Source organism: Arthrobacter sp. SAFR-044, assembly GCF_059414985.1.
Window position 1 is genome coordinate 55,245 of the sequence record NZ_JBPFDN010000013.1, and the last position, 55,048, is coordinate 110,292.

The following is a 55,048-nucleotide window of genomic DNA, read 5'->3' on the forward strand; positions in this document are numbered from 1 at the left end:
AGCGCACGATCCAGCCGCGTTCGTGGAGATGTTCAAGGAGCGGCCCGCCGTCCACCGCTTCCCCGGTTCCATGGCTGCGCGCGTGCAGGCGCTCGCCGGGGCGGTCCGGGACGAATGGGACGGCGATACTGCCGCCATCTGGACCAAGGGCTCGCCGGACGGCGCAGAGGTGCTGCGCCGGCTCAAGGCGCTGCCCGGTTTCGGGGAGCAAAAGGCGAAGATCTTCCTGGCCCTGCTGGGCAAGCAGCGTGGACTCGAGGCACCCGGTTGGCGGGAAGCCGCCGGCCATTACGGCGAGGACGGTGCGTACCTGTCGGTGGCCGACATCGTGGACCCGGAATCCCTGGCCAAGGTGCGTGCCAGCAAGCAGGCTGCAAAGGCAGCAGCAAAGGCAGGAAAAGAACGTTAATGGCAGTCACCATGAACGACGTCGCGAGGGCGGCGGGCGTCTCCCTGAAGACCGTTTCGAACGTCCTGAACGATTATGAATTCATCCGCCCAGCCACCAAGCAGCGGGTGCAGGATGCCATCGCGGAACTGGGCTACGAGGCCAACCTCACCGCCCGCAGCCTGCGGTCCGGCAAGACGTCCACGCTGGGCCTGGTCCTGTCCGATCTTTCCGCCCCCTATTACGCCGAACTGGCGTCGAAGCTGATGAAGGCTGCCGCCCGCCACGGGTACCGGGTAATGGTGGAGCAGTCCGACGCCGAGGCCTCCGCCGAACTTGGTGCCTTGCAGGGGACCTTCCGCCAGCTCACCGACGGGCTGCTGTTCACGCCGCTGGTGGTGGACGCGGATGCCATTGCCGCGCGGGCGGGCAAGAAACCGATGGTGATGCTCGGCGAGCACATCGTGGATCCCCGTTTCGACCTGGTGACCATGAAGAACGAGGAGGCCGCGGCTGCGCTCACCACCCACCTGCTGGCTGGCGGCCGCCGTCGTATCGCCGTGGTGGGAGCCAGCACCGGGGAGTCCGCCGGGACGGCGGGCCTGCGCCTGAACGGGTACCGGAATGCGCTGGCGGAAGCGGGCATCCCCTTCGACCCCGCGCTCGTGGCACCCGCTGAATGGCGCCGCGATACGGGTGCTGCCGCCGTCGCCGGTCTGCTGGAAGCGGGCGTGGAGTTCGACGCCGTCTTCGGACTGAATGACGTACTGGCGCTGGGCGCCATGCACGAGCTGCTGGTCCGCGGCGTCAAGGTCCCGAAGGACGTGGCGGTGGCGGGCTTTGACGACATCGACGAAGCGCGCTTCGCGTCCCCCTCACTCACCACCGTCTCGCCGGGCATGGATGAGATCGCGGAGCGGTCCATCACCCTGTTGCTGGACCGGATCGCCGGCCGCGAGCCGTCGGAACAGGGCGTGCACGTGGAAGCCGGGTTCGAACTGAAGGTCAGGGAATCCGCGCCCTAGGGTTTCGCAGCCCCGCAGGCGGGTAACTTTCCCTCACCACCCGCCGGCCCACGGACTCAACGAGGAAAGGTGCCCCCATGATCGCCCTCCTGGTCATCGACATGCAAAACGCATTCTTCGAAACGCCCGAACTGGCAGCCCAGCAGGACCGGGTGGTCAGCGAGTGCAACCGGCTGCTGGAAGGGTTCAAGGCCGCCGGACACGCGGCGCTCCTGGTAGGCACCGAGCACGAGCGGGACAAGTCCACCTGGACCCTCAGCATGCTCGACGACGACCAAGGCTTCATCTTCCGCGGGAGCGGGCAGGCCCAGTCGGTGCCCGGCCTCATCAAGGAGGACCTGCCCCAGTTGAACAAGACCCGGGACAGTGCCTTCGTGGGAACCAACCTGCTGGCCCGGCTGCGGAACTGGGACGCCGACGAAGTGGTGCTCGCCGGTGTCTCCACGCACAACTGCATCGCCCAGACCGCAGCCGACGCATTCGCGCACAACATCCGGGTCACCTACGCCAAGGACGCGATGGCCTCCGAAGCCGACCAGGACGCTGCAGACATGCTCCGCATCCTCTCCGCCACCTACCGCCAGCCCATCCAGTCCAGCGACGAGATCCTTGCCCGGCTCAGCGGGGCGGAGTAGCCTCCCACCGTTGGGGCACATCCCCAGCTTTCGTTGATACTCCTGAAACCTGGCGGAAACGTGACCCGCCTACGCTGGCAGCACGCCGCAGGCCGTCGAAGGGAACCCCATGCATCTCATGCCGCGTGAGCAGGAAAAACTCCTGATCGTGGTGGCCGCCGACCTGGCCCGCCGAAGGCAGTCCCGCGGCCTCAAACTCAACTACCCCGAGGCCGTGGCCATCATCAGCTACGAACTGATCGAGGGCGCCCGCGACGGCAGGACCGTGGCCGACCTCATGAGCTACGGCACCACCCTGCTCACCCGGGCCGACGTGATGGAAGGCGTGCCGGAGATGATCCACGACGTCCAGATCGAAGCCACGTTCCCGGACGGCACCAAGCTGGTCACCGTCCACAACCCCATCCGCTAAGGAGCGCGGCAATGATTCCAGGCGAGTACGTCCTGCGGCCGGAACCCGTGACCGCGAATGCGGGCCGGGAGGCAATCGAGGTGGCCGTAACCAACACCGGCGACCGGCCCGTCCAGGTGGGGTCGCATTACCACTTCGCCGAGGCCAACGCGGCCCTGGCCTTCGACCGCGAGGCGGCTTACGGCCGGCGCCTGGACATCCCGGCAGGAACAGCGGCTCGCTTTGAGCCGGGGGATTCACGGAACGTGCGGCTCATTGAGCTGGCTGGGACCCGCGAGGTGCATGGGCTCAGCAATGCGGTCAATGGAAGGCTCGACGACGGCACCCGGCAAAGCGGGCCTGTGATGGAAGGGGACGGCGAGTGAGCTTCGAGATTCCGCGCAGGCAGTACGCGGACCTCTACGGGCCGACAACCGGGGACAAAATCCGGCTGGCGGACACCGAACTCTTCCTTGAGATCGAAAAGGACTTCACCGTGTACGGCGAGGAAGTGGTGTTCGGCGGCGGCAAGGTGATCCGCGACGGCATGGGGCAGAACGGCCAGTCCACCCGTGACGGGGACATTCCGGACACCGTCATCACCAACGCCGTGATCCTGGACCACACCGGCATCTACAAGGCAGACGTGGCGCTCAGGGACGGCCACATCTTCCGGATCGGCAAGGCCGGCAACCCGCAGATCACCGACGGCGTGGACATCGTGATCGGCTCAAGCACCGAAATCATCGCGGGCGAGCGGAAAATCCTCACCGCCGGCGGCATCGACACCCACATCCACTTCATCTCACCGGACCAGGTCCCCACTGCCCTGGCCAGCGGCGTGACCACGATGATCGGCGGCGGCACAGGTCCTGCCGAAGGCACCAAAGCCACCACGGTGACGCCCGGAAAGTGGCACATCCAGCGGATGCTGCAGGCGGCCGAGGCGTTCCCCATGAACATCGGCCTGTTCGGCAAAGGCCACGCATCCGCCGTCGAACCCCTCGCCGAGCAGATCCGTGCCGGTGCCATCGGGCTCAAAGTCCATGAGGACTGGGGTGCCACCACCTCCTCCATCGACACGTCGCTGAGGGTCGCCGACGAGTACGACGTCCAGGTGGCCATCCACACCGACACCCTGAACGAGTGCGGGTTCGTGGAGGACACCATCCGCGCCATCGGCGGCCGCGTCATTCACACCTTCCACACCGAAGGCGCCGGCGGAGGGCACGCACCGGACATCATCAAGATCGCCGGCATGCCCAACGTCCTGCCCGCTTCCACCAACCCCACGCTCCCGTACACGCGCAACACCATCGAAGAGCACCTGGACATGCTCATGGTGTGCCACCACCTCAACCCGGACATTCCCGAGGACGTGGCCTTCGCCGATTCCCGCATCCGTGCCGAGACCATCGCCGCGGAGGACGTCCTGCAGGACCTGGGCATCTTCTCCATCACCTCCTCCGACTCCCAGGCCATGGGCCGGGTAGGCGAGGTCATTACCCGCACATGGCAGGTGGCGGACAAGATGAAGAAGCAGCGCGGGGTGTTGGAAGACAACGACGGCGGGGCGCACGGCAGTGCGGACAGCGACAACTTCCGGCTCAAGCGCTACGTGGCCAAGTACACCGTCAACCCCGCCATCGCGCAGGGCATCGCGGATTCCGTAGGCTCAGTTGAAGTGGGCAAGTTCGCGGACCTGGTGCTGTGGGACCCTGCGTTCTTTGGGGTCAAACCGGAACTGGTGCTCAAGGGCGGGCAGATCGCCTACGCCCTGATGGGCGACTCGAATGGGTCCATCCCCACCCCGCAGCCGCGCACCATGCGGCCCATGTTCGCCACCTTCGGCAAGGCTGTCCAGCAGTCCTCCATCACCTTCCTGTCCAAAGCAGCGATCGACGCCGGCGTGCCCCGGGAGCTGGGCCTGGAGAAGGTCATCCGGCCCGTCTCCGGAATCCGCAACCTCACCAAGGCCGACCTCAAGTACAACGACGCCACCCCCGACATCCAGGTTGACCCCGAAACCTACCAGGTGACGGTGGACGGCGAGGACGTCACCTGCGAACCGTCCGACGTGCTGCCCATGGCCCAGCGGTACTTTCTCTTCTAAGCCCTCCCCGAAAGAAACCACGTGATCATCGACAAAGTCCTGGGCAACCTGCACGACCTGCCGGACTCCGACCTCGCCGCCTACGCCGGCCTGCACCGCGAAAAAATCGTCCTGCCCAGCACCCAGCTGGTCAAACGCATCCAGCGCGCCACCACCGACCACGGCAGGGAAATCGGCATCCGCCTCCCCTCCGGCTCCGGCGACCTCCGCGACGGCGACATCCTCCACGTCACCGAAACCAATATGATCGTCGTCTCCGTCCTGCCCACCGACGTCCTGGTCATTGCACCCCGGACCATCCACCAAATGGGCGTCACCGCGCACTCCCTCGGCAACCGGCACCTCCAGGCACAATTCTTCGACGCGGACAGCGAGTACGGGGCCGCCGTCATGGTGTGCGCTTACGACCACACCGTCGAGGACTACCTCCGCCACAACGCCGTGCCCTACACCCGCCAGGAACGCGTCATGCCCGTGCCTTTCCGCCATGCTGAACACAGTCACTAACTCAGCGTCTTCGGCTCCTTCGGCGAGCGCCGGCGCGGGGGCTTCGGCGGGTGATAGGGGCCGTGCCCGCTTCGCGGTGCCCGCCACGCCGCGGCCCCTATCACCCGCCTCCGCCGAGTTGAGCAGGCACGTCGCCTTGGGAGCGCAGGTATGAGCTATCAGCTGGCGCTGCAGCAGTTGGTTGATTCAGCCTTGCCTACTGGGGCTTTTGCTCACTCCCTTGGGTTTGAGACTTATGTCGACGGTGGGGGTGTTTTTGATGAGGGTTCTTTTGGGGTGTGGCTGTCTGCTTTTGTGGCGCAGTCGCTTACTTACTCTGATGGGCTTGCTATTCGGCTTCTGTATGAGGGGGGTGATCTTGGGGAACTGGATTCGCTTTTGTCTGCTTCCCTTTTGCCGCGGCAGGTCCGGGAGGCCAGCGTGAAGATGGGCGGGCGGTTGCTCGAGATTGGGGCTGAGGTGTTTCCCTCGCCTGCGCTGGAACTGTACCGGGACCTGGTGGCCACGGGCCGCGCCGCCGGGCACCAGCCGCTGGCCTTCGCCGTCGTCGCCCGCTCCCTGGGCGTACCGCAGCGGGAGGCGCTTGCTGCCTACCTCTTCGCCACCGTTACCTCGCTCACCCAGAACGCCGTCCGGGCCATCCCGCTTGGCCAGAACGCCGGGCAGCGGGTGCTGCGGAAAGCGCACGACGACGTCGCTGCCGCCCTCCACGCGATCGCGCACCTCACGCCGGACGACCTTGGCGCAGTCAGCCCCGGACTGGAAATTTCGCAAATGCGGCACGAACGCCAGCGTGCCCGGATGTTCATGAGCTGACTGTGCTTCGGCTCGATAGGAGGAAACCATGACTGAACCCATCAAAATCGGCATCGGCGGGCCCGTCGGCGCCGGCAAAACCCAGCTCGTGGAACGGCTCACCCGGCACATGAGCGGCGATATCTCCATGGCCGCCATCACCAACGACATCTACACCATCGAGGACGCCAAAATCCTCGCCGCCAACGGCATCCTCCCTGCAGACCGGATCATCGGCGTCGAAACTGGCGGCTGCCCGCACACCGCCATCCGCGAAGACACCTCCATGAACACCGCCGCCATCGAGGAACTCAAAGTCCGGCACCCCGACTTGCAGGTCATCTTCGTCGAATCCGGCGGCGACAACCTCTCCGCCACCTTCAGCCCCGAACTGGTGGACTTCTCCATCTACATCATCGACGTTGCCCAAGGCGAGAAAATCCCCCGCAAAGCCGGCCAGGGCATGATCAAATCCGACCTCTTCATCATCAACAAAACCGACCTCGCACCCCACGTCGGCGCCGACCTCGCCGTCATGGAACGGGACTCCAAGGAATTCCGTGGCAACAAGCCGTTCTGCTTCACCAACCTCAAAACCGACGAAGGCCTCGAGAAGGTCATCGAATGGATCCGGCACGACGTCCTGATGCTCGATTTGGCATGAGTACGACGGCGGACTCGGGTTCAGCGCTCGCCGCACCGGGGCCTGCGCCCGCGGGTGAGGCCGCTTCCGGCGCTTCACCGGGGATAGGGGGCCGTGCCCGCTTCGCGGTGCCCACCACGCCGCGGCCCCCTATCCCCGGCTCCGCTTTTGCTGGCAGGTCACCGATGGGCGAGCTTGAGCTTCGGGTCGCCGTTCGTGGGCAGCGCTCAGTTGCTTCGCATCAGTACCATCGTGGTGCCTTGAGGGTTATGCGGCCGCATTACCTCGATGACTCCGGACAGGTTTGTTATGTGGTCGTGAATCCTGGCGGGGCTTATCTTGGGGCGGACCTCTTTCGCATTGATGTTGAGGTGGGGGACTCTGCTTCTCTGCTGCTGACTACGCAGTCTGCGACGAAGGTTTATCGGACTCCCGGGTCTTTTGCTGAGCAACGGATGGCTGTGCGGCTGGGGGAGGGGGCGCGGCTGGAACTCATGCCGGACCAGCTCATCGCCTACCGGGAAGCCAGCTACCGGCAGCGGACGTCCGTGACCCTGCGGCCGTCGTCGTCGCTGGTCATGGCCGAGGTTGTGACGCCCGGCTGGTCGCCCGACGGCGCCGCCTTCCGGTATGAGGAAGTGCGCCTGAGGAACCACATCTGTGTGGAAACAGGGGCGGGCGCCGAACTGCTGTCGCTGGACAACCTGCTGATCCGGCCGCCGCTCCACGACGTCACCGGGCTGGGGTTCATGGAAGGCTACAGCCACCTCGGATCGCTGGTGGTGGTGGATCCCCGGGTGGACCAGGCGCTTGCCGACGAACTGCACCTGCTGACCACTGACCACCAGGCCCTGACCGGCATCTCGCTGACCCGCACTGTTGCGGGGACCACCGGGCTGGTGCTGCGGAGCCTCTCCAACAGCACGGACGAGCTGACCCGCCTGCTTCGATCCTGTACTGACCTGCTGCGCGGACGCTGGTACGGCCAGGGGCCGCTGGACCTGAGGAAGCACTGATGGCCGGCATCGCCACGCTCTACCGGGACCGGGACTCGCTGCCGCTCCGGACCCGGGCGCTCTTCACCTTTGGTGCCGTGGCCGCGCTGCACGCTGCCGCCGTCGTCCTTTTGCTTGCCGGAACCCGGACCGGGGGCGGCGGGGCGCTCTCTTGGGGACTTGTCCTTACCGCCTACCTGGCCGGGGTGAAGCACAGCTACGACTGGGACCACCTGGCCGCCATCGACAACTCCACCCGGAAGTTCGTGGCACAGCGGCAGCATCCGGTGAGTGTGGGCTTCGCGTTCAGCCTGGGGCACAGCTCGGTGGTGACCCTGGCGGGGGTGCTGGTAATCGCCGGTGCGTCCATGGTTGGCGGCCTGATGGAGGACGGTACGGCCGGGAACCTGGTGCTGGGGCTGATCGGCAGCGGTGTATCCGGGGTGTTCCTGCTGGCCATGGGGCTGTTCAACGGCTCGGCGTTCACCCGCTCGGCCGCTGCCTTCCGGCGTTCCCGGGCCGGAGCAGCCATTGATCCCCGCGACCTGGAACCGCAGGGACTGGTGGCGCGGCTGCTGGCCAAACCCCTCGCCAGGGTGCGCCGGCCGCGGAACATCTACGTGATTGGCTTCCTCTTTGGGCTGGGTTTCGATACCGCCACCACCATCGGGCTGCTGATGATGACGACGGCGGCGTCCCTGGCCGGGGTGCCCCCGTTTGCCCTTCTCGCCCTGCCGCTCGCCTTCGCAGCCGCGATGACACTGTGTGATTCAGTGAACGGCATGGCGATGATGCGGATGTACCGCTCGGCACTGGCCGACCCGCGACGGAAGCTTGGCTTCAACGCGCTGGTGACGGGTATCTCTGCCGTCTCGGCCCTGTTCATTGCCGTGATCACTTTGGCCGGCTTCTTTCACGCCGCATTCGGCCTGCATGATCCGGTGACGGCTTGGCTTTCATCGATCGACCTGGGCGACGCCGGCTTGCTGCTTGTGGCGCTGCTGCTGGCCGTCTGGGGCGGGGCCGCGCTCGCGTGGAGGCAGGCCCGGAACGGATAGGGCGCGGTGCCGGCACCCATTGCCGGCACCGCGCCCCCATGTGTGGGCGGCTCCTAGCCGAAATCGGCCACGTAGCTGGGAACTCCGACGGCGTCCGTGGACACCGGCGCTCCGGTGTCATTGACTACGTGGTCCAGCGTCCCGGCCCCGAGGTTCACCGTCAGCAGGCTGTGCAGCTTCACGCCGGGCGTCACCGGGACCTCGAAGCCGCGGGTGGCGTGGATGGTGGGGTCCACGTTGTTGTACACATAGCTGCCGCCGCCCCAGAGTTCATGGGTCTTGACGGAATCCGAGACCTTGTACCCGGCCCAGCCGAGGACCCCGTCATGCTGCCACGCTGCCTGGTTGGGGGCGTCATAGGGCAGTTCGTTCTGGAAGAAGACCGTTTTGCCGTTTTCGCCGTTCCAGATGACGTTGTACTCCTGGTAGTGCTCCACGAACAGGCCGGTCGCAGTGACGTTGTTACCGTTGACGATCACGCCGTTCCTGCCGGTGTTGGTGGTCCAACCGACACCGTTCCCATGGTCCGCGCGCCAGGCCCAGATGTGGTCCAGGAGGACGTTGTCGCTGTTGACTTCAAGGCTGACCGAGGCCTTGCCCACGTGGGGCCCGCCGATGCGGAAGAACACATCGTGGAGTGTGGTGGGATTGGCCGGATCGCTGTGGAGGGCAGAGTTGGCCGGTCCGCTCCCCGCGCCCGCGATTGCCTTGCCGATGCGCATCAGGGCCGGGGAATTCACTTCGCCGGCGTCCACGGTGACGGCGGCAATGTCTACTCCTGGGACGTCCGCGACTGCCAGGGGAACTGATCCGTTGACGGCGGAAAGTGTTGCCATTCCAAGTCCAAGGATCACCGTTCCTGCCCGCTTGACCTCGATGCTTTGGTCAACGTCGTAGACGCCGGGGGTCAGAATGAGGTTCTTTCCACGCGCCAGCTGCGAGTTGATGGCCTGGACCGAATCGCCGGGCGATGCGATGTAGAAGTCGGCCAACGGGATGCTGCGGCCTTCGGTAGGGCCGTTTTCCCACGTGGTCCCTGCTGAGTCCTGGCGGACGGAGGGCACGAACACGCTGTACTGGCCGGCGGGGTCCACGGTCAGGTAGGGCTTCTCCCTGCTGATCGGAGTCGTGTCCAAGGTGGTGTACGGCGGGTCCGGGAAGGAATCCGCAGGCGCCCCGTTGACGCCCGAGAACACCTGGTTCCAGACCCCGTTGGACCAGCTTCCGATGCTGCTGCCGCGCACAAGGTACTGCTGCTGGGAGCCATTGATGACGGCACCCGTCTTTGAGTCCGCGATAAAGCCCCCGCTGGCGTACTGCGGGCCGGCGGTGCAGTAGTCCATCAGGGAGAGGTTGCCGCCCGTGATGTTGACCCTGCGCATCGGTGCGGCCTGGGATGCTGCCCAGAAATTCGCCGAGCTGCGGCAACCTTCCAGTCCGGTCACGTTGATGGTGAGGTTGGACAGGGAACGCCAGAAGTTGTTCAGCGCGATGCAGTTGTCCGCGGTGAGGCACCGGTTGTAGACGTCCACGTGTCCGTTGATGGTGACATCAGTGGGTGCAGCGCCCAGTCCCGCCACCTCGGTGGAGTAGCCCACCTGGACGATCAGCGGCTCCTCGGGGGTGCCATAAGTCCCGGGTTTGAACAGCAGTGAGTAGCGCTTTGAGCCCATCTCGTCGTCCACCTGCTGGGCCGCAATGGAGTCCACGGTGGCCTGGATCTGGGCCACCGGCATGCTTGGATCGAAGACATAAGTATTGGGTCCGAAAGGGTTTTGCAAAGTCTGTGCCGGCGGCGGTGGCGAGGCCGGAGCCTGGACTGCGGGCTGTGCAACTGACGGTGCGGCTTGTGCTGGAACGGTCCCGCCGGCAGCGAAAAGCCCAAGGAGAAGGGCCGTGGCGGCCGCAACGGTGCCGGCATGGGGCCGGCGGCGCGCCGGAAGGGGTCTGGGTGCGTCAGGGCGTAAGGCTAGCGGCATTGCTGGTCCTGTCAGTGGAGGGGCTGGACGACCATAACGGCTGCAACAGGCAGCCCGGGTCGAGTGATGGGAGCGCTCCCGTCGGGGAAGCGTAGCATCGGGTTTTTGCCCCGGCAAGGGTTTCGCGGGAGCGCTCCCACTGTGTCGGGGTGTCGTATTGTCGATGTGATGAAGGAAAAGACCAGCCGGCCCGGCCTGACCGGCGCGGGATCGGCCAGTCCCACGCTCGAGGACCTGGCGTCAGCTGCCGGGGTGTCCCGCTCCACCGCTTCCCGTGCCATTAACGGCGGCTCCAAGGTGAGTGCGCAGGCCCAGGCTGCCGTTGATGCCGCGATCGTGGCACTCGGCTACACCCCAAACCGTGCGGCCCGAAGCCTGGTGACCCGGCGCACGGGTTCGGTGGCGCTGGTCATCCCCGAACCCGACGCCAGGGTCATGATGGACCCGTACTTCGCCGCGGTGATCACGGGAGTCAATGAAGCACTGCGCGACACCGACCTGCAGCTGGTGCTGCTGATGTCCCGGGCAGGGGACGACTCAGCGCGGACCATCCGCTACCTGCGCGGCGGCCACGTCGACGGGGCGATCGTAGTGTCCCACCACCGCGCCGACGACTGGGTGGAAACCTTGGGGGCCACCGGCCTGCCAACCGTCTTCATCGGCAGGCCGTGGGACACGTCGTCCGGAATTCCCTACGTGGACCTGGACAACTTCGAGGGCGGCCGGCTGGCTGCACGGCACTTGGCGGGCATCGGCCGCAGCAGGCTCGCGACCGTCGCCGGCCCTCCTGACATGACGGCCGCCGTCGACCGCCTGGAAGGATGGCTGCAGGGACTCAGGGAAGCCGGCGTTGAGCCCGGACCGGTCATGCACGGGGACTTCACGACGGCGGGAGGTGCCGCCGCTGCCAAGAGCCTCCTCGCCGGGACGCACGACGTGGACGGCATATTCGCCGCCTCCGACCTTATGGCGCTCGGCGTGGTGGACACTCTTCGCACCGCCGGGCGGCGGGTGCCGGACGATGTGGCGGTGGTGGGCTTCGACAACCACCCAATCCAGGCGGCAAACGGCCTGGGCCTCACCACCGTGGCCCATCCCGTGGCGGATATCGCGGCTGCGGCCGGAAAGCTGCTGGTCAGCGCCATCGGCAACCCCGGCGAGGCCTGGGAGCCCATCATTTATTCGGCAGAACTGGTGGTGCGCGGAAGCACTGTTTTGTAGCCCGTTGCGGAGCGGCCACTGCCAATTGCCTGCCGCAACTTACGCCGCCAGCCCGCCCTTCACCTTGCGGTGCGTCCGGTGTCGTGCCGGGGCCAGGCGTGAGTGGGCGCCCGCGAGAACCTCGCTGCCGTCCGGCACCGTGCTGTCGGAGTCCAGGTGCACACCGTGCTCAATCAGGACGCTGGAGCCGATGCGCGAGTGGCTGCCGATGTGGACGCGGTTGCCGATCACCGTGCCCCGGCCGATCCGCACGCCGTCGCCGATGACCGTCCGGTCACCGATGGTCGCGCCGCGGTCGATCCAGCTGCCGTGTCCAATCCGGCAGCCTGAACCCACCTGCGCGCCGTGCTCCACGTAGGTCATGGGGCCGATCCGGGCGCTGTCCGCCACGCTGGCTCCCGGTGCAATGAGCCCGCCGCCGTTGTCATGGCGGGCATACCGGGTGACCTTACCGGCGTCGTCCTCGACTGACACAAACTTTGCGGTCATACCGTCCCTCGTTAACACCGCGGTTATTTACCGCGCAGTAAGTTAACGGCCGGGAGGGCGCCGGGATTCCCGAACAGGGACTCGAAAGGACGCTACGCCACCAGGTTCGCGGCGGCGGTGTCCATGTGTTCCAGGATGGTCTTCCGCGCCAACGTGGCGTCCCCGGTGTCGATGGCGCCCACGATGTCCTTGTGGCGGTCCACGCTCATGTTGCTGACGCCCTTTTCCAGGCCCGCGAACATGATGGACATCCGGATGGACCCTTCCAAGGACTCCCAGGAGTGGAGGAGGGTTTCGTTGCCGGTGAGCCGGCAGAGGGTGCGGTGGAATTCAAGGTCGGATTCGATCCGTTCCTCCAGGCTCCCGTTTCCAGCGTCCGTCATGGCGTCGATGGCCTTGTGCAGCGATTCGGTGACATGCTGCCGGTCCGGCAGTTCACAGAGCGTCCGGGCGGCGAGGGATTCCAGGGCGGCGCGGACAGCGTAGATGTCCCGGATTTCCTTCTCATCCAGGTGGCGGACGGAGAGGCGGCCGCGGGGTCCGGCGGACAGCAGGCCCTCCTGTTCCAGCTGGCGGAGGGCCTCACGGAGCGTGCCGCGGCTGATCTGCAGCATCTCGGACAATTCGGTTTCCACCAGGTGCCGTCCGGGTTCCAGCTCGCCGCTGGTGATGGCGGTCCTCAGCGCCGAGAGCGCCTGCTCGCGCAGGCTTTTCTTTTCCAGTCCCAGCAGCGGGGCGGTCAGTCCGGCCATGGCTTGTCCTCATTGTCATAAGTCGACTGTTTACAGTCGGTAGTGGTTCCGATATTACGACAGAAAGCACGGCTCCGGCTTAGGACCGGTGCCGTGCTTTCTGCATCCGACAACTGCCCTTAGCCGAGTTCGGCGAGGACCTTGGCTACGATGCGGTCCACGGAGAGCCCGTAGCGCTCGTGCAGGGTGGGCAGGGCGCCGGCATCGAGGAACTGGTCCGGGAGTCCGATGGGCACCACGCGTTTGCCTACTCCGGCGGTGACGACGGCGGAGGCGACGGTTTCGAACAACCCGCCCACCACGGAGTGGTTCTCCAGGGTGACGGCCAGGCGGTCCGTGTTGATCTCCTTAAGGACGGTCTCGGCGTCGAACGGCTTGATGGTGGGGGTGTGCACGACGGCGACGTCCACGTTGTGCGCCGCCAGGGCCTTGGCTGCCTGCAGGGCGCGCATGGTCATCAGGCCGGAGGAGATGAAGACAACATCGTTGCCGCCCCGCAGGACCTTGGCCTTGCCGAGTTCGAACGTGTAATCGTACTCGTCCAGGACCGTGGGCACGTTGCCGCGCAGCAGCCGCAGGTAGGTGGGTCCTTCCGATGCGGCGAGCTGCGGGATGGCCTGTTCGATGTCGATCGAGTCGCAGGGGTCCACGATGGTCAGGTTGGGCATGCCGCGGAAGATCGCCATGTCCTCGGTGGCCTGGTGGCTGGGGCCGTAGCCGGTGGTCAGGCCCGGCAGGCCGCCCACGATGTTGACGTTCAGGTTCGGTTCGGCCGCGTCCAGGCAGAGGAAGTCGTAGGCGCGGCGGGCAGCGAACACCGAGTAGGTGGATGCAAACGGGACCAGCCCGGTTTCGGCCAGGCCTGCAGCAGCGCCGAAGAGCAGCTGCTCGGCCATGCCCATTTGGAAGAACCGCTCCGGGAAGGCCTTGGCGAAGATGTGCATGTCCGTGTACTTGCCCAGGTCAGCGGTCAGGCCCACGATTTTGTCGTTTTCCTGTGCGGCCTTGACCAGGGCGTGCCCGAACGGCGCGGAGGAGGTCTTCTGGCCGGGATCGGCGAAGGATGCGATCATCGCCGAGGTCTTCAGCTTCGGCTTGGCGGGTGTTGCAGCGGCTGCTGCGGTGTCCGGGGCCTCGGTGGTGGTGCTCATGCTGAAGCCTTTCCTTCGTAGCCGGCGGTGAGCTGTTCGCGGCAGATCTGCCATTCGTTCTCTTCGATGCGCATGAAGTGCGCCTTTTCGCGGTCTTCCAGCAGCGGAACGCCCCGGCCCACCTTCGTGTCGCACAGGATCACGGAGGGGCGTCCGACGGCGGCGGCCTGGGCGGCTGCGTTGTCGAACGCTGCCAGCAGCGCGCCGACGTCGTTCCCGTCCACCCGCTGGGTGTACCAGCCAAACGATTCCCACTTTTCAGTGACCGGTTCGGTGCGGAGCACCGTGTCCGTCTTGCCGTCGGCCTGCAGGGCGTTGATGTCCACCATGGCGGTGAGGTTGCCCAGCTGGTGGTGGTGCGCGCCCATCGCGGCTTCCCAGGTGGAGCCCTCGTCCAGTTCCCCGTCGGAGAGGAAGTTGAACACCCGGGCGGAGGAACCCTGGTAGCACAGGCCCAGGGCCATGCCGACGGCGATGGTCAGGCCGTGCCCCAGCGAGCCGCCGGAAATTTCCATGCCGGGCGTGTAGGTGGACATCCCGGACATCGGCAGGCGGGAATCGTCCGAGCCGTAGGTCTCCAGTTCCTCCACCGGGACAATCCCGGCTTCGGCGAGAGCGGCATAGTGGCCGATGGCGTAGTGGCCGGTGGAGAGCAGGAACCGGTCGCGGGCTTCCCAGTGCGGGTCCTCGGCGCGGAAGCGGAGCTGGTCACCGTAGACGGTGGCGAGCATGTCCGCGGCACCCAGGGCCTGGCCCACGTACCCCTGGCCCTGGACCTCGCCCATGTTCAGGGCATGGTGCCGGATCCGGTAGGCGGCGGCGCTGATCTTCTCCAGCCGTTCCGGAGTCACCGCAGTCTGCAGTGTTTGTTCCTGCAGTGTTTGTCCCTGCGGGGCGGCGTCCTGGACGGTATCTGTAGGCATTACTGGCTCCGTGGTCGTTTCGTGCGTGGTGGTCATTCAGGCGTTGACGGTGTTCGGGGTGCTTTTGGTGGCCTCGTCAGCCAGCTCACGTTCCCGCTTGCCCCAGGTTTCCCGGGTGGCGACGGCGGCCCAGAGGCCGATCAGGGCGTACGCGCCGAAGAGCAGCGCGGGGCCCATCCAGCCGAAGCTGACGAACAGCAGGGTGGTGATGAAGGGGGTGAAGCCGGACACCATGGCCGAGATCTGGTACGCCAGGCTGGCGCCGGAAGCGCGGGTCTTGGCCTGGAAGAGCTCCGGGAACCAGGCGCCCTGGGCGCCGGCCAGCGAGTTCTGGCACACGGCGTAGGAGATCACGATGGTCAGGATGATGGCGATGAACAGGCCGGTGTTCACCAGCAGGAACATCGGGATGGCGAACAGGGCCGCGAAGGCGGTGGACCAGACGTACAGCGGGCGGCGGCCAATGCGGTCCGTCAGTGCGGCCCAGGCCTGGGTGGCGAAGATGCCGATGGCCGAAGCGATGCAAAGCGCGATCAGCGTCTGGCTCTTGTCCGCCAGGTGCTGGCTGTTGAGGTAGGAAATCATGTACGTGATGGAAACGGCGTAGCCGGCGGTCTCGGCGATGCGGAGGCCGATGCCCTTGACGATGTTGCGCCAGTCCGTCTTGATGACCTCCACGATGGGTGCCTTGACGATGGCGCCGCTGTCCTTGACCTCATCGAAGACGGGGGACTCGGGGACCTTGGAGCGGATGATCAGGCCAACGATGACCAGCAGGATGCTGGCCAGGAACGGGATGCGCCATGCGAGTTCGTTGCCGAGCTGGACGCTGAACAGGAAGGTCAGGTTGGCCAGCAGCAGGCCCACGGGGAAGCCGGCCTGGACGATGCCGGTGTACTTGCCCTTGGCCTTCCAGGGTGCGTGTTCGTAGCTCATCAGGATGGCGCCGCCCCATTCCGCACCGAAGGCCAGGCCCTGGACGATGCGGACGAAGACGAGCAGTGCCGGGGCGAGCAGCCCGACTGCGGCATAGGTGGGGAGCAGGCCGATGGCGAAGGTGGCCAGGCCCATCAGGATGAGGGAGGCGACGAGGACGGGCTTGCGGCCCACCTTGTCACCAAGGTGCCCGCCAATGATGCCGCCAAGGGGGCGGGCTGCGAATCCGACCCCCAGGGTGGCGAACGAGGCGAGGGTGCCCGTCACGGGATCGGTTCCCGGGAAGAAAGCAGTGCCGAAGTACAGTGCGGCAGCGGTGCCGAAGCCGATGAAGTCATACGTCTCAATCACGGCCCCCACGCCGGATCCGATGGCAACTCGGCGCGCATCCTTGGTGCCGTGGACCGGGCCGCGCATGGTCAGAGCATCTTTGCTCATGGTGGTTCCCTTTCGAAAAGCGGCCGAAGAAAGTCCGCGCTGTCGACTGTTAACAAATGATGGGTTCCAGTGTGACCCACATCATTCCGACTGTCAACAGTCGACTTTCAGAGTTGACTGTTGACAGTTAACGTCCCTATTGTGGTCCTCATCACTACTGCCCGGCACGAACCAAAGGATCAACGATGTTCCATTCCAGACTTGGGTGCTCATCCATCAGCTTCCGGCACCAGGACCTGGGCAGCGCCCTGCGCACCATGAAGGGGCTGGGCTTCGAAGAGATCGATCTGGGCGCGCTGCCCGGAGTATGTGACCACGTACCGTTCGGGCTCGACGCCGGTGCCGTCGCCGCAGTTTCCGCCGAGGTCACCGCTTCGGGCCTGCGCGTCCGTTCGGTAAACGGCGACATCGGGGACCTGAACAGGGTGCTCGACGACGAGGGCCGGGCCGCGCGGGAGCGCCACCTTGACGCCCTGCTCACCTTGACTGCCAACATCGGTGCGAAGGCGCTGGTCCTGCCCTGCGGCGCCCTGGACCACACCCCTGTACGGAGCGTCGACGAGGACCTGGACCTCGTTGCCGCCCAGCTCATTGGTGCCGGGCGGCGGGCGGCGGAGTTCGGCGTCGAACTCTGGACCGAATCCCTGCACTTCCTGCGGTTCTGCTGGAACCTGGAGCGCGCGGAACTGCTGGCCGACCGCCTTGCAGGTTCCGGCGTCGGAATCGTCATGGACTTCAGCCACATCGTGGCGTCCGGCGAGGACATCCAGGCCTACCTGGACCGGCACCAGGGCCGCCTCGTCCACGTCCACTTGCGCGATGCCGTGCCGGGGAACATCAACCTCAGCATCGGCAACGGGGACGCCGACTTCGCCGGGGGCCTGAAACGGCTCGCCGCCGACGGGTACACCGGCCACTTCTCGCTCGAACTGGAAACCCGGGACGTCACCAACGACGAACGCCCGGCCGCCGCCGCCAAGGCAGCAAGCTTCATCACCGACCTCATCTGAGCCCCACCTGCGTAGATGCCGTTGGGACCCCATAACGACAACTACGTGGGCCCCTGCCGGCGAGGGCCCCGACCTGAGCTTGCGAAGGTTGGGAGCCGGTAGGGAGCAATCGATCCACCAAAACAATTCAAGGAGCACCACCATGACCACCATCCAGCGCACCGCCGTCCTCACCGGAGCAACCTCAGACCGCGGCATTGGCATCACCACCGCCCGCCGCTACGCCCGTGACGGCTGGGGCATCGTGATCCTGGACCTCGACGGCGAAAAGTCCGCCAAGGTCGCGGCCGAAATCGGCAACGAATTCAACGTCCCCGCCTTCGGCCACGAGATCGACGTCGCCAACGAAGCCTCCGTGACCGCCGCCCAGGCAGCCGTCGCCGCCGAAGTGGCCGCCGGCAACCTCCCGCCAGTCGGCGCCCTGGCCAATATCGCCGGCATCACCTCGCCCATTCCGTTCCTGGAGACCACCCTTGAGCTGTGGCACAAGGTCATGGACGTCAACGCCACCGGCACCTACCTGGTGACCAAGGCTTTCCTGCCGGACATGATCGCCAATGGCTGGGGCCGGATCGTGAACATGTCCTCCGTCTCCGCCCAGCGCGGCGGCGGCGTCTTCGGCAAGGTCCCCTACTCCGCCGCGAAGGCAGCCATCCTGGGCTTCACCAAGGCCCTGGCCCGTGAACTCGGCACCACCGGCGTCACCGTCAACGCCATCACCCCCGGCGCCGTGGACACCAACATCCGCGTGGGCAGCACCGAGGAGCAGGAAGCGGCCATCAACGCCGGCATCCCGCTGGGCCGCAACGCCACCACCGAGGAAGTGGCCGCCGTGATCGCCTTCCTCTCTTCCGAGGACTCGGCCTACCTCACCGGCACCACAATCGACATCAACGGCGGCAGCCACATCCACTAGCAGCCACCCCCGACAGCCCCCAGCACTGACAGCACCCGGACGCCGGAGAACCCACCATGACCAAAATCTTCAACGACCCCTCAGAGTTCGCCGAGGAGGCCCTGGCAGGCTTCTGCGACGTCCATTCAGACCTGGTCCGCCAGGTCCAGGGCGGCGCCGTCCGCCGCTACCGGCCCACGCAGCCCAAGGTTGCCGTGCTTACCGGCGGCGGCTCCGGCCACTACCCGGCCTTCGCCGGACTGATCGGCAGCGGCTTTGCCGACGGCGCGGTGGTGGGCAACATTTTCACCTCGCCGTCCGCCCAGCAGGCCTACTCCGTGGCCAAGGCTGCAGAGTCCGGCGCCGGCGTCATTTTTACCTACGGCAACTATGCCGGCGACGTGATGAACTTCGGCATGGCCAGCGAGCGGCTGGCTGCCGAGGGCATCGCCGTGGAGAACGTCCTGGTGACGGACGACATCGCCAGCGCCCCGCCGTCGGAATCGGCGAAGCGCCGCGGCATCGCCGGTGACTTCACAGTGTTCAAGGTGATGGGTGCGGCCGCGGAGAACGGCGCGGACCTGGCCGAGGTGGTCCGCCTGGGCCGCAAGGCCAACGACCTGACCCGCACCATCGGCAGTGCGTTTGCCGGCTGCACGTTCCCGGGCGCCGAAGCCCCGCTGTTCACCCTCCCCGAGGGGCAGATGGGCCTGGGCCTGGGCATCCACGGCGAGCCGGGCCTGCACGATACCGACCTGCCTTCGGCGAAGGACCTGGGCCAGGAACTGGTAGCCCGGGTACTCTCCGAAACCCCGCCGAACGCCGGCAAGCGCATCGCGGTCATCCTTAACGGGCTCGGGTCCACCAAGCACGAGGAACTGTTTGTCCTCTGGGGGACCGTTGCACCGCTGCTGCGCGCCGCCGGCTACACGCTGGTGATGCCTGAGGTGGGCGAGCTGGTCACCAGCCTGGACATGGCCGGCGTCTCGCTGACCGTGACCTGGCTGGACGAGGAACTGGAACCGCTGTGGGCGGCCCCTGCAGAAACCCCGGCATACCGCCGCGGTGCAGTGTCAGCCCAGGCGGGAACTTCCGCCCAGGAAGAAGCGGCCGACGCCGGCGCGGCCGCGGAGGCGTTCGTCGCCAGTGACGCCTCCCGTGGGTACGCCGCGGCCTGCGTCGAGGCCATCGGTGCGGCGCGCGCCCTGCTGCACGGCGCCGAGGAACAGCTGGGCCGGATGGACGCCATCGCCGGCGACGGCGACCACGGCCGCGGCATGGTCCGCGGCGTGGATGCCGCAGCCGCAGCAGCCGCCGACGCGCTCGGCCGGGGCGCCGGCGCCGGTGACGTGCTGGCCGCCGCAGGTGACGCGTGGGCAGACAAGGCCGGCGGAACTTCCGGTGTCCTGTGGGGAGCCGGGCTCCGCGCTTTCGGCGAGACGGTGGGGAACTCCTCGGCGCCTGAAACCGCCGTCCTTGCCGCCGGTGTGACGGCGTTCGCAGACCGGATCGTCCAGCTGGGCAAGGCTGAAATTGGCGACAAGACCATGGTGGACGCGCTGCTGCCGTTCGCCTCCACCTTCAGCCGTGCGGTGGCCGACGGGACGGCGCCGGGCCTGGCCTGGCAGGATGCCGCCCGCGACGCGGCAGCCGCCGCGGAGGCAACCGCCGATTTGCTGCCCCTGAAGGGACGCGCCCGCCCGCTGGCCGAGAAGAGCCTGGGCACCGCCGATCCCGGCGCGACGTCCCTTGCCATGGTCTTCGCCGTCATGGGGCCCCACTTCACCACCACCACCAGCACTGCACCGGCAGGAGCCAAGTAATGACGACGGAAGGACACCCCATGGGGCTGCGGCTCATTGTCGGCGCGGATGAAGCCGGCGTGGACTACAAGGACAAGGTCCTCGCGGACCTCCGCAACGATCCCCGCGTCAGCGAGGTGATCGACATTGGCGTGAACCGCACCGACGCCGCGGACGACTTCACCAGGCCCTATCCCTACGTGGGCATCGCTGCCGGTGAGATGATCCGGGACGGCAAAGCGGACCGGGCCATCCTTTTCTGCGGCACGGGCATCGGCGTGGCGATCGCCGCGAACAAGGTGGAAGGCATCCGGGCCACCGCCGCGCACGACTCGTTCTCGGTCGAGCGCTCCATCCTGTCCAACGACTGCCAGGTTCTCACCATGGGCCAGCGCGTGGTGGGCATTGAGCTGGCCCGCCGCCTGGCAAAGGAATGGATCGGGTACACGTTCGATCCGTCGTCGGCCTCGGCGGGCAAGGTCAAGGTTCTCACCGACTTCGAGGGCTGCTAGCAAGAGTCCGGGCGCGGGGCGGCAGTTGTTCAGCGAACAGCTGCCGCCCGGCCGCACCGTACTCCTACACTGGGGTGATGATCACAGTCACCGGAAGTGTGGAAACCAACCTGTCCGCGGAGAAGGCCTTTGCCTTCATGAGTGAGTTCGAAAACACCAGCAAGTGGGACCCCAACACCCCTGTCATGGACAAGATGACCCCGGGGCCCGTGGCGGTGGGCCACAAATACCACGCCGAGTCCGAGTTCCGCGGAAAGCGCCAGACCCTGGTTTATGAGGTCATCGAGCTGACGGAGAACCACATCAAGCTGCGCGGCGAGAACAAGACGGTCACAGCCTTTGATTCCATCGACGTAAGCCCCAACGGAGCGGGATCGGTGGTGAAGTACACCGCCGAGTTCAGCATCAACGGGCCGGCCAAGATCATCCAGCCGCTGTTGAAGCCTGCCTTCATGTCGCTGCGCGACCCTGCACTGAACGGGATCCGGGACACGCTTAACGCGCTGGCAGCGGCCTGACGCCCTCGAAGAACTCCCGGATCTCTCCGCGCGGATCCTCTTCCACCCGGGCGTTGTCGTCGAGCACCATAGTGCTGCGCGCTGCCCCAAACCCGGGCCAATCAAGTCCGGCAGATGCCGGGTTTCCGGTCGCGGCGAAGGCCGCCCAGGCTCCGCTCATGGCGTCGCTGAGGGACTGCGGCGCCATGCCCCGGGTAAGGAACGCAGCCTCCGGTGCGTCCAGGTGCCGGAAGACGAAGGGGATGTCCAGTGCGTGGCAGGCGCCAAGTTTTCCGCCCATCGCCGGGCTGCGCCACGTGAACAGGTAGGCGAAGGTCTTTCCGGCGCCGTTTCGTGCAGCCTCTTGGCGCGCTGCCAGAAGCCGGTTGCTGGGTTGGCGATAGACGGTATCGGCGATGGCGGCCTCCAACAGTTCCTTGCCGCCGGGCTGCCGCGACAACACCCGGGTGAGCGCTTCTGTGTAGCCCGACGCATCCGCGGACGGCACCCCGGCTGAGGCCAGGACGGCGGCGGCGCGGTCAGGGTAGTCCGGGTCGCCGGCGGCGGCCGGCCGCATCTCGACGGCGAAGGAGCCCTCGTTGAGGTTGGTTCCGATCAGCAGGTCCACCCCGCTGTTGAGCCCGGCATGCACACTGTCCAGCGGCGGCACCGGCAGCGACGGCGTCCCCACCGTGGGCTGGAAAGGCAGCGGGACGGCGAAGGTTTTGGCTGCGAGCTGTCGCTCCAGGGCAGCCTGGGCTTCCAGCAGCCGCTCCACAGGGAGGGTGAGCAGTTCCTTCGCGGTCGGTCCGTCCAGGCCGCACAGCCCCAGGAACCCGGCGCTGACGCGGGCCGACTCCTCCGGCCGGCGGTACCGTTCGACGGTGCCGCTTTGCATGATGGCCCGGCGGAACAGCCCTTCCGACGCCGGCATCCCCAGCAGGGTGCCGATCGCTGCCGCGCCTGCGGACTCGCCGAAGACGGTGACGTTGTCCGGGTCGCCGCCGAACGCGGCGATGTTCCGGCGGACCCAGCGCAGGGCCTCCAGCTGGTCCAGCAGGGCAAGGTTGGACGAATCCTCGTAGCCCTGCCCCAGCAGGTCCGCCAGGTGCAGGAACCCCAGGGCGCCCAGGCGGTAATTAATGGACACCAGCACCACGCCCGCCGCGGCGGCGAGCCGGGCGCCGTCGTACATGCCGTCACTGTTGGCGCCCGAAAGATATGCGCCGCCATGGATCCATACCATGACCGGCCTGCCCGGGCCATCCGTGGCCGGTGTCCAGATGTTCAGGTTGAGGCAGCCTTCCTCGCTCCAGGTGCGCGGCCTGGCGCCGGGCGGCGCGGGGTTTTCCGGGTTCTGCGGCGCAGCGGGACCAGCTGCAGTGCAGTCCAGCACGCCGGCCCACGGAGCGGCCGGGACCGGAGGACGGAAGCGGTTGGCGCCCGACGGCGGCGCAGCGTATGGAATGCCAAGGAACCTGTGGATGGTGGTCCCGTCAGCATCAAGGGAGCTGCCGCGGACTGATCCTGCGGGGGTGGAGAGGCGCGTCATGGTTGACAGGTTACGGCCTCTGCGAAGGTAGGCTGGCATCACCGTCCGGCAGTGGGCGGCCACGAAGCTGTGGCTTTTCAATACTGTCCGGGAGGTAAGTCGCGTGTCCAACGCCGACGTCTCTGGTGCCGAAAACTTTCCTGATGTTGCCCTGCACCTTCAGGAGTCGTTCCTCCAAAACCCCGAGGTGGGGGCAATTCTCCAGGACCTGGCAGCATACGCGGCGTCCAGGCTTGGCAGCCCGGGCCGCGAGTGCTGCTGTGAAGTTACGGTGCTGCGCCCCAAAAAACCCCTGACCACGGCCTGCAGCAACCCCGGCGCCGGGGGAATGAACCAGCTGGAATTCGAACACGGGGACGGTCCGGGCCTGATGGCCATGCGGACCGCCACGACCGTCCTGGTGGCCGACCTGCGGCTGGAGAACCGCTGGCCGGAGTATGTGCAGGCTGTTCGGGGCCTGGGGTTCCGTTCGCTGGTGAGCATCCCTGCAGGGCTGGAGGGTGATGCGCAGGGCGTGCTGACGTTTTACTGTTCACAGCCCGTGGCCCTGGGCAGCAATGAAGTGGACGTCGCCGAGACGTTTGTCCGGCAGGCCTCCAAAGGACTGACGCTTGCCTTGCGCATGCTGAAACTGGAGGAAACCAGGGATGGCATGACCGCAGCCATGCGGACGCGCACCGTGATCGACCTTGCCACCGGTGCCATCATGGCGCAGAACCGCTGCAGCCAGGCAGCCGCCTTCAAGCTGCTGCGGGACGCGTCCAGCACCCGGAACATGAAACTCCGGGAGGTGGCGGCTGTCGTGGTGTCGTCCGTTGCCGGCGCCGCCGACACCTTTACCTACTTCGACGAGTAGGGGCCTTTCCGCTCAGGGCCTTGCGGCCCCGGCTGGCAGAGGACCAGGGCATAACTGCTCAGGGGAGCGCGCAGCAGCAGGCCTTCGGCGGCGCAGTGTTCATTGACGGCCTGGGCCAGCGCGTCCCGCTCCTTCGGCGAGAGGGTGGCCTGGCCGTCGCAGTAGTCGCGGATGAGCTGTTCCGAGGCGTCACCACCCAGCCCGACGAACTCCAGCCACAGCTGGGCCAGGTCCAGCCGGTGCTCCTTGATGACGGCACCGGTCAGGGCCTGCTGGTCAATGGCATCCATCGTCCCGTCCTAGCCTTGGTTGCACTCCGACACTTGGTCTTCGGAACGGCCGGCCCGGTGGATGGGAAAAGAATCAGAAACTTTTTGACTGCACCGCGTGCCCCGCAGGGGGACCTTTGCCCCTAGGCAGCGAACCGGCCCAAGCAGTCAACTTGAGTGTCTGGAGCAGGGACGACAACAGGAGGCAAGGACCATGGGCGCATGTGATGTCTGCGGCAGCAGCGAGGGCCGTATGTTCACCGTCAGCATGGGAAACCAGACCGGCACGTTCGACAGTTTCGAATGCGCCATCCATATGATGGCTCCCGCCTGCGAGCACTGCGGCTGCCGGATCCTGGGCCACCCCGTTGAGAGCGAAGCCGGCATCTACTGCTGCGTCCACTGTGCAAGGGAAGCCGGAAATCCACACCAGGCTGCCAAGCCGGAGCATTCCACAGTGGCCGTTCCGGCGCACGGTGCGACGACGGACCAGGGTTAGTCCCGACGGCACCAGGTGAGCTAAAGGAGAGTCGTGGCCGGTAACGGAAGCTTCAGGATCGTCGTGGGGGTGGACGGCTCCGACCAGTCCAAGGCGGCAATGGACTGGGCGGTGGAGGAATCCAGGCTGCGCAACGGTGAAGTCCAGGCCGTGACGGCCTGGAGCTTCCCTTACGTCAGCGATGCCATGGGGACGGCGTGGGACTATGAGATCTTCCAGAAGGACGCCCAGGCCATTCTTGAAGCAGAGCTCGAACGCGTGAAGGACCAGGGTGTGACCGTTACCGGCCGCATCGTGGAGGGAAACCCGGCCTCTGCGCTCATCGACGCTTCGAAGGATGCCGACCTGGTGGCAGTCGGGTCCCGCGGCCACGGCGGATTCACCGGCATGCTGCTGGGCTCCGTGTCCCACCAGACCATCCACCACGCGCACTGCCCGGTGCTGGTGATCCGGGAGCCGGACGCGGATTAGCCGCCGGCACACCTTTCCCTTTCGGTGATTGGAAAGTGCCGTCCTGCGAATCTGCCGCCGCTGCGAGGCTTGCCGGATGGACATGATTCGCATTGAGCCGCGCTGCCGGGTGGTAATCGACAATGACTGGGCAGGGGACCCGGACGGGCTGGTTGCCCTGGCCCATCACGCAATGTCGCCCGCCAACGAAATCGTGGCGGTTACCAGCTCACTGACCAACCCGATGTTCGGCCTGCCGGAGGGCATGGCCCAAAGAGGCGCGGACCTGGCCACGGAATTGCTGCGCGTCCTCAAGTTTCCGGAGCTGGCAGTGGCCCAGGCCGGGCCCGACCTTCCCTTCACGGGCAAACCGCGGAACAATGCTGCTGCCCGTGCCATTGTGGACGCCGCGGCGGCCGGGGGAGAACTGCCCCTGATCCTTGTCTGCGCCGGCCCGCTCACCAACGTCGCCGACGCGCTCCTGCTGCATCCCGCCGTCGCGTCCTCCCTCACCCTGGCCTGGGTGGGCGGAGCTGCGGCGAACGAGGAAGAATACAACTACTTCACGGATCCCGCCGCTGCGGACTTTGTGCTGGGAAACCAGGAGTTGGCGGTGTGGCAGTTCCCGGCGGAGACGTACCGGCAGGTGGTTGCCCCGGTGGCTGAACTCGACCATGCCTTCAGGAACTCAGGTCGGGCAGGTGCCTGGTTGTGGGAGCTCTTCAACCGCCTGGAGGTGCCTGATTTCGTGAAGTTCGGGCCGTTGTGGTGCCTGGGCGACAGCGCGCCCCTGGTGGTCACGGGGCTCGACGACGTTACGTCCACCTTCAGGGAAATCGGCACCCAGCCCTCCCGCCGGACCTACACCTCGGTGGATACGCGGCTGATCATCGCGGACTTCCTCGCGAAGCTGCGGCTGCATCAGTAAGCAGGACAATGGCCCGGACCTCTGAAAAGTGGTCCGGGCCATTGCCTGATGCTAGGCGGGCTGCGCCGCTCCCGCCTCGGCGTGCTGCCGGGCGAAGCTGCCCAGCCAGCGTGCGCTTTCCTTCGGAGTCCGCTCCTGGGTGGAACGGTCGACGGCGATCAGGCCGAACTTGGGACGGTAGCCGAAGATCCACTCGAAGTTGTCGAAAGCGGTCCATGCGATGTAGCCCCGCACGTCGATGCCGTCGGCAAGGCAGGAGGCAACGCCGTCGACCGCTGTCTCCAGATAGGCCACCCGCTGGGTGTCGTCCTCCGTGGCCAGGCCGTTCTCGGTGACGATCACGGGGATACCGGCCACGCGCCAGGCCTCCCGGATGGTTGCCTCCAGGCCCTGCGGGTAGATCTCCTCGCCCATCTGGTTGGTGGGAACGCCCTCCGGGGCGGGCGCGTGCCCGTCCGCTCCGTAGACAGTCCGGCCGTAGGTCTGGATGCCCACGAAGTCGTCGCCACGGGATGCTTCCAGGAACCGCTCGTTGACGTCGCGGCGCACCCGGTCCGCGATCTCCTCGCCGCCGGGAAGCGCCTGGATATCGGAGTTCGCCAGGGTCCAGCCGACCTGCAGGTCCGGGCGGTGCGCCTTGATGGCTGCAGTGGCGGCCCGGTGCGCGGCCAATTTGACGTTGAAACCCGCCTCGGTGGAGCAGAACTGGAACGGGGCGACCGTGCTGGCGTCCACGCCAAGACGCTCGGCAGCGGCAGCCCACATGGGGACCTTGCTGCGGTTTTCCGGTGCTTCGCCGCCGATGCCGAAGGATTCCAGCAGCCAGGGAAGGTTGGGCTCGTTCAGGGTGCAGGCGACGCCGATGAGCTCACCGAAGTGCCCCATCACGCGGTCGCAGTAGCGTGCGAAGAGCTCCGGCGTGCGTTCGCCCTCCCAGCCGCCCGAACGCAGCAGCCAGCGCGGTGACGCGAAGTGGTGGAAGGTGACCACCGGGGTGAGGCCGTGCTCCAGGCAGGCCTCCAGCACCCGCTTGTAGTGGTCCAGCCCAGTCACCGAGAAGTGGCCCTCCTCCGGTTCGATACGTGCCCACTCCAAGGAAAAGCGGTAGGTGGTGAAACCCAGGCCGGCAATCAGCGCAATGTCCTCCCGGTACCGGTGGTAGTGGTCTACGGCGTCCCCTGAAGGCTCGGCGAAGATGGTGCCCGGAAGGTGTTCCAGGAACCAGATATCGCTGTTGACGTTGTTGCCTTCCACCTGGTGGCCGGCGGTGGCCACCCCCCAAAGGAAGGTTCGCGGAAACGGGTTGGTCATAGGGATTCCTCTCATGATGGACGCGCGGCGGCGTCCCAGGCCTCACTGCCTAAATCCATCCTGTCGAGTAGCGTGACCGCCGCCACAATACTTTTTCAATCAATGACATTGTCATGTTTGGCCCCGCAGGCTCCAACGGATTCTTGAAGGGAGCCGGACAGCTCCGGCCCCTCGAATTTCCTCCGTTTGTCACCGTCATAGAAGAATGCGAAGGCGCACCAGATGAAACTTATGACCTCCACCGCGCGCGGCAGCGCTGCCGTCCTGGCCGGTGCCCTGCTGATCGGTTCCCTGGCCGCCTGCGGCGGCGGGTCCAGCCAAGCCGCCGCAAAGGCTGACACCAGCAGCCTCACGTTGGCAATCGACAGCGATTCGGCATCCTTCGGTTACGACCCCCTGCGCGTTTCGGCCGCCCAGCGCCAGTTCTTCGAAGGCCTCTACGACTCCCTCATGACGCTTCAGCCGGACGGCTCCACAGGCCCCGGCCTGGCCAAGGAGTTCAGCTACAACGCGGACAACACCATCCTCACGCTGACCCTCAAGGACGACGTCACGTTCACCGACGGCTCCAAGCTCGACGCCGCCCTGGTCAAAGCCAACCTGGACCGCCGCTCCGATCCGGCCCTGAGCGCCTACTCCGCCGTAGCCAAGGGCGGCGCGCAGGAAATCACGTCCGTGGACGTGGTCAGCCCCACGCAGGTGGCCCTGACCTTTGCCAAGCCTCAGCCGGGCTTTGAAAAGAACCTGGCGTCCACCACGGGCATGATCGTAGGCAAGAACGGTGTCACGGACACGGCAAGCCTCGGGGCCACCCCCGACGGTTCCGGCCCGTACACCCTGGACCCCTCCACCGTGAAGGGCAACAAGTACGTCCTGGTGAAGAACGACAAGAGCGCGGACGCTTCCAAATACGCCTACAAGAAGGTGGTCTTCAGCGTTGTCATGGATCCCCAGGCCCGGGCCAACGCCCTGGTCTCCGGCCAGGCCGACGTTGCCATGCTGACCTCGAACACTGTGGACTTCGCCAAGTCGAAGGGCGTCGGTGTCACCCAGATCGGCGGCACCGTCAACACCATGATCTCCTTCGACAAGACCGGCAAGACCGCGCCGGCGTTCGCCCAGGAAAAGGTCCGCCAGGCCATCCAGTACGCCATCAACCGCCAGGCCCTGGTGGACGCCCTGCACAAGGGTGACATTCCCGCCTGGAATGCCCTGCCCAAGGACTCTGCCGGCTTCAGCAAGGACCTCGAAACCAAGTTCGCATACAACCCGGACAAGGCCAAGAGCCTGCTGGCCGAGGCCGGCTACGCCGACGGCTTCGAGTTCACCATCATTGCCGGCGCCCAGACCCAGACGGACCTGCAGGCCGTCCAGAAGGACCTCGCCGCGGTGGGCATCACCATGAACGTCAAGATGGCCGCCTCCACCGACGAAGCCTTCGCCGCCGTCGCCACCACGCCCCTGGGATACGCGCCACTGAACTGGGACAACCCCGTCGGCGTGATGTACGGCGCCATCCTCAACGGCTTCACCAACGTCCAGAAGGCCACCGACGACCAGCTCAGCGCAGCCACAGGCGAACTTGCCGCAGCCAAGGACGACGCCGCCGTCAAGGCAGCCGCCACCAAGCTGAACACCCGTCTGGTGGAGTCCGGCTGGATGATCCCGCTGTACGAAGCGCTCACCAACCAGGGCTACAACACCAAGAAGGTGTCCCCGGTGAAGTTCGCCGGCACCAACGCCTACCCGCTCCTCTCGTCCTACACCCCGGCCAGCTAATACCCGCACCGTCCCGTGGGCCCTTCCCGGCAAGGGGAGGGCCCACGGGCAGGGCCTGACCGATGGAGGTCACCATGGCACTATTCATCACCAAGCGCCTGCTGATGGCGCTGGCCACCGTGCTGGTGGTGGCGGTGCTGGCATTCCTGCTGGTACACGCCATGCCCGGCAGCCCCGGAGCGGTTTCCCTCGGCGCCGGCGCCTCACAGGAAGCCATCGACGAGGTCAACCAGCGGCTCGGCTGGAACGATCCCCTGGTCACCCAGTTCGCCACCTGGTTCGGATCCGCCGTCCAGGGCGACCTGGGGGTTTCGCTGATCGACGGCCGCTCCGTCAGCGCAGACCTTGCCAGCCGGCTGCCCGTCACGGCCTCGCTCGCCGCCGGAGCCACCATCCTCAGCGCCGTCCTGGGCATCGCCCTGGGCGTGACCGCAGCCGTCCGCGGCGGCCTGCTGGACCAGGTGATCGGTGGCTTCGTTGGCCTCCTCGTAGCCCTGCCGGCCTTCTGGGTGGGCATCATCTTCGTCTACCTCTTCGCCGTGCAGTCCTCTGTCTTCCCGGCCACCGGCTACGTGCCCTTCGAGGTCTCGCCGCAGGACTGGGCGCAGTCCCTGGCGCTGCCGGTGATCACGCTGGCCGTGGGCGGCGCCGCGTTCATTGCCCGCCAGACCCGGGCGTCCATGCTCGAGGCCCTGCAGCAGGAGCACATCCGGACGCTGCGGGCCACGGCCACCCCCACCTGGAAGATCCTCTACGTCCACGCCCTGCGCTACGCGAGCCTGCCCATCGTGGCCGGGATCGCCCTGCAGTTCATCGGCCTGTTCGGCGGTTCCGTCATCGCGGAACAGCTGTTCGCCATGCCCGGCCTGGGCCAGGCCGTCCAGTCCTCCGTCAGCACCCACGATGCCCCTGCCGTGCAGGGCGTGGTGGTGATCGCCACCGTGGTGGTGGTCGCCGTCAACCTGGTGCTGGAACTAGCCACCAAGTTCCTCGACCCGAAGTTGCGTGCCTCATGATTCCCACAGTTGCCCCGGCTCCCGCGGACGCGGACCAGACAGGAAGCACGACGGCGGCAGGAGCGTCCGCGCCAAGCCCCGGCAGGGCGGCACTCGCCAGGTTCTCCAGGCACCGCCTGTTCAGCTCGCCGGGAGCCGCAGCCGGCCTGGTGTGGCTGGCCGCGCTGGTTATCGCGTCCCTGACCGCGCCGCTGTGGCTGCCGTTCAAGACCGAGGACCAGGACTTCACCGCCGTCCTCTCCGGCCCCACCGCCGCGCACTGGCTGGGCACCGACGAGCTCGGCCGGGACATCCTCAGCCGCATCTTCGCTGCCGCGGCCGGCACCCTGGGGACGTCGCTGATCACGGTGATTGTCGGCGTCGGACTTGGCACCGTCCTGGCCATGCTCGCCGCAGGCGCGGGGGAGCGGACCGAAACCGTGATCAGCCGGGTCACCGAAATTATGATGTCCCTGCCGGGAACCGTGATCATCCTGGCCGTCATCGGCGCCGTAGGCACCAACATCCCGGTGGTCATGGCCATCCTGGGAATCCTGATGTCCGCCGGGATCTATCGCGTGATCCTGGGCCAGGCCAAGTCCCTGCAGTCCCAGCTCTACGTGGACGCCGCCAAGGTGGACGGCACCAGTCCGTTCGGGATCAGCCTCCGCCACGTCCTCCCGGGCCTGGCCAACACCATCGTGGTGCAGGCAGCCCTGATCTTTGCCGTGGGCATGCTGATCCAGGCCGGCCTGGCGTTCATCGGGTTCGGCCCGCCCATTCCGCAGCCCAGCTGGGGCGGCATGATCCAGGGCGCCTCCCAGCACGTCTACGACGCCCCGTGGATGATGGTGCCCACCGGTGCCGTGCTGGCACTGACGGTTCTTTCAGCGAACGCCATCGGCAACGCACTCGGCAAGGCACCCAACGCAGCCGCCCCGCACCTGCCCTCGGCGGCCGCCCGGAGGCAGCGCGCCAAAGCCGTCGCCGCCATCGCCGCAGCGGAACCTGCAAAGGCCCCTTCCGCCGGGGACGTGCCAGCGCCGGACAACTACGGAAAGGGGACGCTCAGCGTCCGTGGCCTCTCCGTCGGCGTCGACAGTGCGGGTACAGGCAGAGGCGTCCGCCTGGTCACCGACGTCTCCTTCGACGTCCAGCCCGGAACCGTCCTGGGCCTGGTGGGTGAATCCGGCTGCGGCAAGACCATGACGGCGCTGTCCCTGCTCGGGCTGCTGCCCTCAGGCGTCTCCGTCACCGGCGGCCAGATCCTGTGGAACGGCAGGAACCTGGGCGCCACCACGGAGAAGGACATGGAAGCCGTCCGCGGGCGGGAGATCGCGCTGATCAGCCAGGAACCCATGCGGGCCCTGGACCCGATGTTCACGGTGGGCTACCAGCTCACCGCCACCATCCGCCGGCTCCGGGGGATGGGCAGGGCAGAGGCCCGGAAGGAGGCCCTGACCCTCCTGGAAAAGGTGGGCATCGTTGACGCCGCCCGCATCCTGAAGACCTATCCGCACCAGATCAGCGGCGGCATGGCCCAGCGCGTGGCCATCGCCCTGGCGCTCTCCGGCCAGCCAAAGCTGCTGGTGGCGGACGAACCCACCACCGCCCTTGACGTCACGGTCCAGGCCGAGATTCTGTCCCTGCTCCGGACCCTGGTGAAGGACACCGGCATGTCCGTGGTCATGGTCACCCACGACCTCGGCGTCGTGGCAGACATCTGCGACCAGGTGGCTGTCATGTATGCCGGGCAGGTGGTGGAAAACGGGAAGACCCAGGCCATCCTGGACAACCCGCGCCACCCCTACACCCTGGCCCTGCTCGCCGCCGACCCGCACGCCAACCACGGGGACACCATGCCCGGACGGCTGGCCACGATCAGCGGCCAGGTCCCGCAACCCAAGGACTGGCCCTCCGGCTGCCGCTTTGCCGCCCGGTGCCAGTTCGCCGGCTCCGCCTGCCTGGAGCCGGTCCCGCTGCTGTCCTCCGGCGCCGGCGACGGCCTGGTGCGCTGCGTCAAGGCAGACCAGTTGGCCGTCGAAGGCATGGACTGGCTGGCTACGGACGTGCCCGGCGCCCGCACCCTGCGGGTCACGCCCAAGCAAGACCACATCGTTGAAAAGGACCTGGCATGAGCACCACAGTCACGGAACGCCGCGATTCACCGCCCACCGCAGCCACCCCCACGCTGGAGGTCAAGGACCTGGTGGTCCGCTACGGAAAGGGCCGCAAGGCAGCCACGGCACCGGCCGCCGTCGACCGCGTTACCTTCAGCATCGCACCCGGCGAAACCTTGGGCCTGGTGGGGGAGTCCGGCTCCGGGAAATCCACCATCGGCAAGGCCATCCTTGGCCTGCAGAAGGTCTCCGGCGGGTCCATCACGTACCAGGGCCGGGACATCACTGGGGCCAATGCCGCGCAGCGGCGGGCCCTGGGCGGGGAACTGCGCGCCGTCTTCCAGGACCCCAACTCGTCCCTGAACCCGCGCAATACCATCGGCACCTCCCTCGCCGAACCGCTCCGCCTCCGCGGCGTCTCCGGCGCGGAGGCAAGAGCCAAAGCGGAAGACATGCTGGAACGCGTTGGGCTGCCGCGGGACGCCGTGGACCGGTACCCCAGCCAGTTCTCCGGTGGCCAGCGGCAACGCATCTCCGTGGCGCGCGCCCTGATCTGCGACCCCCAGCTGGTGGTCTGCGATGAGGCCGTCAGCGCCTTGGACCTGTCCACCCAGGCCCAGGTCCTGAACCTCCTGGCCGACCTCCGCGACGAACGCGGCCTGAGCTACCTCTTCATTGCCCACGACATCGCCGTGGTCCAGTTCCTGGCCGAGCGCGTGGTGGTGCTTTACCGCGGCCAGGTGATGGAAACCGGACCGGCCGCCGCCGTCACCGGGAACCCGAAGCACCCCTTCACCCAGGCCCTCGTGGCCGCGTCCCCCGTGCCGAGGCCTGCCGAGCAGGCCGCCCGGCGGGAAGCCCGCGAATCGCTGGGTGTCCGCACAGGCGCCGCCGCCGTTCCCGGACCCGGCGGCTGCCCGTTCCGGCTCCGCTGCCCGCTCGCCACCGAGTTGTGCGCCACCGAACGCCCGGCGCTCCGGCAGGTGGGCGCCTCCGACGTCGCCTGCCACTACGCCTGATGGGCGGCACTTTGCCCGCGGACCGGCCAGCGGGCGGCCACGGCGACCGGCTGGTCATGCTGGGCGTCAACGGCGGGCCGGTGATCACCCCGCAGGAGGCCCAACCCGCCATTGCGCTAGTGGTCAATGGCGGCGTCTACCTAGTGGACTGTGGCCTGGACACCGCCCGTCAGCTCATTCACTCAGGTCTGGGCTTTGGCGGTGTCAGGAACGTGTTCATCACCCACCACCACCTTGACCACACCTCCGGGCTGCCCGGTGTGATGTTGCACGGCTGGACGGCCCGCCCCGCCCTTCCGTCCCTGGACATCTGGGGCCCGCCGGGGGCCGAGGCCAAAGCGGCCAAGCTGCTGGCCGGCTTCGACGACGAAATCGCCCTTTTCGCGGCAGGGGGCGGCTTCGGGTCCTTCCCTGCAGTGACGGGGCACGACCTGGACCTTCCGGACGACGGCGCCATCACATTCGTGATGGAGGACGACCATATTACCGTGACCGCCACCCGTGTTTTCCACGGTCCGGAGGTCGCCGACGCCTACGCCTACAGGTTCACCGTCAAAGAGACCGGGAAGGCTGTAGTTTTCTCCGGAGACACCGCTGCCCACAACGCCAACTTGATAGCACTGGCACGGGACTGCGACGTCCTTGTCCACGAAGCCCAGGACAATTCGGCGATCGAGCGCATCGCGGCGGGCCTCCCGGAACCGCGCGGCGCCGAACTGATCAAGCACCTGTTCGAGGCGCACTCCAGTGTCCTTGAACTGCCCGCCGTTGCCCACGCTGCGGGGGCCGGGAAACTCGTTCTCAGTCACTACACCCCCATGGCGCAGCCGCCGGAGGCATGGCTGGCGATGGCCTTGCCCGAGGCCACCCTGGCCGGCTACACGGGAGAGATCATCGCCCCGGCCGCACTGGACATCATTACCCTTTGACAGCAGAAACACCCCGTCCCTCGCGGACAAAGCAGAACGGAATACCCCCCCGCATGACACAGGAACCGTGGCAGGCCGCCATGATCACCCCCGAGCAGGACTTAGACGGCGCCCCGCGCCTCCGCAGGGAGTTCCGGCTCGACCAGGGCCACGGAGAGGTTGTGAAGGCAACCCTGCGGGCTACGGCATTCGGCGTCTACGAGGCCTTCATCAACGGTGCCCCGGTAGGCCCGGATGTGCTGAGTCCGGGCTGGAGCTCCTACGAGTGGCGCCTCCGCTACCGCAGCTACGACGTCACATCGCTGGTGGGCCCCTCCACCGTGATCGGCATCGAACTGGGCAACGGCTGGTACCGCGGCCGGCTGGCCTGGCACGGACTGTCCAACCTGTACGGCAGTGAACTGGGGTTCTTCGGGCAACTCGATATCGAGTTTGAGGACGGCTACGTGCAGACGGTCGCCTCGGACTCGTCCTGGCAGGCAGGGCCGTCCGCCACCACCGTCAACGACCTGTACGACGGGCAAACCATTGACGCCCGCAGGCTCCAGGCCGGCTGGGCGGAGCCAGGCTTCGCTCCCGGCAAGGGCTGGACCGGCGTGCGGGAGCTGGCGTTCGACGGCGGCCGGCTGGCCGAACCGGTGGGGCCGCCCGTGGTGCGTACCGGCGTCGTCCGTCCCGTGGAAATCCTCACCTCACCCTCAGGGAAGACGCTCGTGGACTTCGGCCAGAACCTGCTGGGCTGGCTGCGGTTCACGGTCCAGGGCGAGGCCGGGAAGGTGATCACCGTGCGGCATGCCGAGGTGCTGGAGGACGGCGAGTTGGGCGTCCGGCCGCTGCGGTCGGCGAAGGCCACGGACACCTTCATCCTCTCCGGCGGCAAGGACTTCTTCGAACCCACCAAGACCTTCCACGGCTTCCGGTATGCCGAAATTACGGGCTGGCCCGGAACCCTCGAAACAGGTGACCTGGAAGCCGTGGTGGTCCATTCGGACCTGGAGCGCACCGGCACTTTCGAATGCTCCAACGAACTGGTGAACCAGCTGCACCGCAACATCGTCTGGGGCCTGCGCGGCAACTTCCTGGACCTGCCCACCGACTGCCCGCAACGTGACGAGCGGCTCGGCTGGACGGGGGACATCGCCGTGTTTGCCCCTACCGCCGCCTATCTGTACGACGTGAAGGGGTTCCTGCAGGACTGGCTGCTGGACCTCGCAGCGGAGCAGAAGGCACAGGACGGGTTAGTCCCCATCACCGTGCCGGACGCCCTGAAATACTGCCCGCAGCCGGCTGAATTCCCCGCCCCTGAGTCCTCCGCGCTGTGGAGCGAGGCCTCGGTCTGGGTACCGTGGGCGCTGTGGGAAGCGTACGGGGACCTCTCCGTGCTGCGGAACCAGTACGAATCGATGACCGCGCACACGCGCCGCGTCGAAGGTCAGCTCTCACCGTCCGGGCTGTGGGATTCCGGCTTCCAGTTCGGCGACTGGCTGGATCCTGACGCCGCGCCGGACCAACCGTGGGCAGCCAAGGCAGACACCGCCGTCGTGGCCACCGCCTGCATGTACCGCACCGCCCGGCTCACCGCCCAGGCCGCCGGGCTGTTGGGAAAGCACGACGACGAAGCGCACTTTGAGGCGCTCGCCGCCCGGGTGCGTACAGCTTTCGCCGAGCACTACGTAGCGGCCGACGGCACCATCCGCAGCGACTGCACCACCGTGTACGCGCTGGCCGTCGCCTTTGATGTGCTGCAGACCCCGGAGCTGCGGGAGTCCGCCGGCACCCGCCTGGCCGAACTGGTCCGGGACAACGGCTACCGGGTGTCCACCGGGTTCGCCGGGACGCCGTTCATCACCCATGCGCTCACCGATACCGGGCACGTGGACGAGGCCTACCGGCTGCTGCTGGAGGAGGGCTGCCCGTCCTGGCTCTACCCGGTGACCATGGGCGCCACCACGGTGTGGGAACGCTGGGACTCCATGCTCCCGGACGGCACCATCAACCCCGGCGAAATGACCAGCTTCAACCACTACGCCCTGGGCGCTGTGGCGGACTGGATGCACAAGGCGATCGGCGGCATCCGGCCGCTGGAACCCGGGTACGCGCGCGTTCTCATCCAGCCGCAGCCAGGGGAGGGGATCAGCTGGGCCAGGACGTCCCTGAAGACCCCGCACGGCGAGGTCCGCGTGGCATGGACGTCCGACGGCGGGGAGTTCCGGCTCGAGGCGACCGTCCCTGCCGGGGTGGCGGCCGACGTCGTCCTTCCGGACGGCGCGCGGCACTGCGTGGAAGGCGGGACTCACTCCTTCACTGCCGGCGTTGCTGCTCCCACACTCGATTACCAGGCGAGCCGCTGATGCGTTACCAGGAGACAGGCCAGCACCTGCGGCTCAGTGAGATCAGGATGCGGGACCCTTTCATCCTGGAGGCTGCTCCCGGGAAGTTCGTCCTGTTCGGGACCAGCGACGGGAACGTTTGGGGTGGACCCGCCACCGGCTTTGACTGCTACACCAGCCACGACCTGGAACGCTGGGACGGTCCCATCGCCGCGTTCCGCCCGCCGCCCGGTTTCTGGGCGGATACCCAGTTCTGGGCACCGGAGGTGTACGCCCTTGACGGCCGGTTCTTCATGCTCGCCACCCTGGCGGCGTCCTCTGGCTCCCGCCCGCGCGGGGTGTCGGTACTCGTCTCCGATAGCCCCACGGGACCGTACCAGCCATGGAGCGATGGCCCGGTTACCCCGACAACCCAGCCGTGCCTGGACGGAACCCTGCATGTGGAAGATGACGGGACGCGCTGGCTCATCTACAGCCGCGGGACGGAGGGGGCGGCTGGCGCGGCGGGTATAAGCGACGGCGAAATGTACGCGCTGCGCCTCTCTGCGGACCTGCGCTTGGCCGCTGACGGGCCGGTCCTGCTGTTTACCGCATCTTCAGCCCCGTGGACGCGGCCGCTGCGTTTTCCGGAGGGCGTGGAACCCCCGGAGGGCCTGAACCTCTCCGAAGACCCACTCTTCACCGATGGACCGTTCGTCATTCGGGGAGCCGGGGGGAGCCTCCTGATGCTGTGGTCGAGCCACGGTGAGGCCGGATACGCGATGGGCATCGCCGAATCGACCGGCGGAACCGTCACGGGTCCCTGGATCCAGCACCCTGAACCCCTGTGGGCCAGCGACGGCGGCCACGGCATGGTCCTCCGCACATCCGGCGGGCGCGACTACCTGGGTTTCCACTGGCCGAACAGCACCCCCGATGAACGTGTCAGGCTGACTGAAGTGGACATCAGCGGGGACGGCATCCGGATCCTGTGATGGGGGAACCCCGCCGTGCCGGGTGCAACCGGGGCGCTGATCTGCAACGATGTGCCTCAGGACCAAACCCAGGAGGACTCATGCCGTACACCGTGGATTTCAAAAACGTCTCCACCACCGGTCTGGAATCGTCACCGGTAGCAGAGGCGCTGGCCGGGCTGCGGGCCAACGAGGCGCGCTACTACAAGAACAAGTACGATCACGACTTCACCGTCACGCCAGCGGAAGACGATGCGGAGACGCTGGCATACATCCACAACATCCTGTCCACGGAGCGGAACCTGGTGATCGGGTCCAAGCCCCTTGAGGTGTCCTCCTTCGAAGTGGACGGGCTGCGGATGGCGTACGTCTTCTACGAATCCGGGCTGTCCATCAATGTCATGTACTCCGTTGAAGAGGGCGGCAAGCGGGCAGTGGGCTTCAAGCTGTCCGACGGCATGGAGGTCCCGGAGGAACTGGCCTCCAGCTTCAAGTTCGCACGCCAGAAGTCCAAGCTCGCGGGCACCATCCGCGGCTCCTACTTTGTGGTCAAGGGCCAGTACTAGGGCCAGATCGCCGAAGAACGCCTTCCAACGATTGAAACCAGGCCCTGCCCCGGGCGCCGCTGCGCGGCACGATGGCGGGATGAACTCCAACCCCATCCTTTCGGGCTTCAACCCTGACCCGAGCATCGCCAGCACCCCGGACGGCTACTACCTGGTCACCTCGTCCTTCGAATACCTGCCGGGCCTGCCGGTCTACCACAGCCCGGACCTGGAACGCTGGGAACTGGTGGGCCACGTGGCCACGCGGGAGGAACAGGTACGGATTGCCGACGTCCCCACGCCGGGAGGCGTCTGGGCGCCGACCCTCCGCTACCGGGACGGCGTGTTCTACCTGATCGTCTCGGTGTTCCTTGGCGGCCGCGGCTGCGTGGTGTTCACGGCCACCGACCCCGCCGGGCCTTGGAGTGACGGCACCGTCATCGGCGCGGTGGACGGCATCGATCCGGACCTCGCCTGGGACGACGACGGAACTGCGTACGTGACGTTCGCCCGCCACCCAGACGCGATCCAGCAGGTGCGGGTGGACCTCGAAGCCGGGGAAGCCCTCGAACAGCCGCGGACACTGTGGTCCGGCAGCGGGTTGTATTCACCCGAGGGCCCGCACCTGTACCGGCGCGATGACTGGTGGTACCTGGTGGCGGCGGAAGGCGGAACGGACCGCGGGCATGCCGTGACGGTGGCCCGCTCGCGGCGCCCGGACGGCCCGTTCGAATCCGCGCCGCACAATCCCATCCTTACCGCCGCGGGAACCGGTTCGCCCGTCCAGAACACCGGGCACGCAGACCTCGTTGAACTGCCCGACGGCGGAACGGCCATGGTCCTGCTGGGTGTCCGCCCGCTGGGGCTGGCGAAGTCATTCTCACCATTGGGCCGTGAGACCTTCCTGGCCGCAGTGGACTGGGTGGACGGCTGGCCGCACGCGCGGCTTCCCCGTGTGGCTGGCGCGCGGCCCGAGGAACATGAGTACGACTTCAGCAACGGTGCCGGGCTGGAGGACCCGCAATGGGTCGGCGTACGCAGGGTACCGGCGGAGTTCTCCGCCCCCACCTCCAAAGGGCTCCTGCTCAGGGGCGAAGGCAGCACCATGGGCTCGCCCAGGCCTTGTTTCCTCGCCCAACGCCAGCGCCACCTCGGGATGGAATGCAGGGCCGTGCTTGACGTCGCCGCCGGCGCGGGTGGGCTCGCCGTGCGGAACGCCGAGGACAACTGGTTCGGCATCGAAGCCAGCCAGGACGGCGGATCCGTCAGGATCACGGCGCGCGCCGTCGTCGCAGGCTTTGACCGCACCTGGGAAACTACGGTTCCGTCCGGAGACGTTGAACTCGCCATCATGGCCAGCCAGCCGCCGTCGGATTTCAGCGCCGGTGCCGTGGGCGGCGACAGGATCCGCCTCCTGGTCCGGTCCTCCGGGCCAGGCGGCAACCCAGACGATGAGCTGCTCACCGAACTCGATGGCAGGCACTGGGCTTTCGAGACCGCCAAGGGCTTCACCGGCCGGGCCTTCGGCGTCTTCGCCGTGGACGGCGAGGTCCTGGTCCGCCGGCTTTCCTACCGCGGCAGGGACTGACCCGCTACGCGGCCACGGTGCCGGGCTGTGCGGCGTGGCCGGCCGAGGCCGTGCACGCTGCCCGCGCCGGTTCTACGACGGCGAGCTGGCCGGTGGTGTCCGGGACGCCGGGAAGGTGGATGGCAGGGATCTCGGCGCCGGCCTGCGCGCCCCGGGCGCTACGCATGCGGAGGAGCGAAACGGCGGAAATGAGGAGCCACGCGGCGTTGGTGGCCACTGAAGGCCACGCCTCATGGAAGGCGCCGTTGAGGATGAAAGCAGCGGCCCCAAGGAGGTTTGCGCCCTGGAACGCCCGGCCGGCCTTCACCCACCCCATGGAGACCGACAGGAACGCAGTCAGAATCATGGCGGCGCCGGCCCAACCGGAAATTTCCCAAACGAGTTCCATTGGTGTCCTTTCGTAAATCGTTACCTGATGGCAATTCTGCGGGGCAAAGGCATGTAGTTCAATTGCATTCTTCTGCAGGCCTGGTTTAGAACTACTTAACATGGATATGGACCCGCGCCGGCTGCTCGTGCTTCTCGCTGTTGCCCGGACGGGAGGCGTGCTGGCCGCCGCCGATGAACTGCGCCTGACGCCCTCCGCGGTGTCCCAGCAAATCACCAAGCTGGAGCGGGAAACCGGGCACGCGCTGATGGTCCGCACGCCAAAGGGTTCTGTGCTGACGCCCGCAGGCCTCGCAATGGCAGAAGCGGGCGAAGAAATTGAACGCGCCCTCAGCGTCGCCCGGACCCGGATGGAGAGTGGGGCCAATATTTCAGGCGTGGTGCGGCTCGGCGGCTTCACCAGCTTTGTCCGCACCGTGGTGATTCCCCGTCTGCCCGAGTGGCGGAGCCAGTATCCGCAGCTTCAGATCCGCATCGTGGAGGATGATTTTCCCGCGCTGATGCGGCTGCTCCGGCAACGCCAGCTCGACGCCGTCGTGGTGGAACATGACTCCACCACCGCCGGCCCGCTTTCACTCGGGGCAGGAATGATCGAGGAACCACTGCTGGATGAACCGTGGAGGTTGGCGGTGCCGACCGGAGCACTGCTTAGCACTGAGAGCGTGGACCTAGCCCGGCTGCCCCTTCCCTGGCTCGGGGTGGACTCCGCAGCCGCCAACTCAGCAGTGCTGGGGCGGCTGCGCCATTCGACGGGCGCCAGCATGGAGACTGCGCACCAGTACCAGGAGACCCTGACGGCGCTCGCCCTCGTCGCTGCCGGCGAAGGGGTTGCCATCCTGCCCACCCTGGCCCTGGCCGGAGTGGCGCATGAAGGGGTGGACATCCTTGACGTTCCCGGGCTGGGGACGCGGCGCATCGTCCTGCGTCGGTTCGACGGGCGCCGGCGTTCCAGCACCCCGGTGGACACTGTTGCGCGGCTCCTGCGCGAATCAGCGGCGGCGTTCGACACGCGGTCGGCATCCTGACTCGCCCTGGTGGGCAGTCTGCTGTGCCGTTGACCACCTGCAAGGGCATGAGTACTGTGGGCGCACAATCCGTCCGCGGCGCCGGCAGGCTGCCGATGGCTGTGGCGGCCGGTGGCCCGGGCGCGCCGGCAAAAGGAGGCAGGTGTCGTTCTTCCAGCTTTCGCTGATTGCCGCCGTCGCGCTCCTCGGGCCCCTGCTGGCGTTTCCCCGGACCTGGCACCTTCCCATGGTGCTTGGGCAACTGCTCGCAGGCATTGCAATCGGTCGCACCGGACTGGGGCTGGTGGATTCCTCGGACCCGACGTTCACGTTCGTTGCCGACGTCGGATTCGCACTCATCATGTTCGTCGCCGGAACGCACGTGCCGGTGCGGGACAAGGCCATCCGCGCCGCCCTGGGCGGTGGCGCCCTGCGGGCCGCCATCGCAGCGGTCCTCGCGGCCGCCGTCGGAATCGCCTTCGCCTTCGCCTTCCGCACCGGACACGCACCGCTCTACATTGTGCTGCTCGCCTCCTCTTCGGCGGCCCTTGTCCTGCCCATCGTCCACTCCCTGCAGCTGACGGGACCAAAGGTCCTCACGACGATGGCGCAGGTGGCGGTGGCGGACATCGCCTGCATCGTGGCGCTTCCGCTAGCCGTGGACCCACCCAACGCGCCGAGGGCAGCGACGGGGGCCGCCGCCGTCGCAGCCTGCTCCGTGGTGCTCTTCTTCGTGCTGCGCTGGCTGGAGCGCAGCGGCACCCGCGGGCGGGTGCACGACGTGTCCGAGGAGCGGAAGTTTGCCCTGGAACTGCGGATCCAGCTTGCCCTGCTCTTCGCATTGTCCGGGCTTGCCGTCGCAGGCCACGTGTCCGTCATGCTTGCCGGATTCTCCTTCGGACTCGTGGTGGCGGCGGTGGGTGAACCCCGGCGCCTGGCGCACCAGCTCTTCGCGGTCAGCGACGGTTTCCTGGGGCCGGTGTTCTTCGTGTGGCTGGGCGCATTGCTGGACCTGCGCGCGCTCGCCGGCACGCCGGGCATGGTGCTCCTCGGGGTCTGCCTCGGAGCGGGCACCCTGCTGGTCCACGGCAGCCTGCGCCTGCTGGGCCAGCCGCTGCCGCTCGCCGTGCTGTCCGCATCCCAACTGGGCGTGCCCGTGGCCGCTGCCACCATCGGCTCCCAACTGGATCTGCTGGAACCGGGGGAAGCCTCGGCGTTGATCCTGGGCGCCCTCATCACTATCGGGGCAAGTGCCGCAGCCGGTTCACGGGCTGCCCGCTCCTTCGCCCGGAACGCCCCGGCCCCGGCAAAATAGCCGGTCTACCCCCGGGAGTGGGTCCACACCCCGGAGCTTGCCTGCGCCTGGAAGCCCAGATTGCGGGACACGGCACGGGCGGCGGCCCGGACCGCCGGGGCAAGGACATTGGGCGGCGTGGCGCCGTCCGGAACCACGATGGACAGCGAGGCCACCACGGCGCCCTGCGCATCGAAGATGGGCGAGGCCACGGACACCGTACGGGACGGGACGGTCCTGCGGATCATGGCGATGCCGGTCCGCCGCACATCGGACAGGGTCCGGCGCAGCTGGCCTTCAGGCATTTCGGGCACGCCGGGCTCGTTTTCCGGCGGGCGCTTCAGGATGGTCTCCTGGAACTGCTGGTCTGCCCCGGCGAGCAGCACCAGGCCGATGGCCGTCGACCTCAGCGGGGCACGGCCGCCCACCCGGTACGCCACCTCGGTGGCGTCCTTCCCGGACAGCCGTTCGATCAGCACCGCCTCCTCGTTGTCCCGCACCGCCAGCAGCACGTGGTGCCGGGTGACCTCGAACAGGTCCTCCAGGTAGGGAAGCGCGATCTCCCGCACGCCGTGCCCGCGCGGAGACAGGGAGGCCACCTCCCACAGCCGGACCCCGACCACGTACCGGCCGTCGTCGAGCCTTTCCAACGCGCCCCACGCCACCAGCCGGGCTATCAGCCGCAGCGCCGTGGGGGCGGGCATGTCCGCGTGGCGGGCCAGCTCGGAGAGGGTCAGGGCCCGGCGCCGGTCGGAAAAGACGGCGAGCAGGCTCAGCGCGCGGTCGATGACCGGTTCGCCCTGTTTGGGCCGCTTTCCGCGGGCAGGCGGGACATCCGTATCCGGAGTGGCAGTCATGGCAGTGGTTCCTAGCGCCGTTGGCAGATCCTGTGGCCCACGGGCAAAGCGGTGAGCTGAACCACAATACTATTCCAACCATTGAAAGCTCCCTGTGGAGGGGAAGTCACGGAACGCGAAGCTGGAACTCCCAGCACCCCCACCCCAGGAGTCCCTCCGCATGACCGCCCCCACCCGGCTTCGGGCCGAACACCTGGCTGAGGCGATGGGCCTGACCATCCGGGAACCCCGGCTCAGCTGGACGCCGCCCGCCGGCACCACCAGCCAGACGGCCTACCGGATCTCCGCCAGCAACGGCTGGGACACCGGCCGGCAGGAATCAGCCGCATGCGCCGTCCCGTACACCGGCCCCGCGCTGGACTCCCGCAGCCGGTTCGAGTGGCGCGTCCGCACCTGGAACACCGCCGGGAACGGCACCGAAACGGCAACCGGCTGGTCCCAGCCGATGCCGCTGGAACTGGGCCTCCTGCACGCCAGCGACTGGACAGCGCAGTGGATCGGCGCCGACGAGCCGGAGATCCCGGCGCCGGGAGAACGCCCCGGCTACGCCTTCACCAAAACCTTCACGCTCGACGCAGCCCCGCACAAAGCCCGAGCCTACGCCACCGCCCACGGCATCTACGAGCTCTTCATCAACGGCCGCCGCGTGGGCGACCAGCAGCTCACCCCCGGCTCCACAAGCTACAACACCACGCTCCAGGTCCAGGCCCACGACGTCACGGCCCTGCTCGGCCAAGGACCCAACACCGTCCGCGCCGTCCTCACCGACGGCTGGTACCGCGGCACCTTCGGGTACACACGCTACGCCGACATGTACGGAACCCGGACGGCGTTCCTTGCGCAGCTCGAGGTGGAGTCAGGGAGCGGCACTCAGGTCATCGGCACCGACGGCTCCTGGCTGGTGTCCGCAACGGAGATCACCAGCGCGGACCTCATGGCGGGCCAGCGGGTTGACTTCCGGGCGCACGACGGCGGGAGCCCACCGCCCGCAGGCATGGCACCGGGCGTGCGTCCCGCCGTCGTCCGTCCGGGCAGCTTCGCTCAGCTGGCCGGCCCCTTGGCCCCTCCCACCCGCGTGACGCGGGAACTGGCGCCGGTGTCCATCGCCCGCCTGCCCAACGGCCACCAGGTGGTGGACTTCGGCCAGAACATCCACGGCTGGGTCCGGCTGACCACGCTTGGGGCCCCGGGCGAAGCCGTCACCCTGGAATACGGCGAGGCGCTTGGCCCGGACGGCGACGTCACCCGGGACCACCTCCGTCCGCTCGACTTCCGGACGCCGGGCGCCTTCCGCGACGCCGGCCAGGTGGACACCGTCATCTCCTCCGGCGCCGCGGGTGAGGTCTTTGAGCCCCGGTACACCACCCACGGGTTCCAGTACGTCTCCGTCCAGGGCCTCGCCACGGACCTGCAGCCGGAGGACATCACCGCCTGCCTGGTCCGGACGGACCTGGAACGCATCGGCACCTTCAGCTGCAGCGACGAGCGGCTGAACAAGCTCCATGGGATCGTGGAGTGGAGCTTCCTGGGCAACTCCTGCGAGGTCCCCACCGACTGCCCCCAGCGCGAAAAAGCCGGCTGGACCGGGGACTGGCAGCTGTTCGTCCCCACCGCCGCGTACCTGTACGACGTCACCGGCTTCTCCCGGAAGTGGCTCCGGGACGTGCGGGCCGACCAGTGGGACAACGGCGTCATCGCCAACATTTCGCCGTCGCCCGGACCGGAGGTCACCTCGGCCGAATTCATGGGCTTCACCAACGGCTCGTCCGGCTGGGGCGACGCGATCGTGATGGTGCCGTGGGAGATCTATCTCGCGACCGGGGAAGCCGCCATCCTCGCCGAAAACTGGGAGGCGATGCAGCGCTGGCTGGGCTTCGTCCGCACCACCGCGGAAACCCGGCGGCACGCAGCCCGCGCAGCTGCCAGCCCTGTCCCTGCCTGCCACGAAAAGTACCTGTGGGACACCGGCTTCCACTTTGGCGAATGGATGGAGCCGGACGGCCCCGAACCGGACCTCTTCGCCGCCCGCATGGCAGATAACGGCATTGTGGCCACGGCCTACTACCGCCACACCACGGACCTGATGGCGCGGATTGCCGGGGTGCTGGGTCTGTCCGTGGAAGCGGCCGCACTGGCGGAACTCTCGGCGAACATCCGCGAGGCGTGGGAAACGGAATACCTGGACGCCGCCGGGCACCTCACCCAGGCCAGCCAGGCCAACTGTGTCCGCGCCCTGGCCTTTGACCTGGTCAGCCCGGAACGCCGCGCCACCGTCACCGCCCAGCTCGTGGAACTGATCCGCGACGCCGGCACGCACCTCGGCACAGGCTTCCTGGCCACGCCCTACCTGCTGCCGGTCCTGGCGGACAACGGCGAACTGGACCTGGCCTACGAACTGCTGATGCAGGACTCGGAGCCGTCCTGGCTGGCCATGGTGGACCGTGGCGCCACAACGGTCTGGGAACTGTGGAACGGCATCGACGCGGACGGCGTCCCGCACCAGTCGCTCAACCACTACAGCAAGGGCGCGGTGGTGTCCTTCCTGCACCGCTGCACAGCCGGGCTTCGCCAGGCGCCCGGCAGCGCGGGCTGGGAACGGATCGTCATCGAACCGCGCCCCGGCGCCGGCCTCACCTCCGCCGCCACCTCGCACGTGGGGCCGCGCGGCCTGATCGAGGTGGCGTGGGCAATTTCAGCGGGGACTGCGTCTGAGGCGGCAGCGCCTGAGGACATAGCGGACGACGGCGTGCTGACGCTCACCGCCACGATCCCCGCCGGCACCACCGCCGAGGTGCTGCTGCCCGGAAGCCTTATGTTGCCTGCGGCGGCGGCGGCCGTCGTCGGACCCGGACACCATACTTTCCTTGCCGCCGCCGGCGGGGACAGCACCCAACCTGACCTGATGAGGAGCACACTATGACAGTGGACCGCGCTACCGACGTACTTGACGCTTCCCGCGATGCTTCCCGCCCCGGAGGGCGCACCGTTCCGCCGTTCCCGGTCTATGACGCCCCCGGCACGCCGGAGCTGGCAGGCGACGTTTCCCTGGTGCACCGCGAAGTGACGTACGCGCGGGCCATCGGCTTCCGCCCGCTGAAGCTGGACATCTGGCTGCCCCGCGAGGCCGCCGGACCGACGCCCCTGGTGCTCTGGGTGCACGGCGGCGCGTTCCAGCTGGGCGACCGCCGCGAACTGCCGCCCACCTTCGCGCCCAACTCTGTTTTCCGGATGCTCAACGAGTCCGGCATCGCCTGCGCCACCGCCGACTACCGGCATTCGCTGGAGGCCCCGTTCCCCGCGCAGCTTCACGACCTCAAATCCGCCGTCCGGTACCTCCGCGAATTCGCCGCCGAGCTCAACATCGATCCGGAACGGTTCGGTGCCTGGGGCGAATCCGCTGGCGGCCACCTGGTAGCGCTCCTCGGACTCACCGGCAGCCGCCCGGACCTGGAGGGCGGCCTCGGCGCGCAGGGGCACCCAAGCCGCGTCAGCGCCGTCGTCGACTTTTACGGCGTCTCCTCCCTGGCGGACATCCCGCCCATGCAGCGGCCGGCCGGGCTGTTCCCCGCCGCGCTGACCGCTGCCGTGCCGCCGGGCATGTCCCTGCAACCCGAACATATGCTGGTGGGCGGCTCGGACGACCGTGACCTGCTGGCCGCTGCCAGCCCCGTCAGCTACGTCACCCCCGACGCCGCACCGTTCCTCCTGGTCCACGGCGACAGTGACGGACTGGTCCCGCACTCGCAGACTGAACTCCTGGCCGCCGCGCTCGCGGAGGCCGGCGTCGAGCATGACGTGGTGACCATCGAGGGCGGCGACCACTGTTTCTTCGGCGCGGAGGACCAGATGGACACCATCCTGGCAGCCGCCGTCGATTACTTCTCACGGAAGCTGGGCACGCCATGACACCCACCAAACCCGCCGCCTCCGCGCCGGCGGCCGGCCCGGAGAACGACGCCCAGGCGCCCGACGCGGGGTTCGCGGAGTACCTGGCCAGGCCGGAAGGCCCGCAGTTCCTCAACCCGGACGCCGTGCGTTCGCCCGGGCCCGATGTTCCCATCCGCACGGTGACGGCGGATGGCCGGCACGGGCCGGTGGCCATCCGGATCTACGGGGAGGCCGCCGCTGCCGGCAGCCCTGCCCTGGTGTGGCTGCACGGCGGCGGCTTCGTCAGCGGGAGCGTGGACATCCCCGAATCGGATTACCTGGCACGGGTGCTCGCGGCCCAGGGGACGCCGGTGCTGTCCGTGGACTACCGCCTGGCGCGCAATGGCGTGTCCTTTCCCATTCCGCATGATGACGCCCTGGCCGGATGGTTCTGGGCGCGGAAGAACGCCGAATCACTGCGCCTGGATCCGGACCTGCTCTACCTGGGCGGGGCCGGTGCCGGCGGCAACCTCGCCGTGGGCGCCGCGCTCTACCTGATCGACGCCGGCAAGCCACTGCCCGCGAAACTCCTGCTGGCCTATCCCTTCCTGGACGCCGAACTCCCGCCACCCGCCGGGGGACTGGACGAAGAGGTCATGGCCGGGCTGCCGCGGCACCTGCGGTTCACGCTGGAGGACTGCATCCGGACGGCGGAGAACTACGTGGGCGGTCCGGTCAGCATGGCACCGTCCTACGCCATGCCCGGCTACGCGGACCCTGCCGGACTTCCGCCCACCGCTTTGCTTGCCTGCGAGTACGACGACGCCCGCGGCTCAACCGAGCAGTTTGCCTCGGCATTGGAGCGGGCAGGGGTTCCGGTGTCCTACTTCCTTGCCGAGGGCGCAGTCCACGGCCACCTCAACCACACCGCCGGGCTGCCGGAAGGACAGGCGGCCCTGGACTTCCTGGCGGGCGAGCTGGCGGCGGTGCGCAGGGCTTAGGCGCCGGAGGCCTTGATGCCTCCGGCGCCTGGTGCTCCCTGGACGCGAGAGCGGCCGGGCAGTCAGGGCTTCCCTGGCGTCTCTTCGGCCGCGTGGCTGCTGGACCAGATATCGCCCATCTCCTCGGTGGACTGCTCCACGATCCTGCTCATGGCCGCGAGCGCGGCACCTGGGTCGCGGTGCTGGATGGCGCTGGCCACATCAACGTGCAACTGCAGAGCCTCGTGGTCCGGCAGGTGCGGCATCAGGCCGTGCTGGGTCCGTCCCGCCAGCACCTCCGCCACCAGGTTGTGCAACTGGGAAAACATCAGGTTGCCGGAGGCATTGAGGACGCCTGCATGGAATTCAATGTCCAGCCGGAGGAACTCATTCTGGTCTCCCCGCTGCCCCGCCGCCCAGAGCCGCGCGGCCATCGAGACAAGGTCGCTGGCCTCGTCCAGTGACGCACGTTCAGCGGCCAGGCGGGCGGCCTGCGGCTCAATGGCCCCGCGGAGTTCGTTCAGGGCCCGCAGCTGCTCCAGCCGCTTGGCGGATGCCAGCCGCCACCGGATTACCTGGGGGTCGTAGAGGTTCCAGCTGGCCTCGGGCTGCACCACGGTGCCGAGGCGCCGGCGGGACTCGAGCATCCCCATGGAGGACAGGACGCGGGTGGCCTCACGGATGACGGAGCGGGACACCTTGTGCTGCGCCTCGAGCTCGTCCAGGCGCAGGATCGAATTCGGCGCCAGGGTTCCCTCGGCAATGGCGAGCCCCAGGTTCTCGACCAGCGAGGAATGCAGGTCGGGGGACAACGCCGCCTTTGGGATGGTCATGAATAAATCATATGGGGACATGGCAAGGTCTTGTATATGTCTGCCTTATTTGTTTATGCTCGCTAAACAGAGCAGACGTAAAGAGGCGTGTGCAACCCGGCCCGGCTAAGTCCGCGGCCTTGAACAAAGGGAGTCGTAATGAAGCGGCGTTCAATTGTGAAGTACGCGGCAGTGGCCGCGGCGATGTCGCTGGGGCTGACGGCCTGCAGCGGCGGCGGAGGCGGCAGCGACCAGGCGAAGGAGGCCGGTACCGTCCGGGTCACCCTTGCCAACCACGTCTGGACCGAAGGCATCAAGGCCGCCATCCCGGAATTCGAGAAGTCCAGCGGACTCAAGGTGGAGCTGACCCAGCTGGGCGAGGACCAGCTCTCCGACCAGTACAACGTCAAGCTCAACGCAGGCAGCGACGAAGTCGACGTCATGATGTACCGCCCGCTGCAGGAAGGCAAAGCCTTCGCCAAGAACGGCTACCTGGCGGACCTCACCAGCAAGGTGTCCTCCGACTCCAGCTGGGACTGGAAGGACTACCAGGAAGGCCCCGTCAAGGCCACCACTGCCGACGGCAAGGTGGTTGGCGTGCCGATCATCACCGAACGCGAAGTCCTCTACTACCGCAAGGACCTGCTGCAGGCCGCAGGGCTCCAGGTCCCCAAGACCATGGAAGAGCTTGAAGCCGCAGCCAAGGCCATCAAGGCTTCTTCGCCTGACACTGCAGGCTTCGTTGCCCGCACCGGCAAGTCCACGGCCGTCACGCAGTTCTCCAGCTTCCTGTACAGCTTCGGCGGTGACTTCATCGACTCCAGCGGCAAGGCCTCCATCAACACTGACGCCGCAAAGAAGGCCTACGCCTACTACGGCGGCCTGATCCGCAACTACGGGCCGGCCAACGTCAGCACCGACATGAGCTGGCCGGAAGCCATGGCCATCTTCACCCAGGGCGGCGCCGCCTTCTACACCGAGGCTGATTCCCTCTACAAGAACGCCACGGACCCGGCAAAGTCCAAGGTCGCGGACAAGGTAGGTTTTGCGGCGCTCCCCGCCGGCCCCGCCGGAAGCAAGCCCTACAACATCCCCTCCTGGGCCCTGGGCGTCAACCAGAACTCGAGCAACCAGGACAACGCCTGGAAGTTCATCCAGTGGGCCACCAGCAAGGAACGCACCCTGGAAGCCCAGAAGGCGGGCGTCCCCGGACCCCGTGCCTCTGTCTGGTCCAACCCGGAAGGAACCTCCACTTACCCGAAGGACCTTGCTGACGCCATTGCCGCCAGCGCCAAGAACGGCGTCGGACACGACCGTCCCGAAGTGATCACGGTCGGCAAGGCCCGTGAAATCGTGGGCGGGCCCATTGTTGCCAGCATCACCGGCGCGGACACTGCCGCCGCGGCCAACGAGGCCCAGACTGCTTTCCAGACCTTCCTGGACAGCGAAAAGAAGTAGCGCCCGCGGCGCACGCCTGCCGCACCAGCCCGCCGGGACGGTCCCATCACCGTCCCGGCGCGGCCCATCTTCACCCCCAACTTTTTAGGTGAACCATGTCTGTTCTGAACCCTCCCCGCAGCGCCGGCACCCGCAATGCCAGCGGCCGTAAGGGCACCGGCCGGAGCTTCTCCGCCTGGGCCAACCGGCACCGCAAATGGCTGTTTGCAGCACCGGCGATGATCTTCGTCGGCGTCCTCATCGTCTTCCCGCTGGCCTGGACCCTCTACCTGAGCCTCACCGACTCCCAGGGCTCCGTCCGGGCAGCCACCGACTTCATCGGCCTCAAAAACTACCTCACCGTCCTGACGGACATGGAACGGTTCTGGCCTGCCGTGGGCCGCACGCTTGCCTTCACCGGCGTCGCGCTGGCCTTCGAAGTGGTCCTCGGCATGGGCATAGCGCTGCTCCTGTGGCGGCCCTTCCGGGGCGAAAAGTGGGTCCGGGTGGCAATCCTGTTGCCGCTGGTGGCCACTCCCGTGGCTGTCGGCATGATGTGGCGCCTCATCTTCGATCCCAACATCGGCTTCGCCAACCAGCTCCTGGGCGCGATCGGCATTCCGCCCCAGCCGTGGCTCTCCGGGCAGGACACCGCGCTGGGGACCACCATCTTCATGGACGTGTGGCAGTGGACCCCGATGGTGGTGCTGATCCTGCTCGCCGGACTGACCTCGCTGTCCGACGAGCCGGACGAGGCTGCCCGCGTGGACGGCGCGAACGCCTTCCAGCGGTTCTTCTACATCACTCTTCCCCTCATGATGCCCACCGTGATCGTGGCGATCCTCCTGCGGGGCATCGACGCCCTGAAGACCTTCGACATCCTGTACGCCACCAAGGGCAAGGGCGGCGGTTCGTTCCATGAGGTGGAGACGCTGAACGTGTACGCCTACGGGCTGAGCTTCGACTACAACCAGTACGGGCTCTCCTCCGCCGTCCTGATCCTGTTCTTCATGATCATCATCGGCATCATGTGGCTGCTGACCATGCGCAAGAAAGCGGTAAGCAAATGACCGTCGTGACAGACTCCAGCACTCCCGCCGCCGCCACGCCGGCCCCGCGGCGGCGCAAGCCGCTTGCCACCCGCGCCTACAAGGTGTTCCGGGTTGTGGCCCTGATCGTTGTGGTGCTGTTCCTGCTGGCTCCGCTGTTCTGGATGCTGCTCGCGTCCCTCAAGACCAACGTGGACATCTATGACACGGCCAAGGCAGTGGTGTTCTCGCCCACCTTCGAGAACTACGCCAACGTGCTCCAGCGCAACAACTACTTCGTGTTCATTTTCAACAGCTTCTGGGTGGCCTTTGTCTCCACGGCACTGTCGATCGTCCTCGGCGTCCCCGCGGCGTACGCGATGAGCCGCTTCACCATGCACCGCTCCGCGCTCGTGGTCCTGATGGCACGCGTCATTCCGGGTGTGTCACTCCTGGTGCCCTGGTACTACGTCTTCTCCAACCTGCGGATGGTGGGCAGCTTCGAAGTGCTGATCCTCAGCCACATGTTCGTCGCCCTGCCCCTGATCGTCTACATCATGATGAGCTACTTCGATTCACTGCCGTTGGAACTCGAGGAGTCGGCCGAGGTGGACGGGCTCACCCCCATTGGCGCGTTCCGCCGGATCACGCTGCCCCTGTCCGTGGCCGGCATCGCCACCGCCGGCATCCTGTCCTTCATCTTCTCGTGGAACAACTTCATGTTCGCCCTGGTGCTCTCCGGCTCCAAGACCAAGACCCTGCCGGTGGCCATCTTCGACTTCGTCTCCTACGCGAGCATCGACTGGGGCGGGCTGATGGCCGCCGCAACCGTTGTCACCATTCCCATCATGATCATTGCGCTCTTCACGCAGAAGTACATCGTCTCCGGCCTGACCGCCGGCGCCACCAAGGGCTAGGGCTTCAACACATGACACTCATCAGCAGGATTGAGACCTTCATCGTTGCCCCTCGCTGGCTCTTCGTCCGGGTCGAGACCGACAGCGGCATCGTGGGGTGGGGCGAGGCCACCTGCGAGGGCCGCAGCGAGACGGTTCGCACCGCCGTCGGGCAGCTCTCGGAACTGCTCATCGGCAGGGATGCCCTCCGGATCGAAGACCACTGGCAGGTGATGACCAAGGGCTCCTTCTACCGCGGCGGCCCCATCCTCGCCAGCGCCGTCTCCGGCCTGGACCAGGCCCTGTGGGACATCGCGGGCAAGCACTTCAACACCCCCGTGCACCAGCTCCTGGGGGGCCACGTCCGCGACCGGATCCGAATGTACGGCTGGGTGGGCGGCGACGAGCCGAACGAGGTGGCCGACCAGATCAGCGCCCAGCTCGAGGTGGGGCTCACCGCCGTCAAAATGAACGCCAGCGGCCGGATGAGCCCCGTCGCCTCGGTTGCCGAGATCGACGGCGTCATCCGCCGTGTTGCCGCTGCCCGCCAGGTCCTGGGCGACCACCGGGACGTCGCCGTCGATTTCCACGGCCGCTTCAGCCTGGCCAACGCCAGACGGGTGGCGCCGCTGCTGGAACCGTTCCGGCCCTTCTTCCTCGAAGAGCCGGTGGTCCCGGAGAACACCCACCTGCTCCGGGAGTTCACGTCCTCCACCACCACGCCGGTGTCCACGGGGGAGCGGCTCTACAACCGGCAGGAGTTCCTGCCGGCGCTGCAGGCAGGCATCGCGGTGGCCCAGCCGGACCTGTCGCACGCCGGCGGCATCACCGAGGTCCGCAAGATCGCCGCGCTGGCCGAGGTCTACGAAGTCCAGCTGGCGCCGCACTGCCCGCTGGGTCCCCTGGCGCCGCACTGCCCGCTGGGTCCCCTGGCGCTGGCAGCCTGCCTGCAGGTGGGCTTTGCCACGCCCAACTTCCTCATCCAGGAACAAAGCATCGGCATCCACTACAACCAGGGCGCCGAAGTCCTGGACTACGTGGTGGACAAGACGCCGTTCAAATTCGTGAACGGCCACATTGAGCGGCTCACCGGGCCCGGACTGGGCGTCGAAATCGACGAGGCAGTGGTACGGGCAGCGGACAAGCGCGGCCACGCCTGGCGCGGCCCGGTATGGCGCCACCCCGACGGATCCTTCGCAGAATGGTGAACCCCATGACATCCCACAATGCTGTTGCGTCAGCCAGCCTGCTGGACGGCATCCGGCAGGCACGACTCGTCGGCATCGTCCGCGGGAACGACGGCGGTGCTGCCGCCAAGGCCGCGCTCGCGGCGATGGAGGAGGGCTTCCGGTACGTGGAGATCGCCCTCACCACGCCCAACGCGCTGGACGCCATCCGCGAAGTCCGCGCGGCTGCCCCGCCGGGCTGCCTGGTGGGCGCCGGCACCGTCCTCAGCGAGGCCGACGTCGCACACGTCACCGCTGCCGGTGGCCAGTTCATCGTCACGCCCTCCCTGGCCCCCTCGATCAGTGAAGCGGCCAGCACCGGAATCCCCGTCCTGGCCGGGGCGCTGACGCCCAGCGAGGCCTATGAAGCGATGGAACGCGGCGCCACCGCCATCAAACTGTTCCCTGCCTCGATCGGCGGACCCGGTTATCTGAAGGCCGTCCGGGATCCCTTCCCGGACATCCCCTTCATCGCCGTCGGCGGGGTGGGCCTGAACGAAGCCGCCGGGTACTGGGAAGCCGGCGCCATCGCCGTCGGACTGGGCGGTCCGTTGTTCGGGACATCAGCCTCAGGTGGTGACCTCGAGGAGATGCGCGGCCGCGCCCGCAGCTTCCTTGGCCTCGCAGCCGAGTTCGCTGCCCGTACCGGGACCCCTTCGTGACTGTGGACCTGCTGACCTTCGGCGAGTCCATGGTCTCGCTCCGGTCCACCGGCCCGCTGGCTTCCGGCGGGACCCTGGCCATGCAGGTGGCCGGGGCGGAATCGAACGTTGCCATCGGTGTTGCACGCCTTGGCCACACGGCCGCCTGGGCCGGCTTGGTGGGAGCGGATCCGCACGGCGAGTTCATCCTGAAACAACTCCGGGGCGAAGGCATCCAGCTGCACCACAGCGTCCACCCGGACCGCAGCACCGGCGTGATGTTCCTGGAGCAGCGCACGGCCGACCTCAGCCGGGCCTTCTATTACCGCGCCGGTTCGGCGGGGGCCAGCATCTCGCGCGGGCACGTGGCGGCCGCGCTGGACTCCGGCGCCCGGATCCTGCACCTGACCGGCATCACGGCAGCGCTGAGCCCGGAAGCCCGGGACGCCGTGGAATACGCGGCCGAACGCGCCCCCCATGAAGGCATGGTGGTCAGCCTCGACGTGAACTACCGCAGCAAGCTCTGGTCCCGGGACCAGGCGCGTGCCGTGCTTGGCCCGCTGGCCCGGCATGCCGCCGTCGTCATAGCGTCCGACGACGAGCTCGACCTGATTGCCCCGCCGCACGAGGGGAACGGGGCGGCAGGGACTGTTGCAGACGAAGCGTCCGCAGCGGCACGGCTGCTCGACGCCGGGGTCAGGGAAGTGGTGGTGAAGCGTGGCGCAGCGGGCGCGGCGGTCTATACAGCCGAAGGGCGCCTGGAAGCACCAGCCCTCGCCGTGACCTGCGTGGACACCGTGGGAGCCGGGGACGCCTTCACCGCAGGCTACCTCTCCGCGCGGCTCGACGACGTCGATACCGCCGGCCGCCTGCACCACGGCATCCTTGCCGGCGCCTTCGCCGTCAGCACACGAGGTGACTGGGAAGGGCTGCCCCGGCCCGACGAACTGGCCCTGCTTGATGCCGCCCGGGGCAGCACCGTGCGCTGACTCCTGCCTTCACGTTCCAGACCTTCAGAAACCCGACCCGAAAGCCAGCCATGAAAATCATTGCCGCCGACGTCTTCGTCACCAGCCCTTCCCGGAACTTTGTGACCCTCCGGATTACTACCGAGGATGGTGTGACCGGGATTGGTGATGCCACGCTGAACGGCCGTGAGCTCGCGGTTGCCGCGTACTTGAAGGAGCACGTGGCGCAGTTGCTGATCGGGAAGGATCCGCACCGGATCGAGGACACGTGGCAGTTCCTGTACCGGTCCTCGTACTGGCGGCGGGGTCCGGTGACGATGGCGGCGATCGCTGCGGTGGACATGGCGTTGTGGGATATCAAGGGCAAGCTCGC

53 protein-coding genes and 1 pseudogene (1 of these 54 running past the window's edge) are annotated in these 55,048 nt (G+C 67.4%); 42 read left to right on the plus strand and 12 right to left on the minus strand.

Annotation, left to right across the window (positions count from 1 at the left end):
- The 11 genes from ACR65J_RS17650 to ACR65J_RS17700 form a co-directional block, all read left to right on the plus strand.
- Nucleotides 1-409, plus strand: partial view of an HhH-GPD-type base excision DNA repair protein gene (locus tag ACR65J_RS17650; RefSeq protein ID WP_440171495.1) — the 3' portion only. 179 nt of this gene lie to the left of the window's left edge; the window shows 409 of its 588 coding nt (coding positions 180-588); its start codon lies beyond the left edge, outside the window; it ends in the stop codon at nt 407-409.
- Nucleotides 409-1,413 (plus strand): LacI family DNA-binding transcriptional regulator, encoded by a 1,005-nt coding sequence (locus tag ACR65J_RS17655; RefSeq protein WP_440171497.1) that lies wholly within the window; start codon nt 409-411, stop codon nt 1,411-1,413. Before ACR65J_RS17650 ends, ACR65J_RS17655 begins: the two co-directional genes overlap by 1 nt.
- Nucleotides 1,414-1,490: 77 nt before the next feature.
- Nucleotides 1,491-2,048: a cysteine hydrolase family protein gene (locus tag ACR65J_RS17660; RefSeq protein ID WP_440171499.1), complete on the plus strand. Its 558-nt coding sequence runs from the start codon at nt 1,491-1,493 to the stop codon at nt 2,046-2,048.
- A gap of 109 nt (nt 2,049-2,157) precedes the next feature.
- Nucleotides 2,158-2,460, plus strand: coding sequence for an urease subunit gamma (locus tag ACR65J_RS17665; protein WP_324643838.1), 303 nt, complete (start codon nt 2,158-2,160; stop codon nt 2,458-2,460).
- A gap of 11 nt (nt 2,461-2,471) precedes the next feature.
- Nucleotides 2,472-2,825 carry an urease subunit beta gene (locus ACR65J_RS17670; RefSeq protein WP_440171502.1) on the plus strand — a complete coding sequence of 118 codons (354 nt, stop codon included), beginning with the start codon at nt 2,472-2,474 and terminating at the stop codon, nt 2,823-2,825.
- Nucleotides 2,822-4,552, plus strand: a complete 1,731-nt coding sequence (ureC, locus tag ACR65J_RS17675; protein WP_440171504.1) for an urease subunit alpha — start codon at nt 2,822-2,824, stop codon at nt 4,550-4,552. Before ACR65J_RS17670 ends, ureC begins: the two co-directional genes overlap by 4 nt.
- Before the next feature lie 21 nt (nt 4,553-4,573).
- Entirely contained in the window at nt 4,574-5,059 is a 486-nt protein-coding gene (gene ureE / locus ACR65J_RS17680; protein ID WP_440171506.1) for an urease accessory protein UreE, read from the plus strand.
- Between the two features lie 150 nt (nt 5,060-5,209).
- On the plus strand, nt 5,210-5,875 hold the full coding sequence (locus tag ACR65J_RS17685; RefSeq protein ID WP_440171508.1) for an urease accessory protein UreF: 666 nt from the start codon (nt 5,210-5,212) through the stop codon (nt 5,873-5,875).
- 28 nt (nt 5,876-5,903) lie between these two features.
- A complete protein-coding gene (gene ureG, locus ACR65J_RS17690) occupies nt 5,904-6,518 on the plus strand; it encodes an urease accessory protein UreG (RefSeq protein ID WP_440171510.1) in 615 nt (204 codons plus the stop codon).
- Between the two features lie 164 nt (nt 6,519-6,682).
- A complete protein-coding gene (locus ACR65J_RS17695; RefSeq protein ID WP_440171512.1) occupies nt 6,683-7,513 on the plus strand; it encodes an urease accessory protein UreD in 831 nt (276 codons plus the stop codon).
- Nucleotides 7,513-8,550, plus strand: a complete 1,038-nt coding sequence (locus ACR65J_RS17700) for a HoxN/HupN/NixA family nickel/cobalt transporter (RefSeq protein WP_440171514.1) — start codon at nt 7,513-7,515, stop codon at nt 8,548-8,550. Before ACR65J_RS17695 ends, ACR65J_RS17700 begins: the two co-directional genes overlap by 1 nt.
- 53 nt (nt 8,551-8,603) lie before the next feature.
- Here ACR65J_RS17700 and ACR65J_RS17705 read toward each other — a convergent pair whose 3' ends face one another.
- Entirely contained in the window at nt 8,604-10,529 is a 1,926-nt protein-coding gene (locus tag ACR65J_RS17705) for a pectate lyase-like domain-containing protein (RefSeq protein ID WP_440171516.1), read from the minus strand.
- Nucleotides 10,530-10,697: 168 nt separating this feature from the next.
- Between ACR65J_RS17705 and ACR65J_RS17710 the strand changes: the two genes are divergently transcribed.
- A complete protein-coding gene (locus tag ACR65J_RS17710) occupies nt 10,698-11,750 on the plus strand; it encodes a LacI family DNA-binding transcriptional regulator (protein ID WP_440171518.1) in 1,053 nt (350 codons plus the stop codon).
- Between the two features lie 39 nt (nt 11,751-11,789).
- Here the strand turns inward: ACR65J_RS17710 and ACR65J_RS17715 are convergent, their stop codons facing one another.
- The 5 genes from ACR65J_RS17715 to ACR65J_RS17735 all read right to left on the minus strand — a co-directional run bounded on the left by ACR65J_RS17715 (nt 11,790) and on the right by ACR65J_RS17735 (nt 16,439).
- A complete protein-coding gene (locus ACR65J_RS17715) occupies nt 11,790-12,239 on the minus strand; it encodes a transferase (protein ID WP_440171519.1) in 450 nt (149 codons plus the stop codon).
- 92 nt (nt 12,240-12,331) lie between these two features.
- A complete protein-coding gene (locus ACR65J_RS17720) occupies nt 12,332-12,991 on the minus strand; it encodes a GntR family transcriptional regulator (RefSeq protein ID WP_440171521.1) in 660 nt (219 codons plus the stop codon).
- A 119-nt stretch (nt 12,992-13,110) separates the two neighbouring features.
- Entirely contained in the window at nt 13,111-14,142 is a 1,032-nt protein-coding gene (locus tag ACR65J_RS17725) for a transketolase family protein (RefSeq protein WP_440171523.1), read from the minus strand.
- On the minus strand, nt 14,139-15,065 hold the full coding sequence (locus tag ACR65J_RS17730) for a transketolase (RefSeq protein ID WP_440171525.1): 927 nt from the start codon (nt 15,063-15,065) through the stop codon (nt 14,139-14,141). Before ACR65J_RS17730 ends, ACR65J_RS17725 begins: the two co-directional genes overlap by 4 nt.
- Nucleotides 15,066-15,101: 36 nt before the next feature.
- Nucleotides 15,102-16,439 (minus strand): MFS transporter, encoded by a 1,338-nt coding sequence (locus ACR65J_RS17735; RefSeq protein ID WP_440171527.1) that lies wholly within the window; start codon nt 16,437-16,439, stop codon nt 15,102-15,104.
- 185 nt (nt 16,440-16,624) lie between these two features.
- On the opposite strand from ACR65J_RS17735, the gene ACR65J_RS17740 reads away from it, so the two are divergent.
- From ACR65J_RS17740 to ACR65J_RS17760, 5 genes are all read left to right on the plus strand, one after another.
- A complete protein-coding gene (locus ACR65J_RS17740; RefSeq protein WP_440171529.1) occupies nt 16,625-17,449 on the plus strand; it encodes a sugar phosphate isomerase/epimerase family protein in 825 nt (274 codons plus the stop codon).
- A 142-nt stretch (nt 17,450-17,591) separates the two neighbouring features.
- Nucleotides 17,592-18,365 (plus strand): SDR family NAD(P)-dependent oxidoreductase, encoded by a 774-nt coding sequence (locus tag ACR65J_RS17745; RefSeq protein WP_255174113.1) that lies wholly within the window; start codon nt 17,592-17,594, stop codon nt 18,363-18,365.
- 56 nt (nt 18,366-18,421) lie between these two features.
- Complete coding sequence (locus ACR65J_RS17750; protein ID WP_440171531.1) at nt 18,422-20,167, plus strand: dihydroxyacetone kinase family protein; 1,746 nt, start codon at nt 18,422-18,424, stop codon at nt 20,165-20,167.
- Nucleotides 20,167-20,658: an RpiB/LacA/LacB family sugar-phosphate isomerase gene (locus tag ACR65J_RS17755; RefSeq protein ID WP_440171533.1), complete on the plus strand. Its 492-nt coding sequence runs from the start codon at nt 20,167-20,169 to the stop codon at nt 20,656-20,658. Before ACR65J_RS17750 ends, ACR65J_RS17755 begins: the two co-directional genes overlap by 1 nt.
- Nucleotides 20,659-20,735: 77 nt before the next feature.
- Nucleotides 20,736-21,176, plus strand: a complete 441-nt coding sequence (locus tag ACR65J_RS17760) for an SRPBCC family protein (protein ID WP_440171535.1) — start codon at nt 20,736-20,738, stop codon at nt 21,174-21,176.
- On the opposite strand, the gene ACR65J_RS17765 is transcribed toward ACR65J_RS17760, so the two are convergent.
- Entirely contained in the window at nt 21,154-22,707 is a 1,554-nt protein-coding gene (locus ACR65J_RS17765; RefSeq protein ID WP_440171537.1) for a carboxylesterase/lipase family protein, read from the minus strand. The two genes, ACR65J_RS17760 and ACR65J_RS17765, sit on opposite strands and share 23 nt — an antisense overlap.
- Nucleotides 22,708-22,810: 103 nt before the next feature.
- Between ACR65J_RS17765 and ACR65J_RS17770 the strand changes: the two genes are divergently transcribed.
- On the plus strand, nt 22,811-23,563 hold the full coding sequence (locus tag ACR65J_RS17770) for a GAF and ANTAR domain-containing protein (RefSeq protein ID WP_440171539.1): 753 nt from the start codon (nt 22,811-22,813) through the stop codon (nt 23,561-23,563).
- On the opposite strand, the gene ACR65J_RS17775 is transcribed toward ACR65J_RS17770, so the two are convergent.
- Complete coding sequence (locus ACR65J_RS17775) at nt 23,548-23,853, minus strand: hypothetical protein (protein ID WP_440171541.1); 306 nt, start codon at nt 23,851-23,853, stop codon at nt 23,548-23,550. The genes ACR65J_RS17770 and ACR65J_RS17775 overlap by 16 nt on opposite strands.
- A gap of 193 nt (nt 23,854-24,046) precedes the next feature.
- On the opposite strand from ACR65J_RS17775, the gene ACR65J_RS17780 reads away from it, so the two are divergent.
- The 3 genes from ACR65J_RS17780 (at nt 24,047) to ACR65J_RS17790 (ending at nt 25,709) form a co-directional block, all read left to right on the plus strand.
- Nucleotides 24,047-24,331: a metallothionein gene (locus tag ACR65J_RS17780; protein WP_440171543.1), complete on the plus strand. Its 285-nt coding sequence runs from the start codon at nt 24,047-24,049 to the stop codon at nt 24,329-24,331.
- A gap of 33 nt (nt 24,332-24,364) precedes the next feature.
- Entirely contained in the window at nt 24,365-24,802 is a 438-nt protein-coding gene (locus tag ACR65J_RS17785) for a universal stress protein (RefSeq protein ID WP_440171545.1), read from the plus strand.
- 76 nt (nt 24,803-24,878) lie between these two features.
- Nucleotides 24,879-25,709 carry a nucleoside hydrolase gene (locus ACR65J_RS17790; protein WP_440171547.1) on the plus strand — a complete coding sequence of 277 codons (831 nt, stop codon included), beginning with the start codon at nt 24,879-24,881 and terminating at the stop codon, nt 25,707-25,709.
- Nucleotides 25,710-25,760: 51 nt separating this feature from the next.
- Here the strand turns inward: ACR65J_RS17790 and ACR65J_RS17795 are convergent, their stop codons facing one another.
- Nucleotides 25,761-27,020: a glycoside hydrolase family 1 protein gene (locus ACR65J_RS17795; protein WP_440171549.1), complete on the minus strand. Its 1,260-nt coding sequence runs from the start codon at nt 27,018-27,020 to the stop codon at nt 25,761-25,763.
- 222 nt (nt 27,021-27,242) lie between these two features.
- Between ACR65J_RS17795 and ACR65J_RS17800 the strand changes: the two genes are divergently transcribed.
- The 9 genes from ACR65J_RS17800 to ACR65J_RS17840 all read left to right on the plus strand — a co-directional run bounded on the left by ACR65J_RS17800 (nt 27,243) and on the right by ACR65J_RS17840 (nt 39,278).
- A complete protein-coding gene (locus tag ACR65J_RS17800) occupies nt 27,243-28,799 on the plus strand; it encodes an ABC transporter substrate-binding protein (protein WP_440171551.1) in 1,557 nt (518 codons plus the stop codon).
- 62 nt (nt 28,800-28,861) lie between these two features.
- On the plus strand, nt 28,862-29,815 hold the full coding sequence (locus ACR65J_RS17805) for an ABC transporter permease (protein WP_440171553.1): 954 nt from the start codon (nt 28,862-28,864) through the stop codon (nt 29,813-29,815).
- Nucleotides 29,812-31,932: a dipeptide/oligopeptide/nickel ABC transporter permease/ATP-binding protein gene (locus ACR65J_RS17810; protein WP_440171555.1), complete on the plus strand. Its 2,121-nt coding sequence runs from the start codon at nt 29,812-29,814 to the stop codon at nt 31,930-31,932. The genes ACR65J_RS17805 and ACR65J_RS17810 overlap by 4 nt, the downstream gene beginning before the upstream one ends.
- On the plus strand, nt 31,929-32,933 hold the full coding sequence (locus tag ACR65J_RS17815; RefSeq protein ID WP_440171557.1) for an oligopeptide/dipeptide ABC transporter ATP-binding protein: 1,005 nt from the start codon (nt 31,929-31,931) through the stop codon (nt 32,931-32,933). Before ACR65J_RS17810 ends, ACR65J_RS17815 begins: the two co-directional genes overlap by 4 nt.
- Nucleotides 32,933-33,862 carry an MBL fold metallo-hydrolase gene (locus tag ACR65J_RS17820; RefSeq protein ID WP_440171559.1) on the plus strand — a complete coding sequence of 310 codons (930 nt, stop codon included), beginning with the start codon at nt 32,933-32,935 and terminating at the stop codon, nt 33,860-33,862. The genes ACR65J_RS17815 and ACR65J_RS17820 overlap by 1 nt, the downstream gene beginning before the upstream one ends.
- 53 nt (nt 33,863-33,915) lie before the next feature.
- Nucleotides 33,916-36,213 (plus strand): family 78 glycoside hydrolase catalytic domain, encoded by a 2,298-nt coding sequence (locus ACR65J_RS17825; RefSeq protein ID WP_440171561.1) that lies wholly within the window; start codon nt 33,916-33,918, stop codon nt 36,211-36,213.
- Nucleotides 36,213-37,166, plus strand: coding sequence for a glycoside hydrolase family 43 protein (locus tag ACR65J_RS17830; protein ID WP_440171563.1), 954 nt, complete (start codon nt 36,213-36,215; stop codon nt 37,164-37,166). Before ACR65J_RS17825 ends, ACR65J_RS17830 begins: the two co-directional genes overlap by 1 nt.
- 80 nt (nt 37,167-37,246) lie before the next feature.
- On the plus strand, nt 37,247-37,711 hold the full coding sequence (locus ACR65J_RS17835) for a DUF8821 family protein (RefSeq protein WP_440171564.1): 465 nt from the start codon (nt 37,247-37,249) through the stop codon (nt 37,709-37,711).
- A 79-nt stretch (nt 37,712-37,790) separates the two neighbouring features.
- Nucleotides 37,791-39,278 carry a glycoside hydrolase family 43 protein gene (locus tag ACR65J_RS17840; RefSeq protein ID WP_440171566.1) on the plus strand — a complete coding sequence of 496 codons (1,488 nt, stop codon included), beginning with the start codon at nt 37,791-37,793 and terminating at the stop codon, nt 39,276-39,278.
- A 4-nt stretch (nt 39,279-39,282) separates the two neighbouring features.
- On the opposite strand, the gene ACR65J_RS17845 is transcribed toward ACR65J_RS17840, so the two are convergent.
- Nucleotides 39,283-39,666, minus strand: a complete 384-nt coding sequence (locus ACR65J_RS17845; RefSeq protein ID WP_440171568.1) for a CBU_0592 family membrane protein — start codon at nt 39,664-39,666, stop codon at nt 39,283-39,285.
- A gap of 100 nt (nt 39,667-39,766) precedes the next feature.
- Here ACR65J_RS17845 and ACR65J_RS17850 point away from each other — a divergent pair, with 100 nt between their 5' ends.
- Together ACR65J_RS17850 and ACR65J_RS17855 are read left to right on the plus strand one after the other, a co-directional pair.
- The gene (locus ACR65J_RS17850; protein WP_440171570.1) at nt 39,767-40,690 is read left to right on the plus strand and encodes a LysR family transcriptional regulator; all 924 of its coding nucleotides are present in this window, start codon (nt 39,767-39,769) and stop codon (nt 40,688-40,690) included.
- A gap of 142 nt (nt 40,691-40,832) precedes the next feature.
- Nucleotides 40,833-41,984, plus strand: coding sequence for a cation:proton antiporter (locus ACR65J_RS17855; protein ID WP_440171572.1), 1,152 nt, complete (start codon nt 40,833-40,835; stop codon nt 41,982-41,984).
- Between the two features lie 5 nt (nt 41,985-41,989).
- Here the strand turns inward: ACR65J_RS17855 and ACR65J_RS17860 are convergent, their stop codons facing one another.
- Nucleotides 41,990-42,820: an IclR family transcriptional regulator gene (locus ACR65J_RS17860; protein WP_440171574.1), complete on the minus strand. Its 831-nt coding sequence runs from the start codon at nt 42,818-42,820 to the stop codon at nt 41,990-41,992.
- A 160-nt stretch (nt 42,821-42,980) separates the two neighbouring features.
- On the opposite strand from ACR65J_RS17860, the gene ACR65J_RS17865 reads away from it, so the two are divergent.
- The 3 genes from ACR65J_RS17865 to ACR65J_RS17875 are packed head-to-tail and all read left to right on the plus strand — an operon-like array spanning nt 42,981 to nt 47,688.
- Nucleotides 42,981-45,740: a family 78 glycoside hydrolase catalytic domain gene (locus tag ACR65J_RS17865; RefSeq protein ID WP_440171575.1), complete on the plus strand. Its 2,760-nt coding sequence runs from the start codon at nt 42,981-42,983 to the stop codon at nt 45,738-45,740.
- Nucleotides 45,737-46,726: an alpha/beta hydrolase fold domain-containing protein gene (locus tag ACR65J_RS17870; protein WP_440171576.1), complete on the plus strand. Its 990-nt coding sequence runs from the start codon at nt 45,737-45,739 to the stop codon at nt 46,724-46,726. Before ACR65J_RS17865 ends, ACR65J_RS17870 begins: the two co-directional genes overlap by 4 nt.
- Nucleotides 46,723-47,688 (plus strand): alpha/beta hydrolase, encoded by a 966-nt coding sequence (locus tag ACR65J_RS17875; RefSeq protein WP_440171577.1) that lies wholly within the window; start codon nt 46,723-46,725, stop codon nt 47,686-47,688. Before ACR65J_RS17870 ends, ACR65J_RS17875 begins: the two co-directional genes overlap by 4 nt.
- A 62-nt stretch (nt 47,689-47,750) precedes the next feature.
- Here ACR65J_RS17875 and ACR65J_RS17880 read toward each other — a convergent pair whose 3' ends face one another.
- Complete coding sequence (locus tag ACR65J_RS17880; RefSeq protein ID WP_440171579.1) at nt 47,751-48,500, minus strand: FadR/GntR family transcriptional regulator; 750 nt, start codon at nt 48,498-48,500, stop codon at nt 47,751-47,753.
- 138 nt (nt 48,501-48,638) lie between these two features.
- On the opposite strand from ACR65J_RS17880, the gene ACR65J_RS17885 reads away from it, so the two are divergent.
- The 7 genes and pseudogenes from ACR65J_RS17885 to ACR65J_RS17915 all read left to right on the plus strand — a co-directional run.
- Nucleotides 48,639-49,937, plus strand: a complete 1,299-nt coding sequence (locus ACR65J_RS17885; protein WP_440171581.1) for an ABC transporter substrate-binding protein — start codon at nt 48,639-48,641, stop codon at nt 49,935-49,937.
- Between the two features lie 95 nt (nt 49,938-50,032).
- A complete protein-coding gene (locus ACR65J_RS17890) occupies nt 50,033-50,986 on the plus strand; it encodes a carbohydrate ABC transporter permease (protein WP_440171582.1) in 954 nt (317 codons plus the stop codon).
- Nucleotides 50,983-51,861, plus strand: a complete 879-nt coding sequence (locus ACR65J_RS17895; RefSeq protein ID WP_440171584.1) for a carbohydrate ABC transporter permease — start codon at nt 50,983-50,985, stop codon at nt 51,859-51,861. Before ACR65J_RS17890 ends, ACR65J_RS17895 begins: the two co-directional genes overlap by 4 nt.
- Before the next feature lie 11 nt (nt 51,862-51,872).
- On the plus strand, nt 51,873-53,048 hold the full coding sequence (gene dgoD / locus ACR65J_RS17900; RefSeq protein WP_440171586.1) for a galactonate dehydratase: 1,176 nt from the start codon (nt 51,873-51,875) through the stop codon (nt 53,046-53,048).
- A 5-nt stretch (nt 53,049-53,053) separates the two neighbouring features.
- Complete coding sequence (locus ACR65J_RS17905) at nt 53,054-53,728, plus strand: bifunctional 4-hydroxy-2-oxoglutarate aldolase/2-dehydro-3-deoxy-phosphogluconate aldolase (RefSeq protein ID WP_440171588.1); 675 nt, start codon at nt 53,054-53,056, stop codon at nt 53,726-53,728.
- The gene (locus tag ACR65J_RS17910) at nt 53,725-54,696 is read left to right on the plus strand and encodes a sugar kinase (RefSeq protein ID WP_440171590.1); all 972 of its coding nucleotides are present in this window, start codon (nt 53,725-53,727) and stop codon (nt 54,694-54,696) included. Before ACR65J_RS17905 ends, ACR65J_RS17910 begins: the two co-directional genes overlap by 4 nt.
- A gap of 50 nt (nt 54,697-54,746) precedes the next feature.
- Nucleotides 54,747-55,048 (plus strand): annotated as a pseudogene (locus tag ACR65J_RS17915) (bifunctional D-altronate/D-mannonate dehydratase); the annotation flags it as partial.

Bases quoted from the DNA above. Each gene is read 5' to 3' on its own strand.
- ACR65J_RS17655 (WP_440171497.1), top strand. From the start codon at position 409: ATGGCAGTCACCATGAACGACGTCGCGAGGGCGGCGGGCGTCTCCCTG.
- ACR65J_RS17660 (WP_440171499.1), top strand. From the start codon at position 1,491: ATGATCGCCCTCCTGGTCATCGACATGCAAAACGCATTCTTCGAAACG.
- ACR65J_RS17665 (WP_324643838.1), top strand. From the start codon at position 2,158: ATGCATCTCATGCCGCGTGAGCAGGAAAAACTCCTGATCGTGGTGGCC.
- ACR65J_RS17670 (WP_440171502.1), top strand. From the start codon at position 2,472: ATGATTCCAGGCGAGTACGTCCTGCGGCCGGAACCCGTGACCGCGAAT.
- ACR65J_RS17685 (WP_440171508.1), top strand. From the start codon at position 5,210: ATGAGCTATCAGCTGGCGCTGCAGCAGTTGGTTGATTCAGCCTTGCCT.
- ureG (WP_440171510.1), top strand. From the start codon at position 5,904: ATGACTGAACCCATCAAAATCGGCATCGGCGGGCCCGTCGGCGCCGGC.
- ACR65J_RS17695 (WP_440171512.1), top strand. From the start codon at position 6,683: ATGGGCGAGCTTGAGCTTCGGGTCGCCGTTCGTGGGCAGCGCTCAGTT.
- ACR65J_RS17700 (WP_440171514.1), top strand. From the start codon at position 7,513: ATGGCCGGCATCGCCACGCTCTACCGGGACCGGGACTCGCTGCCGCTC.
- ACR65J_RS17705 (WP_440171516.1), bottom strand. From the start codon at position 10,529: ATGCCGCTAGCCTTACGCCCTGACGCACCCAGACCCCTTCCGGCGCGC.
- ACR65J_RS17710 (WP_440171518.1), top strand. From the start codon at position 10,698: ATGAAGGAAAAGACCAGCCGGCCCGGCCTGACCGGCGCGGGATCGGCC.
- ACR65J_RS17715 (WP_440171519.1), bottom strand. From the start codon at position 12,239: ATGACCGCAAAGTTTGTGTCAGTCGAGGACGACGCCGGTAAGGTCACC.
- ACR65J_RS17720 (WP_440171521.1), bottom strand. From the start codon at position 12,991: ATGGCCGGACTGACCGCCCCGCTGCTGGGACTGGAAAAGAAAAGCCTG.
- ACR65J_RS17725 (WP_440171523.1), bottom strand. From the start codon at position 14,142: ATGAGCACCACCACCGAGGCCCCGGACACCGCAGCAGCCGCTGCAACA.
- ACR65J_RS17730 (WP_440171525.1), bottom strand. From the start codon at position 15,065: ATGCCTACAGATACCGTCCAGGACGCCGCCCCGCAGGGACAAACACTG.
- ACR65J_RS17735 (WP_440171527.1), bottom strand. From the start codon at position 16,439: ATGAGCAAAGATGCTCTGACCATGCGCGGCCCGGTCCACGGCACCAAG.
- ACR65J_RS17740 (WP_440171529.1), top strand. From the start codon at position 16,625: ATGTTCCATTCCAGACTTGGGTGCTCATCCATCAGCTTCCGGCACCAG.
- ACR65J_RS17745 (WP_255174113.1), top strand. From the start codon at position 17,592: ATGACCACCATCCAGCGCACCGCCGTCCTCACCGGAGCAACCTCAGAC.
- ACR65J_RS17750 (WP_440171531.1), top strand. From the start codon at position 18,422: ATGACCAAAATCTTCAACGACCCCTCAGAGTTCGCCGAGGAGGCCCTG.
- ACR65J_RS17755 (WP_440171533.1), top strand. From the start codon at position 20,167: ATGACGACGGAAGGACACCCCATGGGGCTGCGGCTCATTGTCGGCGCG.
- ACR65J_RS17760 (WP_440171535.1), top strand. From the start codon at position 20,736: ATGATCACAGTCACCGGAAGTGTGGAAACCAACCTGTCCGCGGAGAAG.
- ACR65J_RS17765 (WP_440171537.1), bottom strand. From the start codon at position 22,707: ATGACGCGCCTCTCCACCCCCGCAGGATCAGTCCGCGGCAGCTCCCTT.
- ACR65J_RS17775 (WP_440171541.1), bottom strand. From the start codon at position 23,853: ATGGATGCCATTGACCAGCAGGCCCTGACCGGTGCCGTCATCAAGGAG.
- ACR65J_RS17780 (WP_440171543.1), top strand. From the start codon at position 24,047: ATGGGCGCATGTGATGTCTGCGGCAGCAGCGAGGGCCGTATGTTCACC.
- ACR65J_RS17790 (WP_440171547.1), top strand. From the start codon at position 24,879: ATGGACATGATTCGCATTGAGCCGCGCTGCCGGGTGGTAATCGACAAT.
- ACR65J_RS17795 (WP_440171549.1), bottom strand. From the start codon at position 27,020: ATGACCAACCCGTTTCCGCGAACCTTCCTTTGGGGGGTGGCCACCGCC.
- ACR65J_RS17800 (WP_440171551.1), top strand. From the start codon at position 27,243: ATGAAACTTATGACCTCCACCGCGCGCGGCAGCGCTGCCGTCCTGGCC.
- ACR65J_RS17805 (WP_440171553.1), top strand. From the start codon at position 28,862: ATGGAGGTCACCATGGCACTATTCATCACCAAGCGCCTGCTGATGGCG.
- ACR65J_RS17810 (WP_440171555.1), top strand. From the start codon at position 29,812: ATGATTCCCACAGTTGCCCCGGCTCCCGCGGACGCGGACCAGACAGGA.
- ACR65J_RS17815 (WP_440171557.1), top strand. From the start codon at position 31,929: ATGAGCACCACAGTCACGGAACGCCGCGATTCACCGCCCACCGCAGCC.
- ACR65J_RS17820 (WP_440171559.1), top strand. From the start codon at position 32,933: ATGGGCGGCACTTTGCCCGCGGACCGGCCAGCGGGCGGCCACGGCGAC.
- ACR65J_RS17825 (WP_440171561.1), top strand. From the start codon at position 33,916: ATGACACAGGAACCGTGGCAGGCCGCCATGATCACCCCCGAGCAGGAC.
- ACR65J_RS17830 (WP_440171563.1), top strand. From the start codon at position 36,213: ATGCGTTACCAGGAGACAGGCCAGCACCTGCGGCTCAGTGAGATCAGG.
- ACR65J_RS17835 (WP_440171564.1), top strand. From the start codon at position 37,247: ATGCCGTACACCGTGGATTTCAAAAACGTCTCCACCACCGGTCTGGAA.
- ACR65J_RS17840 (WP_440171566.1), top strand. From the start codon at position 37,791: ATGAACTCCAACCCCATCCTTTCGGGCTTCAACCCTGACCCGAGCATC.
- ACR65J_RS17845 (WP_440171568.1), bottom strand. From the start codon at position 39,666: ATGGAACTCGTTTGGGAAATTTCCGGTTGGGCCGGCGCCGCCATGATT.
- ACR65J_RS17850 (WP_440171570.1), top strand. From the start codon at position 39,767: ATGGATATGGACCCGCGCCGGCTGCTCGTGCTTCTCGCTGTTGCCCGG.
- ACR65J_RS17860 (WP_440171574.1), bottom strand. From the start codon at position 42,820: ATGACTGCCACTCCGGATACGGATGTCCCGCCTGCCCGCGGAAAGCGG.
- ACR65J_RS17865 (WP_440171575.1), top strand. From the start codon at position 42,981: ATGACCGCCCCCACCCGGCTTCGGGCCGAACACCTGGCTGAGGCGATG.
- ACR65J_RS17870 (WP_440171576.1), top strand. From the start codon at position 45,737: ATGACAGTGGACCGCGCTACCGACGTACTTGACGCTTCCCGCGATGCT.
- ACR65J_RS17875 (WP_440171577.1), top strand. From the start codon at position 46,723: ATGACACCCACCAAACCCGCCGCCTCCGCGCCGGCGGCCGGCCCGGAG.
- ACR65J_RS17880 (WP_440171579.1), bottom strand. From the start codon at position 48,500: ATGACCATCCCAAAGGCGGCGTTGTCCCCCGACCTGCATTCCTCGCTG.
- ACR65J_RS17885 (WP_440171581.1), top strand. From the start codon at position 48,639: ATGAAGCGGCGTTCAATTGTGAAGTACGCGGCAGTGGCCGCGGCGATG.
- ACR65J_RS17890 (WP_440171582.1), top strand. From the start codon at position 50,033: ATGTCTGTTCTGAACCCTCCCCGCAGCGCCGGCACCCGCAATGCCAGC.
- ACR65J_RS17895 (WP_440171584.1), top strand. From the start codon at position 50,983: ATGACCGTCGTGACAGACTCCAGCACTCCCGCCGCCGCCACGCCGGCC.
- dgoD (WP_440171586.1), top strand. From the start codon at position 51,873: ATGACACTCATCAGCAGGATTGAGACCTTCATCGTTGCCCCTCGCTGG.
- ACR65J_RS17905 (WP_440171588.1), top strand. From the start codon at position 53,054: ATGACATCCCACAATGCTGTTGCGTCAGCCAGCCTGCTGGACGGCATC.